This window comes from Microcoleus sp. MON1_C5 (assembly GCF_036701875.1).
Taxonomy (GTDB): domain Bacteria; phylum Cyanobacteriota; class Cyanobacteriia; order Cyanobacteriales; family Microcoleaceae; genus Microcoleus.
The window spans coordinates 1-57,671 of sequence record NZ_JAUBRN010000018.1 but is presented as its reverse complement, the minus strand read 5'-3'; the positions used below and the strand labels follow the sequence as shown (position 1 = coordinate 57,671).

At 45.9% G+C, this 57,671-nt stretch carries 46 protein-coding genes and 1 tRNA gene (1 of these 47 running past the window's edge); 26 read left to right on the top strand and 21 right to left on the bottom strand.

Going from position 1 to position 57,671, the window contains the following annotated elements:
* The 4 genes from QUA71_RS11535 to QUA71_RS11520 all read right to left on the bottom strand — a co-directional run.
* Positions 1–252, bottom strand: partial view of a hypothetical protein gene (locus tag QUA71_RS11535; RefSeq protein ID WP_333284996.1) — the 5' portion only. Its footprint begins 24 nt before the window's first position; only the first 252 of its 276 coding nucleotides appear in the window; it begins with the start codon at positions 250–252; its stop codon lies beyond the left edge, outside the window.
* 138 nt (positions 253–390) lie between these two features.
* On the bottom strand, positions 391–1,341 hold the full coding sequence (locus QUA71_RS11530) for a PIN domain-containing protein (protein WP_190661473.1): 951 nt from the start codon (positions 1,339–1,341) through the stop codon (positions 391–393).
* 244 nt (positions 1,342–1,585) lie between these two features.
* Positions 1,586–3,214, bottom strand: coding sequence for a site-2 protease family protein (locus QUA71_RS11525; protein ID WP_333284994.1), 1,629 nt, complete (start codon positions 3,212–3,214; stop codon positions 1,586–1,588).
* A gap of 344 nt (positions 3,215–3,558) precedes the next feature.
* Positions 3,559–3,632, bottom strand: a tRNA-Arg gene (locus tag QUA71_RS11520).
* 940 nt (positions 3,633–4,572) lie between these two features.
* On the opposite strand from QUA71_RS11520, the gene QUA71_RS11515 reads away from it, so the two are divergent.
* The 3 genes from QUA71_RS11515 (at position 4,573) to QUA71_RS11505 (ending at position 8,013) form a co-directional block, all read left to right on the top strand.
* On the top strand, positions 4,573–5,247 hold the full coding sequence (locus tag QUA71_RS11515) for an Npun_F0813 family protein (RefSeq protein WP_333284992.1): 675 nt from the start codon (positions 4,573–4,575) through the stop codon (positions 5,245–5,247).
* A 560-nt stretch (positions 5,248–5,807) separates the two neighbouring features.
* Positions 5,808–6,863, top strand: coding sequence for a hypothetical protein (locus QUA71_RS11510; protein WP_333219239.1), 1,056 nt, complete (start codon positions 5,808–5,810; stop codon positions 6,861–6,863).
* 154 nt (positions 6,864–7,017) lie between these two features.
* Positions 7,018–8,013, top strand: coding sequence for a hypothetical protein (locus tag QUA71_RS11505; RefSeq protein WP_333284990.1), 996 nt, complete (start codon positions 7,018–7,020; stop codon positions 8,011–8,013).
* Between the two features lie 14 nt (positions 8,014–8,027).
* On the opposite strand, the gene QUA71_RS11500 is transcribed toward QUA71_RS11505, so the two are convergent.
* Both QUA71_RS11500 and QUA71_RS11495 read right to left on the bottom strand, forming a co-directional pair.
* Entirely contained in the window at positions 8,028–8,303 is a 276-nt protein-coding gene (locus QUA71_RS11500; RefSeq protein WP_333284988.1) for a LapA family protein, read from the bottom strand.
* Positions 8,304–8,670: 367 nt separating this feature from the next.
* On the bottom strand, positions 8,671–10,104 hold the full coding sequence (locus QUA71_RS11495; protein ID WP_006631460.1) for a phosphoglucomutase/phosphomannomutase family protein: 1,434 nt from the start codon (positions 10,102–10,104) through the stop codon (positions 8,671–8,673).
* Between the two features lie 884 nt (positions 10,105–10,988).
* Here QUA71_RS11495 and QUA71_RS11490 point away from each other — a divergent pair.
* The gene (locus QUA71_RS11490) at positions 10,989–12,083 is read left to right on the top strand and encodes a hypothetical protein (protein ID WP_333284985.1); all 1,095 of its coding nucleotides are present in this window, start codon (positions 10,989–10,991) and stop codon (positions 12,081–12,083) included.
* 54 nt (positions 12,084–12,137) lie between these two features.
* Here QUA71_RS11490 and QUA71_RS11485 read toward each other — a convergent pair whose 3' ends face one another.
* The 3 genes from QUA71_RS11485 to nagA all read right to left on the bottom strand — a co-directional run bounded on the left by QUA71_RS11485 (position 12,138) and on the right by nagA (position 14,870).
* Positions 12,138–12,530: a DUF423 domain-containing protein gene (locus QUA71_RS11485; protein ID WP_039886547.1), complete on the bottom strand. Its 393-nt coding sequence runs from the start codon at positions 12,528–12,530 to the stop codon at positions 12,138–12,140.
* Between the two features lie 215 nt (positions 12,531–12,745).
* Positions 12,746–13,432 carry a magnesium protoporphyrin IX methyltransferase gene (gene bchM, locus QUA71_RS11480; RefSeq protein WP_333284983.1) on the bottom strand — a complete coding sequence of 229 codons (687 nt, stop codon included), beginning with the start codon at positions 13,430–13,432 and terminating at the stop codon, positions 12,746–12,748.
* 208 nt (positions 13,433–13,640) lie between these two features.
* A complete protein-coding gene (gene nagA, locus QUA71_RS11475; RefSeq protein ID WP_333284981.1) occupies positions 13,641–14,870 on the bottom strand; it encodes an N-acetylglucosamine-6-phosphate deacetylase in 1,230 nt (409 codons plus the stop codon).
* A gap of 234 nt (positions 14,871–15,104) precedes the next feature.
* Here nagA and purE point away from each other — a divergent pair, with 234 nt between their 5' ends.
* Together purE and QUA71_RS11465 are read left to right on the top strand one after the other, a co-directional pair.
* The gene (gene purE / locus QUA71_RS11470; protein WP_333060767.1) at positions 15,105–15,626 is read left to right on the top strand and encodes a 5-(carboxyamino)imidazole ribonucleotide mutase; all 522 of its coding nucleotides are present in this window, start codon (positions 15,105–15,107) and stop codon (positions 15,624–15,626) included.
* Between the two features lie 83 nt (positions 15,627–15,709).
* On the top strand, positions 15,710–17,311 hold the full coding sequence (locus tag QUA71_RS11465) for an ammonium transporter (protein ID WP_333284979.1): 1,602 nt from the start codon (positions 15,710–15,712) through the stop codon (positions 17,309–17,311).
* Between the two features lie 422 nt (positions 17,312–17,733).
* Here the strand turns inward: QUA71_RS11465 and QUA71_RS11460 are convergent, their stop codons facing one another.
* A complete protein-coding gene (locus tag QUA71_RS11460) occupies positions 17,734–18,336 on the bottom strand; it encodes an IS607 family transposase (protein WP_333219255.1) in 603 nt (200 codons plus the stop codon).
* Between the two features lie 282 nt (positions 18,337–18,618).
* Here QUA71_RS11460 and QUA71_RS11455 point away from each other — a divergent pair, with 282 nt between their 5' ends.
* From QUA71_RS11455 to QUA71_RS11420, 8 genes are all read left to right on the top strand, one after another.
* On the top strand, positions 18,619–19,530 hold the full coding sequence (locus tag QUA71_RS11455) for an SGNH/GDSL hydrolase family protein (protein WP_333284977.1): 912 nt from the start codon (positions 18,619–18,621) through the stop codon (positions 19,528–19,530).
* Between the two features lie 472 nt (positions 19,531–20,002).
* Positions 20,003–21,442 carry an ammonium transporter gene (locus QUA71_RS11450; RefSeq protein ID WP_333284975.1) on the top strand — a complete coding sequence of 480 codons (1,440 nt, stop codon included), beginning with the start codon at positions 20,003–20,005 and terminating at the stop codon, positions 21,440–21,442.
* A gap of 329 nt (positions 21,443–21,771) precedes the next feature.
* Positions 21,772–22,977 carry a 4-hydroxy-3-methylbut-2-enyl diphosphate reductase gene (locus tag QUA71_RS11445; protein ID WP_333284973.1) on the top strand — a complete coding sequence of 402 codons (1,206 nt, stop codon included), beginning with the start codon at positions 21,772–21,774 and terminating at the stop codon, positions 22,975–22,977.
* A 736-nt stretch (positions 22,978–23,713) separates the two neighbouring features.
* Positions 23,714–25,672, top strand: coding sequence for a CHASE3 domain-containing protein (locus QUA71_RS11440; RefSeq protein WP_333284971.1), 1,959 nt, complete (start codon positions 23,714–23,716; stop codon positions 25,670–25,672).
* Positions 25,644–26,096 (top strand): response regulator, encoded by a 453-nt coding sequence (locus QUA71_RS11435; RefSeq protein WP_333284969.1) that lies wholly within the window; start codon positions 25,644–25,646, stop codon positions 26,094–26,096. The genes QUA71_RS11440 and QUA71_RS11435 overlap by 29 nt, the downstream gene beginning before the upstream one ends.
* 180 nt (positions 26,097–26,276) lie before the next feature.
* On the top strand, positions 26,277–27,752 hold the full coding sequence (locus QUA71_RS11430) for an ATP-binding protein (RefSeq protein ID WP_333284968.1): 1,476 nt from the start codon (positions 26,277–26,279) through the stop codon (positions 27,750–27,752).
* Positions 27,753–28,180: 428 nt separating this feature from the next.
* Complete coding sequence (locus tag QUA71_RS11425) at positions 28,181–31,099, top strand: response regulator (RefSeq protein WP_333284966.1); 2,919 nt, start codon at positions 28,181–28,183, stop codon at positions 31,097–31,099.
* Between the two features lie 336 nt (positions 31,100–31,435).
* Positions 31,436–31,933: a hypothetical protein gene (locus tag QUA71_RS11420; RefSeq protein ID WP_190661498.1), complete on the top strand. Its 498-nt coding sequence runs from the start codon at positions 31,436–31,438 to the stop codon at positions 31,931–31,933.
* A 65-nt stretch (positions 31,934–31,998) separates the two neighbouring features.
* Here QUA71_RS11420 and QUA71_RS11415 read toward each other — a convergent pair whose 3' ends face one another.
* The 3 genes from QUA71_RS11415 to QUA71_RS11405 form a co-directional block, all read right to left on the bottom strand.
* Positions 31,999–32,364 carry a response regulator transcription factor gene (locus QUA71_RS11415; protein WP_039886668.1) on the bottom strand — a complete coding sequence of 122 codons (366 nt, stop codon included), beginning with the start codon at positions 32,362–32,364 and terminating at the stop codon, positions 31,999–32,001.
* A gap of 322 nt (positions 32,365–32,686) precedes the next feature.
* Entirely contained in the window at positions 32,687–35,023 is a 2,337-nt protein-coding gene (locus tag QUA71_RS11410; protein ID WP_333284964.1) for a polysaccharide biosynthesis tyrosine autokinase, read from the bottom strand.
* 135 nt (positions 35,024–35,158) lie between these two features.
* The gene (locus tag QUA71_RS11405; protein WP_333284961.1) at positions 35,159–36,631 is read right to left on the bottom strand and encodes a polysaccharide biosynthesis/export family protein; all 1,473 of its coding nucleotides are present in this window, start codon (positions 36,629–36,631) and stop codon (positions 35,159–35,161) included.
* A gap of 205 nt (positions 36,632–36,836) precedes the next feature.
* Between QUA71_RS11405 and QUA71_RS11400 the strand changes: the two genes are divergently transcribed.
* The 10 genes from QUA71_RS11400 (at position 36,837) to QUA71_RS11355 (ending at position 48,712) form a co-directional block, all read left to right on the top strand.
* Positions 36,837–38,258 carry an O-antigen ligase family protein gene (locus QUA71_RS11400; protein WP_333284959.1) on the top strand — a complete coding sequence of 474 codons (1,422 nt, stop codon included), beginning with the start codon at positions 36,837–36,839 and terminating at the stop codon, positions 38,256–38,258.
* A 131-nt stretch (positions 38,259–38,389) separates the two neighbouring features.
* Complete coding sequence (locus QUA71_RS11395; protein ID WP_333284958.1) at positions 38,390–39,727, top strand: flippase; 1,338 nt, start codon at positions 38,390–38,392, stop codon at positions 39,725–39,727.
* 449 nt (positions 39,728–40,176) lie between these two features.
* A complete protein-coding gene (locus QUA71_RS11390; RefSeq protein ID WP_333284956.1) occupies positions 40,177–40,941 on the top strand; it encodes a hypothetical protein in 765 nt (254 codons plus the stop codon).
* Positions 40,942–40,960: 19 nt separating this feature from the next.
* Positions 40,961–41,884: a glycosyltransferase family 2 protein gene (locus tag QUA71_RS11385; RefSeq protein ID WP_333284954.1), complete on the top strand. Its 924-nt coding sequence runs from the start codon at positions 40,961–40,963 to the stop codon at positions 41,882–41,884.
* Between the two features lie 28 nt (positions 41,885–41,912).
* Positions 41,913–43,169, top strand: coding sequence for a glycosyltransferase family 4 protein (locus tag QUA71_RS11380; protein WP_333284952.1), 1,257 nt, complete (start codon positions 41,913–41,915; stop codon positions 43,167–43,169).
* Positions 43,170–43,232: 63 nt separating this feature from the next.
* Positions 43,233–44,141: a glycosyltransferase family 2 protein gene (locus QUA71_RS11375; protein ID WP_333284951.1), complete on the top strand. Its 909-nt coding sequence runs from the start codon at positions 43,233–43,235 to the stop codon at positions 44,139–44,141.
* 1 nt (position 44,142) lies between these two features.
* Entirely contained in the window at positions 44,143–45,303 is a 1,161-nt protein-coding gene (locus QUA71_RS11370) for a glycosyltransferase family 4 protein (protein WP_333284949.1), read from the top strand.
* Between the two features lie 116 nt (positions 45,304–45,419).
* Positions 45,420–46,649, top strand: a complete 1,230-nt coding sequence (locus QUA71_RS11365) for a glycosyltransferase (protein ID WP_333284947.1) — start codon at positions 45,420–45,422, stop codon at positions 46,647–46,649.
* Positions 46,650–46,708: 59 nt separating this feature from the next.
* A complete protein-coding gene (locus tag QUA71_RS11360) occupies positions 46,709–47,791 on the top strand; it encodes an NAD-dependent epimerase/dehydratase family protein (RefSeq protein ID WP_333284945.1) in 1,083 nt (360 codons plus the stop codon).
* 75 nt (positions 47,792–47,866) lie between these two features.
* Positions 47,867–48,712, top strand: a complete 846-nt coding sequence (locus QUA71_RS11355) for a WecB/TagA/CpsF family glycosyltransferase (protein WP_333284943.1) — start codon at positions 47,867–47,869, stop codon at positions 48,710–48,712.
* Between the two features lie 305 nt (positions 48,713–49,017).
* Here QUA71_RS11355 and QUA71_RS11350 read toward each other — a convergent pair whose 3' ends face one another.
* The 7 genes from QUA71_RS11350 to QUA71_RS11320 all read right to left on the bottom strand — a co-directional run bounded on the left by QUA71_RS11350 (position 49,018) and on the right by QUA71_RS11320 (position 55,654).
* Complete coding sequence (locus QUA71_RS11350) at positions 49,018–49,149, bottom strand: hypothetical protein (protein WP_333284941.1); 132 nt, start codon at positions 49,147–49,149, stop codon at positions 49,018–49,020.
* A 96-nt stretch (positions 49,150–49,245) separates the two neighbouring features.
* Positions 49,246–49,458 (bottom strand): transposase, encoded by a 213-nt coding sequence (locus QUA71_RS11345; RefSeq protein WP_190661525.1) that lies wholly within the window; start codon positions 49,456–49,458, stop codon positions 49,246–49,248.
* Between the two features lie 360 nt (positions 49,459–49,818).
* Positions 49,819–50,316, bottom strand: coding sequence for a helix-turn-helix domain-containing protein (locus QUA71_RS11340; protein WP_333284939.1), 498 nt, complete (start codon positions 50,314–50,316; stop codon positions 49,819–49,821).
* A 352-nt stretch (positions 50,317–50,668) separates the two neighbouring features.
* Positions 50,669–51,928 (bottom strand): glycosyltransferase, encoded by a 1,260-nt coding sequence (locus QUA71_RS11335; RefSeq protein ID WP_333284937.1) that lies wholly within the window; start codon positions 51,926–51,928, stop codon positions 50,669–50,671.
* Between the two features lie 713 nt (positions 51,929–52,641).
* Positions 52,642–53,601 (bottom strand): DUF362 domain-containing protein, encoded by a 960-nt coding sequence (locus QUA71_RS11330; protein ID WP_333284936.1) that lies wholly within the window; start codon positions 53,599–53,601, stop codon positions 52,642–52,644.
* Between the two features lie 128 nt (positions 53,602–53,729).
* A complete protein-coding gene (locus QUA71_RS11325) occupies positions 53,730–54,056 on the bottom strand; it encodes a hypothetical protein (RefSeq protein ID WP_333284934.1) in 327 nt (108 codons plus the stop codon).
* A gap of 173 nt (positions 54,057–54,229) precedes the next feature.
* Positions 54,230–55,654 carry an aspartate ammonia-lyase gene (locus QUA71_RS11320; protein WP_333284932.1) on the bottom strand — a complete coding sequence of 475 codons (1,425 nt, stop codon included), beginning with the start codon at positions 55,652–55,654 and terminating at the stop codon, positions 54,230–54,232.
* Positions 55,655–56,058: 404 nt separating this feature from the next.
* On the opposite strand from QUA71_RS11320, the gene QUA71_RS11315 reads away from it, so the two are divergent.
* Positions 56,059–56,508: a hypothetical protein gene (locus tag QUA71_RS11315; protein WP_333284930.1), complete on the top strand. Its 450-nt coding sequence runs from the start codon at positions 56,059–56,061 to the stop codon at positions 56,506–56,508.
* Between the two features lie 35 nt (positions 56,509–56,543).
* On the top strand, positions 56,544–56,834 hold the full coding sequence (locus tag QUA71_RS11310) for a hypothetical protein (protein ID WP_333284928.1): 291 nt from the start codon (positions 56,544–56,546) through the stop codon (positions 56,832–56,834).
* On the opposite strand, the gene QUA71_RS11305 is transcribed toward QUA71_RS11310, so the two are convergent.
* Positions 56,835–57,479 (bottom strand): peptidase M15, encoded by a 645-nt coding sequence (locus QUA71_RS11305; protein ID WP_333284926.1) that lies wholly within the window; start codon positions 57,477–57,479, stop codon positions 56,835–56,837.
* Positions 57,480–57,671 lie beyond the last annotated feature (192 nt).

The window sequence follows — 57,671 nt, the reverse complement described above, 5'->3', positions numbered from 1 at the left end:
GATCGCCATTGCTATTGCCCCAACTGCTGCTGCATAATCGTACTGTCTGAAGGGAAGAAGAACAAAAAAGACTAAAGCATAAGCAAAACCCGCAACAGCCTGTGCTAATCCACTAATGATGGCGTTCCAGTTCAGCATGGCGATGGATTTTTGGAGCGGTAAAGTGAAGCGTTCATCTTCTGTTCTGATAGTAGCCGTTGAAAACCCCCAGGGGACTAAGGCCAGGAACTCTAACCGTAGGGTGCGCCACAAGCAGCTTACCGCTATATTTAGGGGAGGGAACCGATTTGTTAACCAAGCGTGCTATCACAGTTTCCGAAGGTGCAAGATTAAGGATGATCGAAGACACCAGTCAGCCGGATCTGAAGGGAGAATTTTCAGATAACCAGATTATTTAGGGTCGATCGACTTAACAAATTGTTGCACAGGCTGTGGTAGAGCCGGCACAAAAGTCTTTCTAAAACCCCTAACATCGAACACTCGCCACAAAATACCTACCGCTACCGTTAAGAAAAATAACGCTCCCAAAAAATTGAACACAGTAGACAGAAAACCGCTGTTCCTTTTTTTCGGAGGTGTAATATGTTTCATGCGATATACAGCCGGCTCGTAATCTCTCGACTCCTCGCGACTGCGCCGCGGCGTTTTGGGGCGCGAACTCGCACTGCGCTTCTCAGTCAAACCCGTTTTATTAGTTTTAGTAAAACTGCTAGCCGACTTCAATTCAGAAGCGCCGCGGGTTCCCGTTAACTGGCTAGCAGAAGCCCCCGTTTTGCCTACAGCAGCATCCTGAATTCTGCTGTTAGGGCGCTGAGTCGATTTGCGTTCTGCGAGGGTACGCATCAAACTTTGCAATTGCTGAGTCGCCGCCGGCGGGCGTTCTCCTTTCCTCGCCCAATTTAACAGCATCGCCCCGGTAATCCCGCAGAGATTCGTAGCGCCTACAGAAGCCAGCCGCTTCAGCAGAGGCTGGCTGTTGGAAACAAAAATCACCAATGCCTCCGGGTGTTCCTGAGCCAAACCGTAAACGCACTGAGCCGTGGCCACCACGAGCATTGCTGGCTTGCTTTGATTTTTGATCGAAGGTTCGAGAGCTCGGTGTGTTTCCTGAGCGTCAGTTGCAATCCAGCCACTGTCGGCAAAAAATCGCATAAACTCTCTAGCTACTTGCTCTTGAGCTTTTTCTACCGCTTGCCCTGTCAGACGATCTATTTCGTCGTACACTACTTCCGGGATATAGCAAGTTCCCACCTTGGCATATTCTTGCCACACTTGGGTTCTGCCAGTCATTAAAACATCTGCATCAAAAGTTACCAATACAGGAGGAAGTTGATTAGCCATGACTTTATCCTAGAGGCTCAGATAAGTTATTTAAACTTAATCGCTCAAGTTTAAACAAATTTTGGGTTATAAAAAAATCAACTTTTGGTAGTAGATAAATTGCCCTGGGCGCGGGTCTTAATTGGAAATTAGTAGTTAGGAACCAGCTCGCCCTTCAGTTCCCCTGTTCGATCGCTCAATTCCTCGTCGATTCCACTAATTTACCGCAACCCAAGAGCCTATTACCAGAGATGCCCGACTACTGTTAGTTCCCGATTCCCAGACGGCCAGCCATTGCCGGAGTCAACGGCAACAGCGCAGCAATCATCAAGAACAAAGCTAGCAAACCCAAAGCCGCGCGAGCGTCGTCAGGCTCAGTCAGCTCGTTGAGGCTCGGCCGCTCCAGATTTCGCTGTAAAATCAGAATCACGATCGCCCAATACAGAGCCAAAGGATTAACTAAAGAAACGATGGCCAGCACCACAAAAGTCGCCAAAGTAGTGCGACTGGCTATTTTCCGACCGTAGATTGCTTGCACGATTCTACCCCCGTCCAACTGTCCCGCCGGCATCAAATTAATCGCCGTTATTACCAAGCCCAACCAACCGATAACTACCAGCGGGTGAACGTCAACAATCTGCTGCTGCAACGCCGAACCCAAAACCACTTTTGCCAAAGTTCCCACCAAAACCGATCCCTTGAAAAATTCTGCGGGAATTTGAAACAAACTGCCGGGGTGAGACAGCAGCAAACCCGTTACCAGCATTAGCAGAGAAACTATTCCCCCAGCCGCTGACCCGGCAAAAGCTATGTCAAACAAAACTTTACGGTTGGGCAGCAGCGACTCAAAACGGTCGAGCGCTCCAAAACAACCTATCTGCAAAGTTGGTATAAAAAACGGCCAACTCAAGCGAACCTTGTACCGATTTGCCAGCACTCGGCGGGCAATTTCCCCAGAGCCTAAAACCGCCCAAATTCCGGCTGCAATTGGCAGAACTTCTAGATATCTAGCCGGCGAGTTAAAGAAATCGAAACCTAGCAGCAAACCGCCTGTCTCTAAGCTAGTAGCAATTGTTGCCAGCAGCAGCACGACTGCTAGGATTTTTTGAGACACGGTTGTTGGCTGCGGGTCGTTGGTGCTGGGCAAGATAATAACTACGGGCTTGTCGTCCTGATTTTCTACTAAAAATAGGCGGTAGCGATCGTTTAATTTTTCTTCCAAACTGGCCGTCAAACGTGAGTGTACTTGTTCTGGGTCTCCCCGGAGATTGCCTTTGAGAATTACCCCATCTTGATAGGGAATCGTTTCTGTGGCAAAGAAAGTATCAATTCCAAAGATGCCTTTAATTGCCTTCAGGTCTTCAACTGGAACGGGAATTATTTCTGATTCCTTATTCGCAGGCGAGGATGTCACGATTTTAATGGTTTCTGGGCATGGTGTTCCCTGCGAGTCAGGAGCGGAGAAAGCATCGCTTTGAGACTTTACCTCAGCAGCATCCGGGCGCGGGAGCACTGTATCCGATGCAGCCTTACGCAATTGCCGGCCCAGATAAATGTACAATCCCGTGGATGCCACGAGCAGCAACAATACCGCCACTAGATTGAGGTAAATTCCGGCGGCGAACAAACCAAAGAACAGCAGCCAGGGACTCATCAGCGCAACAGACTGCAACCAAGCCAAAATTCCCAGTTTGCCAAAAGGTCTGGCGCGATAAAATCCCCAACCCAGAATTCCCATAGCAACCAATACGAGCGCAATTGTTGCCGTATTTTCCGATGCAACTATAGGCATTCCGGTTGCTTGCGCCAATAGGGGCTTTAATCGGTCGATCGCGCTGCGGTCGAGTAATAGCATTAAATTTTGGGGAATATGAAATAGAGTTGTTGGGAACATATCCAAACCTATCGGAAACTAGCCTGATTACTAAGGATAACCCCTGAGGGCTACTCGGCCCACAACCTGCTGCTGGTGCTGTTTGAACATCGCAGGAGCTAGGCTATTGACACAATAGACTTTTTATGATACCACATCGGCTGGGGCAAACCTCTACTCAGAAGGGTAGTAGTGTCGATCGCCCAGAAGCAGGCAGATTCGCCCAGCTTGGCAGGCGGGGCTTTTTTAAGGATTTGTTTCGGATTCGGGCATCGGAAACAAATCCGAAGCAAATAATATCTCAGCCCCTCTTTCCTTGGCGGTAAAAAAGTGCTGAAACCCTTGATATCATTGAATTTGTGTAACGGGTACGGCAGGACTTGAACCTGCGGCTCGCTGCTTAGAAGGCAGCTACTCTATCCAACTGAGTTACGCACCCAACTCAAAAATCGCTAACAAAATTATTGTATCGGTGTAGTGTGCGATCGAGCAAGTAAATTATGTGATGACTTACGCACAAAGCGCTTTGATGTACAAAAATATGGCGTGCAGCGCGATGGTTCGGGAAAAAAAACCAAGGTTATGAGAGTGTCTGTGCCTCCAAGAGTGTATCTGACAAAAGCTGGAGCGACTCACCTGCAAACAGCACAATTGTAAATTTACAATCAAAACTAGGTAGGACGTGAACTCGGGTAAAGTATTTAGAGGTCGAGGTGAAACCCAACTATTTGGTCGATCGGATCTCTCTCCCAATTAAGACGGAACCCAGACAGCACAAGAGTCACAGGTGCTTTTTCCCAGATTTCTATTGGTTATGTTAACATCCCCTAGTGGCAAAGCCTAAAACGCTGACCGCATTATCTAAAAACCAGAGCTCGTTCCCTGATTTTAGGTAGGAGTTGAGACAGAATGACTAATTGGCTGATGTTTAGTTATGTTTGCTAACATTCTGCTCGACTTGATATTTAATAAAAATGTGGTAGAACTAGATTGAAAGACTCAGGTGAAAATCCCTGATGGTACGGAGCCTCTATATAAGCTTCCTCTACGGCATCAAAGCAAAACAGTCAATCGCCCGCTCGGCACGAGCGCGAAAATCAAGCGTTGCCAGTACAGCAGTCGTAAATTGTGCGCGGGGGATTTTCCTTCGTGCATTGATTTATACGCCAAGGCTGAGAGACAATCTCAGCTTAGATATTTGTTAGCATTTGTTAGCAAAAAAGTATCGGAACGCTTGAGGAGAGAACCATCTCTGGGTGATCGGGAGCAATCCTGCTAATTTAAGTGGACTCGCTGAATCAAGAATCCCTTCGCCTTTAGGCATCGGGAGTGTCAAAAGCACAGCACCTCGGCCATGACAGGAGTCAAATCGCAGTGTCATGTTTATTCTGAAACGGCAGGATGTTGAAATAACCAATTATCAACACCCAAAACGGGATCAACAAATTCCCATTCTCAATTATCAGGGGCAGACTTTTCGCCTGATCAGCGCCTTCAACGGCAAGCAAGCAGAAGACGCCAGAGCCTTGTGGCGGGACTTAACCGACAACCGAGGCAAAGCCTGTGTTCTGCTAGAAGAGCCGGATAGATATAGCGTCTGGGGAAAAGTCCGTTTAGATCAGCTTGCCGGTGAAGAACCGGCAGGTAATGAAGCAGCCAAAGCACCGCTGTTCGCGCAGGGTTGTCTGCTGCTGCTCCAAGCTGTTTACTTCGATGTAGAAGACCTCTTAGGCGCAAGGCAAGCCACATCGTTTCAGAAAGATATCGCCAAGGTATTTCAGCAGGGAAACTTCCCCCAGGCAGACTCCCCTGATGCGATCAAAAATTGGCTAACCGTTAGTCCCTTGCAAAATCACAAGGTTCCTGCTTGGCAAGAGCAGCATCTCAAGACCTTATTGCAAGAACTCCACCGTTTGGGGAAATCATATTTTGGCAATACGGACTTCGCTGAGGGAGTCAGCGATGTGCTGCAAGATATGCCAGCCCAGGATCGGACTCAGTTTCTAGATTGGCTGAAACAATCAGCCCTCAACAAATTGTGGATCGCAGGATAGAAAATCTTTGACAATTGCTCAGACAATTGGACTGAGATAATTTAGCTTAGATAATTGCACTGTAGGGGGTAGGGGATATACAGGTTGGATTGCCAACTTGTATTGATCGACCAAATTGTTGATTCCGTTTGGATGCCACCTATGGTCTGGCAATTTAACTAAGTGTCGATCGCAGTCCCCACCCAGAATTATTGATATGAGTGGGGGAGTGTGAAAGCAAAAAAAACAGATACCTCAACCTTTGATGGTAGAATTTCAGAGATAGATTGGGTACTGTAAAAACCTTAAGGGTGGAGACATATACCGTATTTCTATCATTATATTTCCGGGTACAAGATCGACTAACGACTAATTTATTGAATTAGTAAATAGATATTATTCTTGCTTAGTCTTTCTAGAGTGTACGAGGGCAAAAGCCCCGACGACACACTGAGGACGCCAGTTATTCCGGAAGCGTCAGATCGAGGTTTTTTAAGGTTTTTTGGCGAAAGAATCCTCATCTCCAATCAAAGATTGAGATGGGGTGCGTTCAACCGCTAGTTAGGTCTCGTGGAATCCCTATGAGTAGCACTTCAGAAAAGTCATCTACATCTTCATCTTTACTGTCAGCTCAGACCCTAGTGATTGCGGGTATTGTCTGGGCTGTCATGGCGCTGCTGTTCTTTTTGCTGTTCAGCGTCCCCCTCTCTGCTGAAGAGGGTTTACCTCTTTGGTACTCGATCGGCACTTATATTTTTGAATGCGGAGCATACTTCGGAGCGGCTTTAGTCTGTTTTAGAAACTGGCAAAGCCCCCACATGGTCAGTGGGCGCAACGTCTGGCTGGGCATAGGTCTGGGGATGCTGTTCTATTTCATAGCCGGCGTGCTGTTCGGGATTTGGGAACTCTATTTCGGGTTAGACCCGGACGTGTCTCCAGCAGATGCCTTTTATCTGGGCAGCTATGTGGTACTGATCGGGGGCATGGTTGTAGCTGTGACTTCCAAGCGGCTGAATCTAGAAATTTGGCAGTGGGCTTTGTTAGCGGGAATTGCAGCCTTCGGGATTGCTGTAGCTATTTGGGTTGCAGCACCTGACTCTTGGAGGACCCAGCTAGGAATGGCTCCGGCAGCCACTCAAGAAGTAGTGACAGAATCTGAACCAGCAACCACTGCCACAGGAAGAGCGCCTGCTTTGGAAAATTCGTCTAAGTTACAGGCAAAAGCAGCCGCGACCGATGCTGCATCAGCACCCGAAGAAGAAGAAGCAGAAATCAAAGCTCCCGGATGGGTGATGGCACTGGACAAGCAACTGTCGCCTTACGCCTATGCAATTAATTTGTTTTACATCGTTGGGGACGTTTTTCTGCTGATTATTGCTACGGCATTGCTGCTGGCGTTTTGGGGAGGACGTTTTTCCCAATCTTGGAGAATGATTGCGGCTGCAACTTTTTCGCTTTACATCGCAGATATGTACTTTAAATGGCGCGATACTCAGACTGAGGGTACTTATCAAAGCGGCAGTTTGCTGGAAGTCTTTTTTGTTTTCAGTGCCATCCTGTTTGGGATTGGAGCTATCTTGGAACATGACATCTCAACCCGTTCTCGCCAGAGCAGGCGCAGTCGTCGCGCAGCCTAGCGATTTGATATTGGGGTTGCTGTGGCAAGCGATGGGGAAGCGAAAGCTTTTTTGCCCTTGTCGGCATCTCTGAGCTTGAAATTGAAAATGAAAAATCAAAGTTCGCTGACTGCTAGCCTGCGTCTTTTCACGTCTTTTTGCTGGGAAACTTGGCATGACGCCTACAAAACTCTCCGATTCAGACAAACGCGAACTCATCAGGCTGTACCGACAGTCAAACGAGAATACTATCACTCTGGCAAAGCGCTACGGAGTGAGCAGTTCCACTGTGAGGCGCATCCTTCAGGGTGCTTTGTCGGAGCCGGAATACGAATTTCTAGTGCAGCAAAAACAAAAGCGTTTGTCCGATCGCAGCAGTGTTTCTGAAGCGACAGAGGCGGCTACTGAGTCGTCGGCAGATGGCGAAATCGATCCTGTAGCTGTCCCCCTGTCGGAGTCAGTCCCTGTCCAGCCGTCAGCCTCACATTCGAGACCGACGATCCGAAAGCGTTCTGAATCAGTCCCTAAACCAGTTGCAGAACTCGAAATTCGAGGGAATGTAGAGTCGGATTTGGATGTCTCTGATGTGCCAGATGCCGCAGCAGCCCATGTTGCCGATCCAAGCCACCGCGCTGTTGTGACTGGTGAACTAAAGGCAATGCTGCCAGCAGAAGGGCTGCTGGCCGGTGAAGACTTTAGGGATTTCGAAGACGACGACGAGGATGAGGAGGATGATGATGAGGATGAAGACGATTTAGATGACGACTTCGACGAATATGTAGAGGATGAAGACTCTCTGTTTGAAGGCAGTCTCCTGGGTTCACTATCGTCGGGCGAGTTGATCGAGCTTCGGGGTACAGGACAAATTCAAGTTTTGCCTTTAAGCCAAGCATCTCTGCCCAAAATTTGTTATTTGGTGGTCGATCGGGCAGCGGAGTTAATCACCAGACCTCTAAAAGCTTTTGGCGAACTGGGTCAAATTCCGGCGGCGGAAATTCGCGAGAAAACCCTGGCAGTGTTTGACAATCACCGAGTGGCCCGCCGATTTGCTACTCGCAATCAAAGGGTTTTCAAGATTCCTGACAGCAGTATGCTGCAAAAAGCAGCGCCTTATTTGCGAGCTAAGGGAATTACTCGGCTGCTGATTGACGGTCAGGTATATTCCCTCTAAGGGATCAAATCTCTTTAATATTGTACGGTGTCGGATTCTTCTGGATTTGCCTGAAATTTAGGACGTGAGTTTTGGGAATCTGAAATGTTCCACAGCGGTTGCAGTAGCGCACCTCCGATCAGTCCTGCACTCATGCTCAGTGCCAATACTACTCCTACGGGCAGTTGTATCGATTGAAAAAAGATAAAGTTTAAGGATACTGGGGCGGCATTTTGCACTGAGATAATGCCGATCGCGCTTACTAAAATTGCTACTAAAAAACTAATGGCGAGCAGAGGAATTGTTTTCATAAACGGGTTGACAGGCTAATAATTTAACTTGTATACTTGTTTTATAATTGAAATATGTGTAAAGTTTTTATTTTTGCAAACACCCCATTATATAATAATATACAATAAGATTAGGGGAAAAGTCAAGTAGAGACGGAAAAAATAGAGAATTTTTTTAATTAATTAAAAATTAAACAAACATAAATAAATTTACACTTCCCAAACTTAAACAAATCCAAGTGTATTGCAAATATATAACTGGCCCAGCAGTATCGATGATTAATGTTCAGAGGCTTTGCCAGAGTTATCAAAAATACGTAAGGTGCGCCAAGCGCACCTCACAATCCCAAGCGCTAGGGGAAAAACCCCCGTTGGAATAGGTAGAAAATTAAACAGGTTCTAACTGGGAAATTACCTTTTCCATGTGTTGGGCAACTTGGCTTTCTTTTTCCACAGAATTGGTTTCCATGTAAACGCGCATCAAGGGTTCGGTTCCTGAAGGCCGCAGCAGTACCCAACCACCGTCTTCAAGATAAAGTTTAATTCCGTCTTTGCGGCCGATTTCCTTAACGCCGATACCTGCTATTTCTGTGGGCGGATTCTTGGTAAAAGATTCCAAAACGGCTGCTTTGTGGGCTTCTTCTAGGTGCAAGTCCAAACGTTTGTTGTACAGGGGGCCGTCGGCTTCTTTAATGGCTTCTTCGACTAGCTGAGAAAGCGGTTTGCCTTCATAGGCGATCGCCTCAGCAACTAGCATATCAGCCAAAATCCCGTCTTTTTCGGGAATGTGACCCAAAACGCTCAAACCGCCAGACTCTTCGCCACCGATGAGCACCGCAGTTTCCCGCATTTTTTCGCCGATGTATTTAAAACCGACTGCGGTTTCGTAGATTGTTAAACCGTACTTGGCGGCCAAATTGTCCAGCAAGTGGGTAGTTGCGACGGTACGGACGATCGCCCCAGTCAATCCTTTATTCTTAACCAAGTGACGCGCCAGCAGCAACAGTACAGTATTTGGAGTCAAGACATTTCCCAACTCGTCAACAATACCAAAGCGATCGCTGTCGCCATCGGTAGCTAAACCCAAATCCGCCGAATCCTTCTTAACAGCTTCCACCAACTCAACTAACTGTTCGCCCTTGGGTTCCGGCATTCCGCCACCAAACAGCACGTCGCGGTAGGTGTGAAAACTTTCGACATCGCAGCCGCAGTGTTCCAAAACGCCGTCGAGATAGCCGCGAGAAGTCGAGTAGAGAGCGTCGTACTTCACCTTCAACTTAGCAGAGCGAATCCGCTCCACATCGATCAAAGTATAAAGAAACTTCAGATATTCGGGTTTCGGGTCAAAACTGGAGATTTTATCGTTGTGGCTGCCTTTGGCTGGGGCATCAGAAGCACCAGCAATATTGGCCACAATTGTATCAGTAATTTCCGGGGTTGCCGGGCCCGCGTAGTCGGGGATGTATTTGATGCCACAGTAAGGTGCGGGATTGTGCGAAGCCGTGAACATCAGGGCTCCTGCAGAGTTGAGATGCTTGGCGCTGTAGGCGATGACTGGTGTGGGGCAATCTCGATCGACCACTTTCACCGTCCATCCCAAATCTGCCAATACTTCAGCCGCCGTGCGGGCGAACTCGTCTGCCAGAAAGCGGGTATCGTAGGAGACTAGGACTGGGCGGTCTTTTGGGTAAGCGGTTTCTAGGTAACTGGCGATCGCCCGGGTGACTTTTCGCACGTTGGCAAAAGTAAAGTCATGGGCAATCAGTCCTCGCCACCCATCGGTTCCGAACTTAATTTCAGTTGAATTGCTGCTAGCGCTCATTTTATCCACTTCCTCTCGTCCTACTAATCCTACCCGAAGCCATAGCCTTAAAGACGTACTGGCCGTGCTGTTTGTGAGGATCGATCGCCCGTGGGGCCCGCATCAACCTCATCCTATCGTTGTAGAGACAGGCTTCGGGCTCCGCGAGAGGACTCGAAAAACTCAGAGTTGGCAAAATGTGGGAGTGATCGGGCTACTCAGTCGCTAATTCCGATTTTGAAGGTTAGTTGGCCGATCGAATGGACGACGATCGATTGCGGGCGATTCCCTACGGGATAGCTTCGCTTCACGGGGAAGCTAAAAAACCGATCGCAAAAAAGGGTCCTGGCAATGGTATTAACTAAATGCACATAAATCTGATTCTCATCTCAAATTTAATTTTTTATTTAGAAAAGCCGATAGTTAAATTTGTTATGGTTTCCTAACAATCCTCAGACTAAAAATACATTTCTAATTCAGCTATAGAAATAAATTAACCAAAGTCACCCCTAGATCGTGCTGTAGCCTAGCTTCTTAAAGAGATTAGGGCGCTCAACCAAAGCGCTTCAAAACAAAGATAAGGTATTTCAAGCAGCAGTTTTTTTTAAGCAGACTTAACTTTAATTCTCAGCTTTTAAGACAAATTAAATTTATTTCCAGCCTTCATTATACGTCAAAAAACTAGATTAGGGTCGCGATCACAGGGTGATGGTGATCGATCGCACAATAAATAACGTTATTAACGTGCAGCTTATAAAAGATGCAGGCAGTCGAGCCAAATGGCTTATAGCTTTAAGCGTAATGGCTGATGACTGTCAGCGTAAAAATGCAGAAAATTGTAGTTAACAACGTTAAAAATTAGGGGAATCGAGCGGGTGCGACTTAATAAAAAAACGAGGTTTATCATGACGGGTATTTCACAAATATCTTCAAAATCTTTACCAGCAGCAGACAAACTTCAACAGGGCGCAAGTCAGGCGTCCCAAGGTATTACCCGACCGGACACTGACCAACTCCCAAAAGCTAAAGGTGCCAGCGTTTCTTCCTTCGCAGTTAGCTGGGCAAAAAAATATTACAGTACCGTTGCGACACGAGAGAAGAAAGCGCCACGCCAAATTCTCCCAAGCCTTGATTTAATTAATTTTGAGGGAAATAGAGCCCCAATAGTTGACAAATTGACAGATACCCTGAAATTAGCCAGCGAGATAGCTTGGAGTAGAGTAGAAGCTCTTTTAGGGAAACAAATAGAGCGGCACGCGATCGATAAGAGCTTAATTAATCCTTTAGAAATTTCCGCCGACACTCGTACCTTATATCAGAAAGCAATAGACGCTTATGCGGATAGAGAACCTGTTTTCCGCTTGTCAGTGCTTGTGGGAAAAGATATTATCCAAGTGAGGCGAAAATACTCAGAGACAGATCCGTTAGTGCTGGGATTTGTGACAATGGAGTTTCAATACACTAGCAAAATCTTGTTAGGATGTCTTTCGGAGTCAGAGCGAGCGGAATTTGCGCCCTACTTAAAAGTTGTAGACGACTACCTGCACATTCCCTACGGAGAGATTAACGAGGCTGCGGCGAATCAGCCCCCGAATTCAAGAGCTCTATTAGCCGTTCAGCATTTGTTGCAGCACACGACTCAGATTGCTAGTGCAGTGTACGATCGAGCTAGTTCCCAGCATCAAGGATACCGCAGCAGCAGCGGGTATTTGAGCGATCGCGAGGTAAAAATTTCTGGTATCCGGGATGTCGAGATTTTTCAAAGCTATTTGTGCTGGTGCGTTTTGGAAGGTAGCATTCACCCGGTACAGCAAGAATTGTTTCCAATTTGCGTGATGTTGTACCCGAAACTTCATGTAAGTTGGGAGTTAGTGCAGGATATGCTGCTGATTTTATTTTGGGAAATATGCGAGCGGCTTCCTGCTGAAGATTTAACGGTATTTGTACCTTACTTGCGTACTGTTACTGAGATGTTTTCCAGCGATGTTTTTGAAAATTAGATAATTGGAAATTGAGAATTGGGAATTGGGAATTGCCTCAAATTTACCAATTGCCTATTTAAAACTAAAAGCTGCGACTGCCAAACATCCCCAACCTGCAATAAAAGCAACCCCCCCCAGTGGCGTAATTGCACCCAGCCATTTGATGTCGCTCAAACTCAGGGCGTACAAACTGCCTGAAAAGATGATTGTGCCGGCAATAAAAGCCCATCCAGCCACTGCAAAAAAGGTTTGAGACTCTTGGGCGCGACTCAAGAGTAAAGCGACGAGTAATAAAGCCAGGGCATGGTACATTTGATATCGGGCGCCGGTTTCAAAAATGGTTAAAGCTCGATCGCTCAATTGATTTTTCAAAGCGTGGGAGGCGAAAGCACCGCCTGCAACCGATAAACCTCCAAATACGGCTGCCGCTGCTATAAAAATGCGAATTAAAATTAGCGTTGACATAATATTTATTGAATTGGGAAGAAGGAAGAAGGAGCAGGGAAAAACATTTAATTGTTGATATCGAATGTGCGCGGTGCGTGGCTTACTTGTCATTGCCAGCCTCCGCGAAGCAATCGCATAGTAGAGATGTTCACTGGCCTAACTCTGGGAAGGGAAGGTGCGCGGGGCGCACCCTAGGCTGATGAGAAATTAGCTTTTTTGCAGATATTTTTAACCTATTTCCGCACAGCTTCCAGCAAGCGAGAATAGTAAAAGTTAGTGCTAGTCATCGCTGTTCTGTTAATAACAAAACCATTGCTTTCTAAGATTTTGATAATATCAGCTTCGCGGTGCTGGTAAGCTCGGGTAGTTTTGCTCGGGCCGGGGAAAAGTTCACCAATTTTTTTGAGGGCGGTGAGTGCTAAAGTTTTGGGTGCAAAACTAAGAATTAGTCGCGATTCGGCGATCGAACTTAGGTGAGCGATCATTTCTGCAGCCTTATTTTGAGGATAGTGGATTAGCACATCCAAACAAATCACTGTGTGGAATTTGCCGGTTAAAGCTTCCAAATCTTGGGCGGCGAAGGAGATGTTGTAGAGCTTGCCGGGGACTGCTGTCGATCGATCGTAAGCTTCTGCTACCATCTTTTCAGAGATATCGCTAGCGCAAACAATTGCCCCAGCGTCAGCCAGAGGAATGCTCAGAGAGCCTACACCACAGCCAGCATCGCAGACACAAAGCCCGGGCAAATTGCCGTCAGCTTGCAGCCATTTGATGACTGTATCCACCGTTTGCTGGTGGCCGGTGCGGATGTCTAGCTGAACTTTATTGACTTTGCCCTCGCCGTAAATTCGCTGCCAGCGATCGAATCCCGTCGAGTTAAAATACTGTCTAACTATAGTCTTGTCGTCTACCAAATTCATCGATCTGCCTGCTGCTGAGTTATTGCCAACGGTTAGACATTATATAGCAATCCGGTTCGGAAAATGTGCAACTTGCAACAACAGATTTTAGATTGGCGATTTTAGATTTTCGATGAAAACGGCACATCTAAAATCTAAAATCTATCGGGTAATACCAGTTGGCCGATTCCCACTTTTTGAATTCTTTAATATAAAAGGGTATAACAGGCTAAAAGAGTCGATGCCAAGTCAATTCCTTTGTCGCCGCCTTTAAATTCCAGCGCAACAATTGAGTTGCCGATTTGCCAATAATTCCCGAAATTCCGATCGCCCTTCTCGGAGATTCAGTTGCCAGGGCGATCGCACTTTCGGCATCGCAAATCCCCCACTCCACCAAATTCTGCACTCCCGCCAACAGCGGCAGAGTTGTACCCGCCAAAGTAGCAGATTCCAGCGGGGAATGGTAATCTAATCTTACCCAAGCCGTACCTTTTCTGACTTCAATTTGTCGGGAATCCCAAGGATAAACACCGTCAGGCAAACCCAAAGGAGCCAAAGCATCGCTCACTAAAAAAACGCCTTTTTCATACCTACCAGCGCGCAGAAAAAAATCAATCATTGTCGGAGAAACGTGCTTGCCGTCAGCAATTAAACCGCATTTTACGCCCGGATGAACAATCGCCGCTCCCAACAAACCCGGTTCTCGGTGGTGCAAACTCGGCATCGCATTAAAAGCGTGAGTTACCATTGAAGCTCCCCGCTCAAATGCTTGCTGCGCTTGCTCTGCCGTCGCTTGGGAGTGTCCGAGACTGACGGAAATTCCCAAACTTTGCAAATAGGAAATGACTTCGCCAGTGGTGTCTAACTCCGGCGCTAAAGTAATTATTTTGACAATATCGGCACAATCTCCTAAAACTTGCTTGACATTTTCTATAGTGAGCGGTAATAAAAACTCAACTGGGTGAGCTCCTCGCTTCTGGGGGTTGAGAAAAGGGCCTTCGAGGTGAACACCGAGAATTTCCGCTGTTTTGGGCTTAATTGTTGTCGGAGCAGCGGTTTGTACAGTGCGGATATAATCAGCTATAGTCGAGAGCGATCGCCTAAACTTATCCAGCGAAGTTGTCACCAAAGTCGGCAAAAAAGCATCGACTCCCTGATTCCACAAAAATTGACAAATTTTCGGCAACATTTCCATATGCTTGCTTTCTAAATCGGGAAAAGCAAAACCTAGGGCGCCGTTAATCTGCAAGTCAACACCGCCTAGAGAAAGCCAATCGCCTGCTACATCAAGCACTTGCAAATCGGGAGGACAAATCCGTTTAAATACGGCGTCCATCGGGCAAACTTCTTGAATGATGCCCATTTCGTCAACAGCAAGCATCTGCAAATCCTTGCAACCGGGGAGGCGAACATTGAGAATATCTGTGCGGGCGGCAGTTGGGGTTGTGGCTTCAGTCATCCGATTTTAGATTTTAGATTTTAGATTTTAGGTTTAATATTCGCTACGGATAAATCCGGTGGCTGGCGATGAGGAGGGGGAGATTTTTGCTTTTGGCTGGCTCCAGGGCTGCTCAGACGGGGGCTTGTGGCAAAATTGCTTTTAACGGTCAGTTTTGGTACAAAATATCTAAATTTGAGTTAACGCAATCATTTAAAATTAGCATTTATCTGAAATCTCAAATCTGAAAATTTTATGAATCAAGCGACAGTTGGAATTATCATGGGTAGCGATTCGGATTTGCCAACCATGAAAGATGCGATCGCAGTTTGCGAAGAATTCAGTGTTGCTTGCTCCGTGGCGATCGTCTCGGCGCACCGTACCCCCGATCGCATGGTGGAATACGCCCAAACCGCGCATCAACGAGGCTTGAAAGTCATTATCGCAGGAGCCGGGGGAGCGGCGCACCTCCCCGGTATGGTAGCATCTTTAACGCCCTTGCCCGTAATTGGGGTGCCTGTACCAAGCCGCCACCTGCAAGGGGTAGATTCGCTGTACTCGATCGTGCAAATGCCAGCGGGGATACCCGTAGCCACAGTGGGGATCGGCAACGCTAAAAATGCTGGCTTGCTGGCAGTTCAGATACTGGCAGCTCATCAGCCGGAATTGCTAGAGCGAGTCTTGCATTACCGCAAAAATTTGTCCGAATCTGTACTGAAAAAACAAAATCAATTAGAAGAGCTAGGCTATCATAACTATCTCAATCTCAACAAATAATCCATAAACTTTTGTAGTAAGATTGGAAAGTTTTCCGAATATTGCTGAGCTTACTAGCCGTAAAGAGGGTAAAAGTGATTAAAATGACTGTCGGAAAGAAAAAGTCGAAACAAGTCAGGCGGGAGTCTTTAAATTTGCCAGCAGCTAACTTTTTGACCAAAGTTAACAGGTTCAAAAAATTACAAACGACGATCGCCCGCCTCACTCCAAGTTGGCAAGCCTGCATACCTTTAGCTGCAATCATCGTCTTGGTATGGGGATATGCGGCGGTAGCCCAAACAGCTCCCGCGCCAACCACCGAGGAACAATTAGCCAGCCTTAAGGTGGGCATGGATACCATGTGGGTCATGGTAGCGGCGATGCTAGTGTTCTTTATGAACGCCGGTTTCTGTATGTTGGAAACCGGTTTTTGCCGTCAGAAAAATGCGGTTAACGTGTTGTCCAAAAACTTGATTGTTTTTGCGCTTTCTACGATCGCATATTGGGCGATCGGCTTTGCCTTAATGTTCAGCGACGGCAACGGTTTTATCGGCACCAGCGGCGGATTTTTTCTGTGGAATGTAGCCGACAACAGCCCCGCCACAGGAGATGCTTATCAAGGCATTTTCGACTCGCTTAACTGGACGGGAGTCCCCCTCAACGCTAAATTCTTTTTCCAGTTAGTTTTTGCGGGAACTGCTGCCACGATCGTTTCTGGAGCCGTTGCAGAGCGAGTTAAATTCATTGACTTCTTAATTTTCAGCTTGCTGCTAGTAGGAATTGCTTACCCAATTACCGGACACTGGATTTGGGGCGGCGGCTGGCTGGCAAAAGCAGGCTTCTGGGATTTTGCCGGTTCGACAGTGATTCACTCGGTAGGCGGTTGGGCTGCTTTGATGGGAGCGGCATTTTTAGGGCCACGGATCGGCAAGTACCGCGACGGGGATACTGTGGCGATGCCGGGACACAATATGAGCATTGCCACCCTCGGCTGTTTGATTTTGTGGTTGGGTTGGTTCGGGTTCAATCCCGGTTCGACAATGGCAGTCGATCCAAATGCGATCGCTCATATTGCGCTCACCACCAACACCGCCGGTGCCTTTGGGGGAGTTGCTGCAACGATTACAGCTTGGCTGTACCTGGGCAAACCCGACCTTTCGATGATTATCAACGGCATCCTCGCAGGCTTAGTCGGGGTAACAGCGAGCTGCGCTTGGATCAACATCCCCAACTCTGCCATAATCGGCACGATCGCCGGTATCCTGGTAGTTTTCGCAGTAACTTTCTTCGACAACTTGAAAATTGACGACCCTGTAGGCGCAACTTCAGTTCACTTAGTCTGCGGCATCTGGGGAACTCTGGCAGTTGGCTTGTTTGCTGACGGGCCTACAACTGGACTTTATACCACAGGCCCGGCAGCCGGATTGCTTGTGGGCGGAGGTTTCGGTCAACTCTGGAACCAGTTGGTCGGCATTATTTCTGTAGGGGGGATGACCGTGCTGCTGAGTACGATTTTTTGGGCCGCACTCAAAGCTTTGCTGGGTATCCGCGTTTCTGCTTTAGAGGAGGCTGAAGGTTTGGATATCGGCGAACACGGAATGGAAGCTTACACCGGGTTTGTGAAGGAAACGAGCTTTGATAACAGAAGTGAGAGCGGCTACGGCGGTTATGGTGGGGGTTCTGGGGGGAAAGCTAACAAACTGTAGAGCGTGCGAAGAGATCGACCAATTTAGCTTTCGTATCCTACATTAGCTATTTATCAGCTAATTCACGCTTTTATTCAGAAAAACCACCATCTGAAATAGCCCCCAACATATGGCTGTCTATCGTTGTGCTCGCGTTTCAATCTTCGATGCCAACGCGGGCATAATTTTATTTTTAGTTGACCTTTAAGGGCTGACATATGGCGTTGCACAATGTGAGGATGATTATGGTGGGGTGTCCCGCCTGCTGTGAAAATACACGCCTTCGGGGTGAGGATATCATCCCACAAAAAAAATCAAAATCATGCCGCTATTATGCAACGCCTTACATATAGTAGTTTCCGATTGCATGAGATGTGCGCCGGTAATTGGTAATGGGGAATTGAGAATCTGTAACTGACGAGCTTTGTAAACTGGTGTATTGATTAGAGTTTACCGCCAATTGCTTTAAGTTCTTCAACGATGCGCTTGTTCTTGGGATTCCTGCTGCCATCTAGGCGGGCGGAGACAACAGTGATTATTTCTAGTATATCTTTAGCTAAATCCTCGTCACAGCTAGCATTTTCGGTTTGATTGACAATCACTACCTCTGTCCCAAAGTGTTCGCACAAATTAAAAATTAGTTCAGAACCAAATCTCAGCAGTCTGTCTTTGTGAGTTAATACCAGCCTTTCTACTTGATTGTCTGCGATCGCCCTAATTAGATGTTGTAAACCCCGCTTACTGTAATTAACCCCAGAACCCACATCATCAATGATTTGGAATTGCCAGCCGTGAGATGCACAAAACAATTCCAAAACTTGTTTTTGTCTGTCTAAATCATCTTTTTGGTCGTGGCTGCTAACCCGAGCGTAAGCTATAGTTAAAGCGCCGTTGGGTTTTAAGCCGAGAAGATGAGCTAGGTCATACCGTCTGTGACCGTTAGCGGTGCGTTCCGGTATTAGCTTGCCTTCGGCTTCCCACCTGCGTAACGTGGAAGCGCTCACACCTTTAATTTTGGCGGCTTCAGTTATAGTTAATTTTTTCATTTTTGGATTTTAGCATCAGAACTGAGTAAGTTCGATCACTTTTAGATATATTTTTGTGCAGTCCTGCAGCTTGGACAAATCCGATTGCGGTGCAAGAAAGTTTGGTAGGCAGATTTTTTATGGTAAAGTAGTGCGAAAAAGCAAAGTTCTGCATCGCCGCCCTTGCCCAACACAGCACAGTGCTTGATTCTTACAAGAATTGAGGCTTTAATTGAGCGGTAAAATTTGATGCAGCAATCAGTGCAAATTATTCGGTGTGAGGCCTGCAAATAGCTTGAGTTTATGGAGAAGTTTGGAGGAGGTAGCAGAAGTAGAACTCATAAATCCCTCTTAGGGATGGAAGTTAGCCGATCGAAAGCTGTTCCGGTTTGGGCTTTGCTATCTTTGGTGACGAACGGGGTACTGATATTCACACTTGCTCAACTACTCCTGGGGGGACAGAACTTGACAGAAAGCTTCCAGGCGAATGATGCGGTGACGGCAGAAGGCGCCCAGGAACAAATTGACCAACCGGTGAGCTCTGCAAACCCAGTGCTAGACGTGCCGGTTCCAGGACCGCGACATAAATGGACTTACCAGCAGTGGGTGACGCAGTTGGGTCGCGAAGCTGAGGCGGCGGCGGCGAATCGACCCTCAAGGCTGAGTGTTTTGGCTGGGGATTCTCTGAGTATGTGGTTTCCGACGAAGCTGTTACCAGTCGATCGATTTTGGCTGAATCAAGGGATTTCCGGGGAGACTTCCGTGGGTTTGCTGAAGCGGTTGCAGTTGTTCGATAGAACTGTGCCGGATACGGTGTTTGTGATGATCGGAATTAACGATTTGCTGCGGGGGGCCAGCGACGAAGGGATTTTGGACAACCAGCGGCAGATTATTCGCGATTTGCGGTGGGCTCACCCCAATGCACAAGTGGTTGTGCAGTCGATTTTGCCGCACAGCGGGGAACAAGCTACTTGGGAAAATCGCGATCGGCTGTTGGCGATTCCTAACAGTCGGATTCGGGCGATAAATCGGCGGCTGAAAGAAATTGCTAGTTCTGAAAATGTTTTGTATCTGGATTTGTACCCGCTGTTTGCGGATTCTGACGGCAATTTGCCAACTGAACTCAGCACAGACGGCTTGCACCTTAACGATCAAGGTTATCTAGTTTGGCGATCGGCCCTGCAACTGTTCAGTCAGATGCAGTTGAAAGATTAGTCATCAGTGATTAGTTATTAGTTATTAGTCCTTCATCCGTTAGAAAGATGGAGGATGAAGTCATATTGTCCCCAACTCTCCCCCCTCCTCCTCCCAGTCTCCCCAACTCAAAACTCTCCCCCTATCCTCAACTCGCCCTCCCCAATTACTCTGCTGTCACGGGCTATGTCAAGTAACGGCGGATAGATTAAGAAATATGATAGTTAGCTCTTTAGTATAGGCTGATACAGAATAACTGTTGGTACAAATGGTGCAATCCAAAAGGCACAGACCATTGGAGAAAGAGTTGACGAATTTAGATGAGTCCGGCTATACGAAGTCGGGGGGTTGAGGATTGGGGAATTATCTATTGAAGATTTGTTCCGCTAAAACAGGGACTTAAAACCAAATAACTATTGCATCTAAAATCCTCCCATCTAAAATCGGCTCGGTCTTCCCTGAAAATTGCTGAGTATGAGAAGGTACAACTAACGTGATCAAAAAAAGTTTAACGATCGGCATCATGGCGCTGTGGCTGTTAAGCGTACCGCTAACGGACAATGCCTTCGCTCAAGATGCTGCTGGTGCTGCTGCTGCGGTGGCGCCGAATCCGATCGACAGTGGCGATACCGCCTGGATGTTGATATCCTCAGCACTGGTGCTGTTAATGACACCGGGACTGGCCTTTTTCTACGGGGGACTGGTGCGATCGCGCAACGTCCTCAACACCATGATGATGAGCTTAGTCATGATGGGAGTCATCGGCGTCACATGGACGCTGTGGGGCTACAGTTTGGCTTTTGATGTCACCCGCAGCAACCTCAATGATAAAGGGTTTGCCCAAGGACTCGAAACCTTCATCGGCGGCTTGGACTGGATGTTCTTGAACAACGTCACGGCGGACACACCAGATCCGATCGGCTACGCACCGACAATACCCCACCAAGTCTTCATGGTTTACCAGATGATGTTCGCCATCATCACTCCAGCCTTGATTTCCGGGGCGATCGTCGAACGGGTAACATTTAAAACCTATTTCTGGTTCGTGCTGCTGTGGTCTACCTTCATCTACTCTCCTTTAGCCCACTGGGTTTGGGGTAGAGGCTGGCTGCAGGCGATCGGATCTCTGGACTTTGCCGGCGGCACAGTGGTGCACATCAGTTCCGGTGTTTCTGCGGTTGTCGCAGCTTGGATGATCGGGCCCCGCAAAGACCACTTGAACAAGCCCCACACCCCCCACAACGTACCCTACGTCTTGCTGGGAATTGGGATGCTGTGGTTTGGCTGGTTTGGCTTCAACGGCGGTAGTGCTTTGAGTTCTGGTTCTTTAGCAACAGTGGCTTTTGTCACCACGATGATTTCAGCAGCAGCCGGCGGTTTAACTTGGACAATTGTGGAATGGGTGCTCAGAGGCAAACCGACAGCAGTGGGAATTGCTAGCGGTTTCCTCGCGGGATTGGTGGGAATCACACCTGCGGCTGGATTCGTGTTTCCAGTGGGAGCGCTTTTGATCGGATCGATCACTTCGGTTTGCTGCTTCTTTGCCGTTAGTTTCCGGGCTAAGCTGGGATTTGACGACTCTTTGGATACCTTTCCGATTCACGGCGTCGGCGGAACTATAGGAGCGATTCTGACTGGCGTGTTTGCGACTAAAGCCGTTAACGCTGCCGGAAATGACGGGCTGTTTGCGGGGAATCCGGGGCTAATCGTGACCCAGTTTATAGGCGTTGTAGTTACTTACGTGTTTGCGGCTGTGGGCACTTTTGTGATCCTGAAAATTTTGGGGCAGTTTATGGAACTGCGAGTGCCGTCATCTGCTGAAGACCAAGGTTTGGATATCGGCGAGCACGGGGAAGAAGCTTACGGTGAGGATTTTGCCGGTGGTTTCAGTTCGTTTGAATCGAGTTCTCCTTTTGCGCCTAAGAAGGTTTGAAGCTGATTTTCTGAATAAGTTCGATCGTGCAGAGACTCAGCTATCTGGGTCTCTCGGCTTTTTTTAAGTTTTTTTTTACGAACCGCGAAGGCGCGAAGAGCGCGAAGGAAGAGGTATAAAGGTTCTGTTCCACCTGTTTGTCGAAGTGTCTCTTTCTTCTTTCTTAGTGTCCTTCGCGTCTTCGCGGTTCATTCCTTCTTCCCTCTCAATTCAATGTGTCGATCGTATAAATAGCATATCCCCTCTTCCCTACTGAGCCAATAATCCCGATCGCACCCCAGGCATTCTAAAATCAAAGGTAATTAACCTAGATTTCAACTCGATACCGCATGGATACTAAAGCTTTTAAACGATCGCTCCAACAGTCTGAAAACTACCACCGCAAAGGTTTCGGACACGAAGCTGAGGTAGCTGGCGTGATGCAGACGGCTTATCAAAGCAGTCTGATCCAGCAAATTCGCGACAATAATTACAGGCTAGAACGCGGCGCAGTCACGATCCGGCTGGCTCAGGCTTTTGGGTTTTGCTGGGGGGTGGAACGCGCTGTAGCTATTGCTTACGAGACTCGCCAGCATTTCCCGTCAGAACGGATTTGGATTACTAATGAGATTATTCACAATCCGTCTGTAAATCAGCATTTGCGGGATATGGAAGTTGGTTTTATTTCTGTTGAGAAGGGACAGAAAGATTTTTCGGTTGTCGATAGCGGCGATGTGGTAATTTTACCAGCTTTTGGAGCAAGCGTCCAAGAAATGCAGTTGCTTAATGATAAGGGCTGCAAGATTGTTGATACTACTTGTCCTTGGGTTTCTAAGGTTTGGAATACTGTTGAAAAGCACAAAAAGAGGAATTATACTTCGATTATTCACGGTCAATACAAGCATGAGGAAACTGTTGCTACGAGTTCTTTTGCTGATAAGTATTTGATTGTATTGAATTTCCAGGAAGCTGAATATGTCAGCAATTATATCTTGCATGGGGGCGACCGCGATGAGTTTCTTGCTAAATTTAGCAAGGCTTATTCTGCTGGTTTTGACCCAGATGTGGATTTGGAAAGTGTTGGTATTGCTAACCAAACTACTATGCTCAAAACTGAGACAGAGAACATTGGCAAGTTATTTGAAAAAACGATGATGCGGAAGTTTGGACCTGAAAATTTGAACGACCATTTTCAGAGTTTTAATACTATCTGCGATGCGACTCAGGAACGCCAAGATGCTATGTTGAGTTTGGTTGAGGAAAAGTTGGATTTGATGCTGGTAATTGGGGGTTTTAATTCTTCTAATACTACGCATTTGCAGGAAATTGCGATCGACAAAACTGTTCCTTCTTATCACATTGATTGTGCGGAGCGCATTTTACCGGGAAATCGCATAGAACACAAGCCTTTGGGGGCAGATTTGATTGTAACTGAAGGTTGGCTACCGGAGGGTAAAATTGTAGTCGGCGTGACTTCGGGTGCTTCTACGCCTGATAAGGTTGTTGAAGATGCGATCGATCGAATTTTGGCGATGAAAGCCGCTGCGGTTGTCTAATTATATTGTTTCTGCACTGCACTGGGAATCATAATTTTCTCAGTGCAGCACTTGCGTGATTCCTCGCTGGTGACATCGCTCGATCGCTCTCACGTAAGCCAAGAGAGTATAATTGCGATATAACCGGATTTGAGATTCAACTAATTTCAACCCATTAATTCTCCGCACTTACCCGATTGCTCGAATGGCTGATACTATTCACCCGCGCCATCGTTCCTGTGAATTTTTCCCCTGCGTCCAACCAATTATTTATTAAAAAAATATTAAAAATTTGCCTTTTTTTTTGCGGTAAAAACCTTGACGCTGCTGGCTTGACAAGGTATTATTTAATAATGGGAATATTGGCGAAATTAAAATTTGTTTCACCACTCCAATTATCTAAAATATAGCCCAAAAATCAACTTAAATCAATAGGTAAAAACTCCTTTTTTTGCGCCGCGATTTGAAACTGTGAAAGCAGCAGGATCGATGCAAGAAAACATGGCGAATAAAGCTTTGTTGGCCACCCTAGATTGTATGGCGTTGGCCTGAATCACGAGACGCAAGAGAGCAATTTCTGGCATTTCTGGCTTAAGGGGGATGCGAAAAGAATCGAAACTAAGTTACAAAAAAGATCGAGCGCACATTTGAGCCTTAAATTTATAGTCTTTAGCAACCCTATAGGCCCGCGCCAAAAATTCGAGTAGTCCGCATCCAGTTAAAATAAAAAAAGCAGGACTCGCACAGCGACTATTTCATGAAACAATCACTGACTCCCCAAATCACGGCAGGTATCGGAATGGTCGTGGCCCTGCTAATTTTCAATGCGGCAACTTCCTACCGCAACACTCTCAAGTTAATCCAAAACGAACACTGGGTGAGCCACACTCACCAAGTTTTAACCGAACTCGAAGCTACGCTTTCCACCTTAAAAGATGCTGAAACCGGACAGCGCGGTTATTTGCTGACGGGAGAAGAACGGTATTTAGAACCGTATAACAGCGCGCTCGCCCGCATCAACAAGCAAGTAGTTGGATTGCAGCAGCTAACGGCTGACAATAAGCGCCAGCAACAGCGCCTTCGCGATTTGAAAATTGCGATCGACTCTAAATTAGCGGACCTTGAAACAACCCTCAATCTGCGACGCAAACAAAACTTAGCAGCAGCCGTGCGACAAATAAAAACCGGTAGGGGAAAGCAAATCATGGGGGACATTCGGCAGCAGATAGCCGCCATGACTGCCGAAGAAACTCAGCTATTGCAGCAGCGCGCCCGAGAATCTAAAAAAAGCGCTCATTTGACAATCCTGAGTTTTACCGTTGCGAGTTTAGTAAATTTCCTGTTGATGCTGTTGGTTTACTATTTGGTGAAGCGCGATCGAACTTTGCGCGACAATGCCGAAATCAAGCAAAATCAACTTTTAGACCAGCTAGATCGCGATCGCCACTCCCTACAATTAAGCGAAGAACGTTTCCGTCGCGCCATTCTCAACGCACCGCTGCCAATTATGCTGCACGCTGAAAACGGAGAAGTTTTGCAAATTAACTGCGCTTGGACAGAACTCTCAGGCTACGAATACTCAGAAATTCCCACCATTGAAGATTGGACAGAAAAAGCTTACCACAGCCGCCAATCGCTAGTGCAAGCACATATCGATCGGCTGCACCAATTAAACGCCCGCATTTCTGAAGGCGAATATATGATTTCCACAGCCAGCGGCGAAACTCGAATTTGGGAGTTTTATTCCGCACCTTTAGGCAAGCTTTCCGACGGCAGAAGTCTAGTAATTAGTACGGCCCTTGACGTAACTGCGCGCAAACAAGCAGAAGCAGAAATTCGGATGCTCAACGCTACGTTAGAACGGCGAGTGGAACTCCGCACCAATCAACTTCAAGCAGCTAACGAAGAATTAGAAGCTTTCGCCTATACCGTAGCCCACGATTTGCGTGCCCCCCTGCGGGGAATGCAAGGATTGGCTGAAGCTTTATTAGAAGATTACCGTGACATCCTCGACGAACTCGGTCAAGAATACGCCCAGCAAATTGTTAATTCTGGGCAACAACTAGAAGAATTAATCCAAGATTTGCTAGCTTACAGCCGCCTGAGCCGCACTGATTTATCGCTGCAAGTTTTGGACTTAGAATCTGCTGTGGCCGAGGCAATTGCTATGGTACAAGCCGACGCTAAATCCAGGCAGGCTCAAATCAGTGTTCGAGCGCCCTTGCCTGCGGTAATTGCCCACCGCGTTACTTTAGTTCAAGTAATCGCCAATCTGCTCACCAATGCTATAAAATTTGTGGAAGGCACACCACCCCAAGTGCAGATCTGGGCCGAGGAACTGGAGCTGCCTCAAGAGGGAGAGACAGACAGTGATATAGCGGGAGAATTGGAAAGGGCAACTGTGGGACAGTGGGAACATTCCCAGTTACTTATGGTCAGCCCTGTATTGCCAGTCCCCATAATCCGTCTGTGGGTAGAAGACAATGGTATCGGTATTGCTCAAGAACATCAAAAACGCATTTTTCGGGTTTTTGAACGGCTGCACGGTATCGAATCTTACCCGGGAACAGGTATAGGATTAGCTATTGTAAAAAAAGGAGTCGATCGCATGGGCGGTCAAGTGGGAGTGGAATCTCAAGTAGGACAAGGCAGTCGATTTTGGATACAACTGAGGAAGCAGGACCCAAATGCAGACGATTTTGCTGGTGGAAGATAACCCCGTTGATATTCTATTGATGCAGCGGGCATTTCGCAATGAGACTTTTGCTAATACTTCGCTGCAAATTGTCCGAGATGGAGATGCAGCAGTTTTTTATTTAAATGGGGACGGAGAATACAGCGATCGCGATCGCTATCCTTTACCTGCGATAATTTTACTGGATTTGAAATTGCCCAGGCGCTCCGGTCACGAGGTTCTAATTTGGCTGAGGCAGCAGCCGGAACTAAAACGCTTGCCGGTGGTTATGCTTACTTCTTCTAGGCAAACACCTGATGTCAAGCGAGCTTACGATTTAGGGGTGAATTCTTATTTAGTTAAACCAGTCGGGTTTGCTTCTTTATTAGAAATGATGCAGAGTTTTAACGAGTATTGGCTCAACTATACCGAACTGCCGGAACCGAGAGAATTTGGTGGTTTGTAGTGGCTGTTTACCGATTTTTATTGCTTGTTTCCTCGTTACCCGGCTGTTTATCGTAACGAGTGAATTAAGTTTTTACTGAGGAAGCCCGTCATTTTTTATTTTAAAAGGGCAACATCCAACATTTTTATTAGGAGCGATCGATCGGCACTCTAGCTAACAGCCCAATTAGAGATTGTTAAAGTGGTACACATTCTGGTAATTGACGATAACCCAACGGATCGGATGCTTGTCAAACGCGAGTTAGAGCGGCAATTCTCGCAATTGCAAATAACGGAAATTCCCGACGATAGATTATTTGCGGAAGCACTGAATCGAGGCGGATTCCATCTGGTAATTACCGACTACCAACTACGCTGGACGAACGGTATAGATGTGCTTAAAACTATCAAAGCCAGTTATCCAGGATGCCCGATTGTAATGTTTACGAATACAGGCAACGAAGAAATTGCTGTAGAGGCGATGAAATCCGGAGTGGATGACTACATTATCAAGTCGCCGAAGCACTACGTCCGCCTTTGCGTGGCGGTTCGCGGCGTACTCGATAGAGTTGCCGCCTGGGAACGAGTCGCCCGACTAGAAAATCAACTTAATTCTCTGCTAGAACGCTTAAATGTCGGAGTTTTTCGAGCGACTTCCGACGGGAAGCTTTTGGAAAGCAATCAAGCTTTCTTGCGCTTGTTTGATGCCAGCAATTTAGCAGATGTCCAAGGGATTTATCTGCAGCAATTGTTTTTGCAACCGGTAGATTCAGGGGAGTCTCGGTGTCAAACTCTGGAAATTACATTTCCTTTGGCAGACGGTCGAGTAAAATGGATTCGCTTTACTCAATATCTCTACCGCGCCGAAGGTGAAAGTACGATTGAGGGATTGGTAGAAGATATTACGGAACTCAAGCAAGCTGAACTTGCTTTGCGCGAATTTAATGAAACTTTGGAAGAGCGGGTGAGAGAGCGTACTGCTGAGTTACAAGAAGTTAACGCACAGCTCGAATCGTTTACCTATTCAGTTTCTCACGACTTGCGCGCTCCTCTGCGGGGAATTTCGTTTTTTGCTGAAACGTTGCTCCAAGATAGAAGCAGCGAGTTGGATGCTACCGCCCAGGATTACTTGTATCGGATTAATGACGCTGCAAGTCTGATGAATACTTTAATCGAAAATTTGCTAGAGTACAGCCGCCTCAGCAAAGCTAACTTGCCGCTAAAAGCAGTCTCTCTGAATTTAATTGTGGCTGGCTCGATCGCGCAACTAGAGGCTGAAATTGCCCAAAAACAAGCTCGGATAACGGTTGTTGAACCGCTACCTACGGTGTTGGCCCATCCTGGTACGCTGCTGCAAGTCTTGGCTAACTTGCTCTCCAATGCTATTAAGTTCGTGCCGCCTGGGATAGAGCCGCAGGTGCGAGTTTATGCAGAAGCTGAGGAGGAATATATCTATCTTTGGGTAGAAGACAACGGCATTGGTATTGAAGAAAAATTTCAAGAGAGAATTTTTGGGTTGTTCGATCGCCTGCACGGTCAAGAAGTGTATCCGGGGACGGGAATTGGGCTGGCGATCGCTCGCAAAGGAGTCGATCGGATGGGGGGTGCGATCGGGGTGAAATCGACTTTGGGAATCGGTACCCGCTTCTGGGTAAAATTACGAAAGTGCGAGAGTTGAGGAAGCAAGTTTGGCAACGCGCAGTGAATCGGGATTTAAAAAAAGATGAGGTTCTACGCAAGAGGGTTTGAACAGCAATATTCGGCTGTAGCTCAAAGAATCAATCAACCTGCTGGTTCACACCCGAAGACAGAATAAACAATTAGTATAATGATAGTTAAGTAATATCTTGCACCGTTATACCGGCTGAGCAGGCTTTCCGATCAGTTTTACAACAACTTACTTAATTAATTTGCTTGTGGGCACGCCCCTAAAAAGCTGGTTGAGGATATTACAAGCTTTAAAATATAATAAAATACAAGCAAATACAATAAAATTATTGGCAAGTCTAATTAACCCACCAAGTACATATTCAAATTGTCGAGATTGCTTAAGAACATATTATTAGATTTAAGAGTGTTTGCGCCCATATAAAAACTAAAAGGCTAATGCTATCTATTCTGTTAATCGACGACAACCCGAACGATCGCCTGATGATCGAGCGGGAACTGAGGAAAACTTTTCCCGATTTAGAAATTAAATCCGTTATTGATATCCCAACTCTAGAACACATCCTGGCAGCCGGGGGTTTTGATATAGTAATTACCGACTACCAACTCCACTGGAGCGACGGATTAACTATTCTCCAAAAAGTTCACAGCCGCTACCCGAATTGTCCGGTAATTATGTGTACTGACAGCGGCAGCGAACAAGTGGCAGTCGAAGCTATGAAAGCCGGCTTAAGCGATTACGTGTTCAAAGGGCGGTACTTAAAGCGGCTGGCGGGGGCCGTGGGCGAAAGCTTGAAAAAACAGCAGTTGCGCGAGAACTACGCGAAAACGTCGGCGCAGTTGGCAATTTCGGAGGAAAGGCTGAGATTGGCGATCGAAGCCTCGAAAATGGGAATTTGGGATTGGAATGTATTAACTGGCGAGGTCGTTTGGTCGGAGGAACAGGAACTGTTATTCGGGTTGGAAAAAGGCAGTTTTCCGGGAACTTATGAAGCGTTTTTTGCCTGCATTCACCCGGATGACCAAGCCTCGACCGCCCGCGCTCTTGCCTTTGCTTTAGAAAATAAAATAGAATACAAGTACGAATTTAGAGTCCTTTGGCCCGATGGCAGCTTGCACTGGATCGCGGCTAGGGGCAAGTTTTTTGATGATGATACGGGTAAATCGGTGCGGTCGAGCGGCCTGGTTTGGGATATTACGGAGCGCAAATTATCGGAAGCGAGGGTGCAAGAAAGCGAGGAAAATTTGCGCTTTGCCCTAGAAGCAGCTAACACGATCGCTTTTACCTGGGATGTGGCATCGGGGGAAGTCCGCCGTTCGTCCCATGCCGAAACACAGATGGGTTTGGGCCCAAACAGCACCTTTGGTACTTTTGACCAAAAAAAGAATGCGGTGCATCCAGAAGACCGTGAAAGGTTTTTGGCTGATGTGGATGCCGCACTCACCGGGACGGGAGTTTACGAGTCGGAATACCGCAAAGTGCGACCCGACGGCTCAGTGATTTGGCTTCACGAGAAAGGGCGGGTGGTTTTTGACGCATCCGGCACACCCCTTCGGCTGTTCGGCGTGGCGATCGACATTACGGGTCGCAAACAGTTAGAATACGACCGTTCGCGCGCGTTGGCCCGCGAGCAGTCGTATTTGCGCCGCCTGCAAAAGTTAACCTCCGCGTCAGTTGCTATCAACTCCACGCTGTCGGTGGCAGAAATACTTCAGTTAGCAGCAGATAGCGCCCGCCAAATTCTCGAAGTCCACCAGGTAGCGGTTAACCTCGACCCTGCCGCCACCTGGGATGCGGGAATTAGCAAGTTTTCCATGTCAGAAAAATACGCCGCGTGGCAAGATTACTGCGAAGAGCCAGACGGTACGGGCATTTACCAGGAAGTTTGCCAGCACCAACAGGCGATGCGGATGACTCAAACCGAGTTAGAGGCTCACCCGGCATGGCGGAAGTTCGGCAAGGCTGCGGGGAAGCACCCGCCGATGCGGGGCTGGCTGGCTGTACCGCTGAGGACTCGGGACGGCAGAAATCTGGGATTGATTCAGTTGTCGGACAAGTATGAGGGGGAGTTTGCCGAAGATGATGAAACTATTTTAATGCAGTTGGCTCAGGCGGTGTCGGGGGCGATCGACAATGCCCGACTTTACGAGGAATCTCAGCAGGCAAATCGCATGAAAGATGAGTTTTTGGCAACTCTTTCTCATGAGCTGCGATCGCCCTTAAACGCGATTTTGGGCTGGGCGCAACTGCTGCAGCAACGCAGTTTGAGTCCGGCTGCTACGGGGCGGGCTTTAGAAACGATCGAGCGAAATGCTAAATTGCAAACTCAATTGATTGATGATTTGCTGGATATTTCGCGAATTATTCGCGGCAAGTTGACTTTGAATCCTTGTGCGGTAAATTTGATTTCCCTGGTTGAAGGAGCGCTGAATACGGTGCGGTTGGCTGCCGATGCTAAGTCGCTCGATTTGCGGTTTGCAATTGGAGATTTGGGCTTAGAGACTGCTGAATTTTCCAAACTTGGGAAGGTTTCTGGCAATCCTGAATCTGAGTTAAATCCGAGATTTTGGGTATCAGGAGACCCTGGCCGCTTGCAGCAAGTAATTTGGAATTTGCTGACGAATGCGATTAAGTTTACGCCGCGCGGGGGGCGAGTTGAAATCCGGCTTTCGAGAGTTGATTCGGAGGTTGAGCTGGCTGTTACCGACACGGGAATTGGGGTTGCACCGAATTTTTTGCCTTACGTGTTTGACTCTTTCCGCCAAGCGGATGCTACGATTACTCGCATTTATAGCGGTTTGGGGCTGGGTCTGGCGATCGTGCGGCAGTTGGTGGAACTCCACGGCGGCACGGTTTGGGCCCAGAGTCCGGGACTGAATATGGGCTCGACTTTTACTTTCCGTCTCCCTGCGATGCAGGTAAATTCGATCCCAGACGAGGAAGCGCAGGTTTGGGCTGACGCTGGTAATTTACTGGGAGTTAAGATTTTGCTGGTTGATGACGAGGTTGATTCGCGGGAATTTATGAGGTTTGTCTTGGCAGATTCCGGGGCCACTGTCAAGGTTGCATCGTCTGCTGCTGAGGCGTTTGAGGTGGCTTCGCAGTTTAGCCCGGATGTTGTGGTCAGCGATATCGGAATGCCGGAGGAAGACGGCTATTCGCTGGTACGAAGGCTGCGTTCTGTGAACACACAGACAGGGAAATTTTGGGCGATCGCTCTGACGGCTTATGCTAGGGATGAAGACCGCGATCGTGCTTTTGCTGCGGGTTTTGACCGACATCTGTCTAAACCTGTGCAACCCGATGTCTTGGTAGAGACTATAGTCCAGTTGAGGCAGCAAGGGCTAACAACTTAAAAAATTCTCTTAATAATTGGGAATTGGTAATTGGAAATTGGGAATTAGGAATTGTGTTTTTAGTGACCACTTTAATCCTCGTAAAACTAGCTCTTACTTGCATTCCTGACTACAAATGTATAATGCTAATTTTACCGGATACAACCTGATTAACGCGACTGGATATCGACGGAATCGCTCAAGTGAAAAATATAAAAAATTTGTATTTTTCAAACTATTCAACTTCTTCTTGTGGGACCTTGCTTCTAGCCCGCCTAAAATATGCAATTTCTATGCCGATTAGGTGAGGGGTTTGTGTTAATATGCTAAAATATCCAACAACCACGCGGTAATTAGGTGGACAAACTTCAGACAGATATAGAGGCAATTTACTCTCAAATAGAGGAATTGCGCCTGGAACGCCAGCAGCTTACTATTGCCGATGCTGTCCCAGCCGGTGATTCGCCCCAAGCGATCGCCGATGCTTATCGGCGTCACGCGAGGGAAACAGCACAAGTGTCGGCAGAAGTCAAGGGTATAGATGACGCGATCGCGGCTCTGTCTGCTCAACTGGCTCAGAAACAGCAGCAGTCGGTAAAGTTGCAAAGAATCACTCCCATGGAGCAGCAAGTTGAAGAAGGAAGATTGCTGGCTCAGGGACACGCGGAACGGATTAATGAACTGGCGGCGGAACTGGCGGCGGAAGTGAAGGGACTCAAAGCTATCGCCGACCAAATTAGCCCCAGCTACTGGCAGGTTTATTACAAGCCTTTTATTACTGGTTTTAAGAGTATATCTGTTCCCTACGTGCGATCGGACGGGGATGTTTGGACTATTGTCAATCGAGTAGTTTAGAGAGGCTGCGGGAGCAGAAATAATAAGCGCTCAAGACAATTTTTTCCTGTCCCTATTCCTCAACCTCAACCTCGCAGCAATTGCTTAATAGTGCCGACCAATTCCTGAGGGTGAAATGGCTTGGCGATGTAAGCGTCGGCTCCTTGTTTCATCCCCCAATAGCGATCGAACTCTTCGCTTTTGCTCGAACACATTACCACCGGCAAATTTTGGGTTTTAGGGTCGCTTTTGAGCCGGCGACAGACTTCGTAGCCGTTCATCCGGGGCATCACGATATCCAGAACGACTAAATCTGGGCGGTTAGCCTTGATTTGCTCTAGAGCTTCTACGCCATCACTCGCTACCGTGACGTTGAGTCCTCTACCTTTGAGCAAGTCGGCGATCATCTCCCGCAGAGTGACGCTATCATCAACAACCATAACTGTACTCATAGAATAATCCCTACCAAGTTTCTGGGTTGAAACGTTCACATTAACGTTTACACTAACGTTCACCTTCAAAAGTGTCTTTTCCTGATTGAGATTGCGCTCTGCTAGATGTAGTTTACCCACTTTTGCTGATTTCTCAATCATTTTCTGAGTAATTACCGCAAAATTTAAAGATCCGCGCAATCTCGGTTGACACACAAGGCTATGTCCGTTAGTCTATCATTTTCTTTCTCAAATGGTACTATTATCACAAAATAAGGGTATAGCTTGGTTGTGCGTTTCCGGTTGAGGACGGCGGCGCTCGGCCGCCTGCATCAACATTTGTCTACTTAGGATTTTTCGTACCTAAAGCCGATAGTTTTTGGTCGTAGAGCGTCTCTAGAACGACCGGGCGCTGGCGGTAGCTCTGACCGGTGTTTTTGCAGCCGTTAGCAACGATTCCCAAGACGGAAGCTCCAGAAATTTTTAATTCTTCTAAAACTTTGCGAACTTGCGCTCGGTCTGTTTGCCCAATTTGGACGACCATAATCGTAGCGTCTGTATGAGCTGCGATCAAGTGGGTGTCTGCCAAGCCAGTTACTGGCGGGGTGTCATAAATTACTAAATCAAAAAATGCTTGAAATTGCTCCATCAGATACTGCATTTTTTTGGAAGAAAGAAGCTTGATCGGATCGGGGGCAATTTGGCCGGCGGTGAGTACGAACAAATTTTCTTGGTTCGGGGCTCGTTGAATCGCGTCGTTGAGGCTGAGATCCGTGGAGATGGCATCGCCCAGGCCACGCACGTTTGGCAGTCCTAACTTAGCGTGCAGTTGCGGGCAGCGCAAATCTGCATCTACTAACAATACTCTCTGTCCGACTGCTGCTGCTGTGGCTGCCAGGTGCAAAGCTACTGTAGATTTGCCGTCTCCGGCTACGGCTGAGCCGACTAAGAGCGATCGAATCGCCGTGCCTGCACTGAGCAAGTGAATGTTCGTGTAGAGCGATCGAAATGCTTCTAAAAATTGATAGTCCAAGTCGCTCAAAATACTTGGTTCTCCAATCTCCTGACCAGTATGTCTAGCTTGGCCCGGTTCGACTACTTCCACTTTCGAGTTCGAGCGAGCCGATGTTAGTTTTCTCTGTCTGGCTGGCCGTCTGCGCTTGACTTTCTTGGTAAACGGAATTACCCCGAGAATTGGCAATCTTGTGGCCATTCTCAGCGATTCTGGAGTGTGGAACACAGTATTTAGTACCTCTACCAGCAAGCCGACTGCTATGCCCAGCAGACTGCTTAAAATTACTGCCAGCGCTAACTGTTTTTTGGTTTGTTTGACGGTAGCTGTTATAGGGTTGCCGAATTTGTCTAGCGGAATTTCCGGAGGATTTATCAGCACCCAGGGTATTTGCTGCTGAGCCGCCTCAATCCCCAAGGTTTCTCGTTTTGCCAAGAAGTCCGACAAGCTCTTAGTAACTACTTGGAGTTCCCGCTGTAAATTGTCGTATTGTCGGGTTGTAACTGAAAAGTTTCTAATTTTTTGGTTGAGAGCATTTTGCAAAGCGGTCATTTCGCGATCGCGCGCTTCAATTTCTTTGATTTGGGTCTCTAAATTCCCCATTACCACTTCTCTTGCTTGTTGAGTGGCGGTTAAAATCAGTTCTTCCCGACTTTTTCGCAGCGCTAAAACTGGCAAACTGTCTTCTCTGTACTGAGCTGATTTCATTGACAGTTCCGAGTCTATTTTCTGAATTTGACCTAAGAGTCCCGCGTAAGCTTGTCCTTGGGTCATCAGCAGCCCCTGGGGATTATTTTCCTTGAGTAGTTCTTCATAGCTTTGGTAGAGGTTTCGCATCCCTTTGAGCTGAACTCTGATTTCTACTTGCTTGCCGCGAATGCTTTGAACTTGTTCAGACAGAGATTTTCCCTCTAGCTGCGGTTCAAACAAGTTGCTCTGCTGCCGCAGTCTTTGGACTTGCAGTTGCAGAACTTCTACTCTTTCTCGGAGCTTGGGCATCTCCGTATCTATAAATTTAATACCTTGATTAATGCCCATCAGCCGTTGCTGCAAGCTGTATTCTAGATAAGCTTTAGAAATTTTGTCCAATACGCCGTAAATTTTTTTTCTATCTGAATCTTTGTAGCGAACTTGTAAAATTTTTGTGCCTTGCTGTTTGCCATCTTTCGTGTAGCTGATGCGCTGGATCGACATTTTTGAACTCAGTTCGCTATAGTTCATTTTGGGATACCAAGCCCGCAATTCCTCAATCACTGGCTGCATCATTTTGGGACTTCGCAAGATCCTAATTTGGGTTTCGTAGTCTAGTAGGCTAATTCCTTCTATATTAATTTTTGCGAAGTCGGCAGCTTGGGTGTTGTTTAATAGTTTGGATTGCAAACCTTCAGCCGTGGCTGGTTCTACTAACAGGGAAAAGGAGCCTTCATACTCGACCGTTATGCTTTTAGAAGTGGCGACGATCGCTGTTCCTGCGAGGGCGCTCAAAGCTAGGGTGGCTGCTGCCATGACCAGGAAGCGACGGCGCACGACGCCGAACAGCCAGGACAAGTCTAGCTTTTCTTCTTCTCTCTCCTCTACGAAGTGATCTTTGTAGTTCTGAGCAGATAACTCCGGCAGTTTGCCATTCGATTTGGGTGTGAAGGGTTGGTAATCTTGTCTGCTATCCATATTCAGCCTGGGTATTTTTGAGGTTGATATTTTTGAGGTTGATATTTTTGAAGCGGCCAGGTCGCGGCTGGGTAATCTTATTGTTTCGTTTATTCTAGCCTTTGCCAGGAATTATCCACCTCACCCGCCGCCTTCTTACCTGAATAAAAATCGGAGAATGTTTATAAAATTTAACACTCCCGTAGCTGGCCCGACAGGTCCGATTACAGCGTTCATGCGATCGACAAAATTGACGAGACCTCTGCGAGATACGATAATCATGTCGTTGTTGCGAAGTTGAGGATTGGTTTCTTCGTTAATTCCTTGACTTAAATCGACTTTGATCGTGCGTTTAGTAGCTGTACCGTCGTTATTCAGGCGGACTAGCTCAACTTTATCTCTTCTAGCTCTGGTATTCTCGTACCCAAAAAATCCTCTGGAAACTAAAGCTTGATTCAGCGTGGCATTAGCTGGGAGTCTCAAGGGATCGAGGGATGTTCTGAGTTCTCCTACTACAAAAACGTTAATGCCAGTCGGAGCAAAGTTAGTGGTAGCGAGCACACCAGCTTCTGCAGGGTTGACGATCGTAGCTTTGGGCACGATGATCGTGTCTCCCTCCTGGAGGATGGTATCTTGGGCGCCGTCGCCGGACTCTAGGAACTGCCACAGGTTGACTGGGATAATTTGTTCGCCTCTTCTGGTGACGCGCCGCACTTGGATTTGCCGGATGTCGGCATCCGAGGTGATGCCGCCGGCTAGCTGAATAGCCCGGATGACGGTAGGGAAACCTTCGCGGCTGAGGTCGTTTGTGGTGTTGCCGCCGATGACGACGTAAGCCCCAGGGCGGGTGACTTGACCGACGATGGAGATCGATCGAGGTTTTTCTGGGGGTGGCGAAAAGTTGGCCGTCGCAAATTGACGAGCTTCTGCTTGGTTGAAGTTGGCGACTGTGGGAATCACGATTGTGTCTCTGTCTTGCAAAATGATGTCTTGAGAGATGTCTCCTTCTTGCAAGAATTTCCACAGGTTGACGTTGAGCACTTGATCGGGGCCGTCTCGTTGGGGACGGCGGACGCGGATGTTGCGGATGTCGGCGACACCCGTGACGCCTTCTGCTAGTCTGATCGCTTGGGTGACGGTGGGGTACTGGACACTCGGCGCGGCTCCCGGGCCAGGAGTTAGGGTGATGGTGAAGTTTCCGGGCCTGGTAACTTCTCCGATGACGCCGACGTTGAGGGGGCGGGCGGCGACGAGGCTGACTGTGACTATGGGGTCTTTGAGGACGCGGCGGTAGGCGTTGCGGATGATGTTGGTGGCTTCTACTAAGGTGCGGCCACGGACGGACACCAAGCCGATTAGGGGCAGGTTGACTGAACCGTCGGAAAGGACTTCGTAGCCGCGGCTGAGTTCGGCTACTTCGAGTATTTCTACTTGGATGCGATCGCCGCCACCGAGTTTATAGCTTTCCGGCGATCTCGTAACGGGCGCAACATTCTGGGCTTGCTCTGCGCCTAGCGGGATGGGAAGTTGTGCCGAGGTGCTTCTGGCGTCAGCGATGACAGTGGAAGCAAACAAGACAACACCCACAACCGACCGGGCTATCTGTCCTGGAAAATGGGTGTTAACCATACACCACCTAATTTTATTGACTATGATTTATATAAGTGTAGCCTTTTTAGTGCTGGGCAAAAAGCTCATTATTTTAAGCTATCGCCGAAAAAACGATGCTATATTTTTGCTTTATGCCTAATTTCTGTGTTAGCGTGGTTGCGGGTTGACCGCTATATTTTATATCTAGATAATTTGATCTTGTTTTAGATAAAGGAAAGCAATTATGACTGAACCAGTGTCTCCAGCAAATATGCTAAAAGAGCTGATATTAGGTAGTTCTTCATTAACATGGATGCTAATTGCTCTACTCGCGATGGCAACTCTACTATTCTTTCAATTTGCCAGCTATAAAAAAAATGGTTTGGCTTTAGAAAAAAGCTTTGCTATTTTATATATTTTCATCTCTCCAGTTCTGATACAACCTCCTTTTAATTACTTGCATTTTGTTAACTTGAAAGATCCAGCCGGTGGCATTTTAAAACAGCTACCTTATTTTTTTTACCCCTGGGTATTACTTATTTTACTTTCAAGAATTAAAATATTTAGTAGCAATTTTATAGATTTTTTTGCTAATTTATTAATAATGAATCCTTTCTTTTTACTTTATACATTACTTCCATTACTGTCTACATTATGGTCCATAGTTCCTGAAGACACGCTAAGAGCAGGTCTAGCTTTTTCAGGATTTACTGTTTTCGGGTGTTACATTGCAGCGCAATATAAATGGGAAGATTTATCTCGTTTTTGGCGATGGGGATACACGGCTATCGGTTTGGCCAGTTTTGTAATGAAACCCCCTGGCTCAGGCGATTTTGTAGGCTTAACCCTATCTAAAAATTCTTTGGGGGGAGTCTTAGCTTTATGTACGGCATTTTGGTATTTGCATTATTCTCAAGGAGCAAAAACTCAGAAAGAACGCTGGATTGCTTTGGGAATGATGTTATTTTCATTTTACCTGGTGAGGGCTAATAAGTCTGGCTCTGCTCTAGTGATTACTATCATATTAATAATTGCCGTCTCCTCGCTAAATTTTCTCAAAAAGTTAAGTTTTCAGTGGGCATTTACGGCGATTATATGTTTCCTGGTTTTCAGCATAATTATGACTGTTTTTGTAGTAGACAACCTAGAGGATATTATTGTAGGTGGGTTAGGCAAAGACTTGACTCTAACTGGACGCACCGAATTCTGGCCACAGTTAATGGATGCGGTCAACCAGCGCCCCTGGTTTGGCTACGGATACGATGGATTTTTTCAACAAGATAAGTTAGGCTCGGCTACTCCTGCTTATTTTATTTATACTCCTAATGGATTTCAACCTAAAAATCCTCACAATGGCGGTATCGGTATCTTGTTAGCCTTCGGTTGGCCGGGATTAATTTTAATGATGACTTCCTTGCTGCTCAATTTAGCTTACGCAGTTCGGTATTTGAGTCGTAGCACGCTGGAAGAAGCGGGAATACCTATTTGTTTTCTAGTGTCTATTATTATAAGCAATATCACTGAAGGTTATATTATAGATATAGGAAATCCTTGGCTGAGTTACGCAATGTTGACGGTTCGACTTGCGATAGATAATGCTAACAATAGTTCTAACAGTAGCACCAGTAACCCTCAAAGGCGTTCTTTAGCTCGCACTGTCTATTGAAGTAACCTTTATTGGGCGGATCGTGGGTCAAGTTGTGGTATGTTGTTATTAGGATCAACCAGTCTAATTTTGCGAGATTGCCGACCCTGCCAGAACCGCGTTTGTGTTTTGTAAAGATTTAAAATATTCTGATGCTAGATAAGTTAACTGCGGTCAGTCAAAGGCTCGCCCCTAGTCTGCGCCAGGTACTCAACAACATAGCTTGGCTGTTCACTGACCAAATCTTGCAGATGGGTCTAGGTCTGTTTGTAGGCCTTTGGGTAGCTCGCTATCTTGGTCCGACACAATTTGGATTGCTCAACTACGCGCTTGCCTTTGTGTCGCTGTTTAGTTCGGTAGCAACGATGGGCTTGGGTACTCTGGTAGTGCGGAATATCGCTCGCGACCCAGAATGCAAAAATGAGACCCTGGGAACTGCCTTCGGACTGCAATTTACTGGTGGCTGCATCACTTTGTTGTTAAGTGTCACCGTGATTGCCCTACTCAAGCCCAACGACACTCTGACTCGGTGGCTGGTAGGTATCATCGCTGCAGGAACTATCTTTAATGCTTTTGAAACCATCAATTTTTGGTTTCAGTCCCAAATCCAGTCAAAATATACAGTGTTGGCTAAAAATTCGGTATGTTTTTTAGTTGCTGCTCTCAGAATTGGGTTAGTGACTATTAAAGCCCCCCTGCTTGCCTTCGCCTGGATTCGATTGGCAGAGGTGGCATTGGTGGGAATGGCTTATGTATATTTTTATAAGCTTACTGGGAATAAAATTAAGGATTGGCAATTCAGTTGGGAGCGGTGTAAGGAACTGCTATCGGAGAGTTGGCCGATAATTTTGTCGGGATTGGCAATTTATCTGTACTCAAAAACCGATCAGATCATGCTCGGTGCGATGAATAAAAATGCTGAACTGGGCTATTATGCTGCCGCTGTTAAAATTTCGGAAATCTGCGATTTCTTGCCAATGATTTTATCAAGCTCTATTTTTCCCAAACTAGCGAATTTGAGAAAGACAAATTATGAAGAATATCTAAATAAATTTCAAATTTACTCGGATATTATGATATTTTTATGGTTGGGAGTGGCCATACCGATATCATTACTTTCTCCATGGATAGTGCATCTGCTTTACGGGGAGAAATATGCGAAGTCAGCAGCGGTACTGGCTCTCTATGTTTGGGCGCAATTTGGTAGTAATTTTGGAGTAGCACGCAGCACATATTTGAACATAGAAGGTCAGTTACGCTACGGTCTTTACTTGACTGTAGTCGGATCTATTCTAAATGTAGGGTTGAACTTTTGGTTGATTCCTAAGTATGGAGCTTTTGGAGCAACGGCGGCTACTCTGATAACTTATTTTTACGTGATTATATTAGTCAATTTCTTAATTAAGGAATTGCGACCTTTTAGCACTTTCATCTGGCGATCCTTTAACTTATACAAGGCGGCTGGTAGAATCAGAGGATTAGTAAAGTGATTCAAATTAAACCTAAAATCGAACAGCGCTCGAATTGCCCCTATTGCGGCACGGAACTCAAGGCAAAAAAAATTTTGTGGCAAGGGATACATATTCTTCTGGACTGTAAGTGCGCGGGATGTAATAGCGAAATAATCGACGAGTTGAGAGTAGGTCATGGAGTCCGAAAGTCTGTCCAAGTTGATACAATCAAAGGTGAAGTTTTTGCAAAAGTTGCTAATATAAAAGAATGGCTAGGCAAACCATTACTCTATTCACTCCAAAATCCTCAACCCGAAAAACTTGAGATTGTCAAAGAAATTTTTAAACCCTGCAAGCGGGTAATTATCTTAAACTGTATCGATCATCTTTATGGTCATTCCCTGCTGAAGTTGCTAAATGCACAAAGGCACTTAGAATGCAACTCTGACTGCGGGTTAGTTGTGATAGTTCCTAAGTTTCTAAGGTGGATGGTTCCTGATGAAGTTGCCGAAGTCTGGACAGTACCTATTTCTTTAAAAAATGGTCAAACTTACTATCCCAGCTTCGCTGAGTTTGTTGAGGAAGAAACGAAACGCTTTGATGAAATTTATGTCAGCGAAGCCCATTCTCATCCTAGCCAGTTTGACATCACGCGGTTTACTAGAGTTCCCAAACACAAATTTGAAGATCCAGAAATAAGAATTACTTTTATTTGGCGCGAAGATCGTTTATTAGTTAACAGTGGGCTGTTCCGAGTTTTGAAAAAGCTCAATCAACGAGAAAGGGCATTGCCATTACAAAATTTGAAAATTCAGCAGTTATTTGAGAAAATCAGGTTGCAAGTACCAGAAGCAAAATTTGCCGTAGCTGGTTTGGGGAGAAAAACTAAGTTTCCCGAATGGATTGAAGATTACAGAGTGGATAGTTTTAATGAAAAAATTGAAAAGGAAATATGCAGTGTTTATTCACAAAGCCGCTTAGTAATTGGTCTTCACGGCTCTAATATGTTGCTACCTTCGGCTCATGCTGGTATGACAATTGATTTGATAGATGAACGTTGGGGGAACTTTGCCCAAGATATTTTATACCAAGAAGGTGACCCGAGAATGGCTAGTTTTCGCTATAGATTTTTGCCCTATCAGACTAGCAATGAGACACTGGCATACATAGCGGCTGTGATGCTCCAAAAGTGGTTTAATTTTAAATCGCAGATGACTGCTGATCTTGTTAATTCAGATGTTGAAGACTACTAGAAAAAGTAGAGTCGCAGAAATGTTCAATTACCAAATCCAAACACCCGTCGCTTTTATCATCTTCAAACGTCCAGATACAACGGCTAAAGTATTTGAGGCAATTCGTCAGGCCAAACCTCCCAAATTGCTAGTAATTGCTGACGGCCCACGTCCAGATAGGCCTGGAGAAGATCAAGAATGTGCTGCAGCTAGAGCTATTATTGACCAAGTAGATTGGGACTGCGAAGTTTTGAAGAATTACGCAGACGTAAATCTCGGTTGTCGCCTGCGGGTTTCTAGCGGTATGAATTGGGTGTTTGATACAGTTGAAGAGGCAATTATTCTTGAGGATGACTGTCTCCCTCATCCTACTTTTTTCCGCTTCGCTGAAGAATTGCTGGAGCGTTACCGAGACGATCAGCGGATTCTATCAATCTCTGGTCAAAATGTTCAGTTTGGGCGAAAAAGAACTGATTATAGTTACTACTTTTCTCGCTATAATCACTGCTGGAGCTGGGCTAGTTGGAGGCGAGCTTGGCAGCATTATGATTTAGATATGAAGTTGTGGCCGGAAATTCGAGATGGTAATTTTTTGATGGATGTACTGGGAGACTCCCATGCTGTAAAAGTTTGGACAAATACTTTTCAGCTTTGTTATGAAAAAAAATTACAGAGTTGGGCTTTTCAGTGGACATTTGCTAGTTTTATTCAAAATGGTATGAATATTCTTGCAAATGTCAATTTAGCTTCTAACATCGGACATGGTGTAGGGGGAACTAATACGGAGGATGTCAACAGTCCTTATAGTAATATGCCTGTAGAAGCTATAACATTTCCGATGAAACACCCAGCCTTTGCCATTCGGGATGTGCAAGCAGATAATTTTACTGAAAACACTTTATATGATTACGATCCGAAATTTATCAAGAAAGTACAACGAAAAATCCAACAGTTTTTGAAATAGTAAGTACCCATGAGTTAAGGATGTTTGGATGAAAGTTTTGCTAGTAAGTAATTATGATATTAAAGGTGGTGCTGCGAGAGCTAGTTATCGCCTGCACAAGGGTTTACAAAATATGGGGGTAAATTCCCAAATTTTGGTAGGGTATAAGTCTAGTAATGATGAAAATGTGCGCTTGATGCCGACTAAATTAGCGGATAAATTTAAGGGTATTAGAGCTAAATTAAATAGGTTGCCGTTAAAGGTTTATCCAAAACTGGATCAGGTAATTTTTTCGCCTCAATGGGTTCCTGATTCCCTGGCATCGGAAGTGGCGAAAATTAATCCTGATGTGATTAATTTGCACTGGGTTTGTGAAGGCTATATGCAAATTGAAACGCTGCCTAAGTTTAATAAACCGATTGTTTGGACGCTGCACGATATGTGGGCGTTTACCGGTGGATGTCACTACAGCGAAAATTGCGAGCGCTATCTTGATGCTTGCGGTGCTTGTCCCCAGCTTCACAGCACTAAAGATGCTGATATTTCTCGTTGGATTTGGCAGCGAAAAGCTCAATCTTGGCAAAACTTGGATCTGACATTGGTAACTCCGAGTAATTGGTTAGCTGAATGCGCGAAATCTAGTTCTTTGTTGAAAAAATATCCAGTTAAAGTAATTGCTAATGGCCTTGATGCTGAAGTCTACAAACCGCTCAACCGCCCGCAGGTGAGATATAGTTTGAATTTGCCTCAAAATAAACATTTGGTGTTGTTTGGGGCGATGCAGGGAACGGGCGATCGGTGGAAGGGTTTTCCGCTGCTAGTTCCGGCTTTGCAAAGGCTCAGTAAGTCGGGATGGCAAGACAAAATTGAACTTTTGGTTTTCGGTTCTTCTCAACCGGAAAATCCGATCGATGTCGGTTTTAAAACTCATTATCTCGGCCGGTTGGAAGATGAATGTTTAGCAAAAGTTTATGCAGCGGCTGATGTAATGGTTGTACCGTCGCGGTACGAAGCTTTTGGTCAGACGGCATCGGAAGCGCTCGCTTGCGGCACGCCTGTGGTGGCTTTTGATGTGACGGGATTAAAAGATATTGTCGATCGCCAGCACAATGGCTATTTAGCTCAACCCTATGACAGTGAGGATTTAGCGCGAGGTATTGCATGGGTGCTAGAAAACCCCGATCGACATCAAAAACTCTGCTTTCACGCCCGTCAGAAAGCGGAAAAAGAATTCACCTTGGAGATACAAGCAAATCGCTATTTGTCTGTTTTTAACGAGGTTCTGTCAACTCCAAAGTCAAGATAAAAATCAGATTTTATTGGGTAAATTTTACCTTGCCTCTCGCTATAACCCGCACAATTGGGAACAATGAACCGTACTAAAATCGCCGCCCTTTTAACTTGCTTCAACCGCAAAGAGAAAACATTAGCTTGCTTAGATGCTCTTTTTAAGCAGGCACTTCCAGCCGATGTTGATATTTTAGCCTATTTAGTCGATGATGCCAGTACCGATGGCACCAGCGAGGCAGTTCATCAAATCTATCCTCAAGTCAAGATTTTTTCCGGCGATGGAAACTTATTTTGGAACGGGGGAATGCGTGGGGCTTTCACCGAAGCCATGAAAGATGATCCCGACTACTACCTATGGTTAAATGATGACACTCTTATTTATCCCGAAACAGTACGCGTCTTGCTAGAAACCACTCAAAAATTATCAGAAAAAGGAGAAACCAAAGCAATCGTTGGCGGTTCTACCTGCGACCCAGAAACGGGTAAAACAACTTACGGCGGTGTCGTGCGAAATAACCCTTTGCACCCCTTCCGATATGGTATCCTAGAACCAACAAAAGAGCCTCAGATGTGCGATACTATGCACGGCAACTGCGTATTAATTCCCCGCAGTGTTGTGCAAATGGTCGGCAACCTCGATCCGGCTTTTGTCCATTATATTGGCGATTGGGATTATGGTTTACGAGCCAGACAGAAAGGATGTACAGTTTGGATTGCTCCTGGCTATTTAGGCACTTGTTCTCTCAACCCCCAGGTAACCAAAACGGCTGCTGATAATTTAAGTGAAGGATTGGATAAAATGAGCCAACCGAAAGGTTTATCGTTCAAAGATACTACCCTGCAACCGGCTCAAGAGTGGAAAGTATTTACTCAGCGGCATGGTGGCTGGTTGTGGCCAATTTATTGGCTGCTACCTTATCGCAGGTTAGTTTGGCTTTCAGTGTTGAGTAAACTGGGATTGACTAAAAACAAAACTCAAGGTGAATAGGATGGTTGATAAAAATGAACTCCGCATTGCTTGGCTTGTCCCGGAAGTGGGACTGGGAGCCTACTGGCAGCCGGTTTTGAGAGAATTTACGAAGGTTTTTAAGAATACTGTATTTTATACTGGTGGGGTTTGGCCGGGATTCGATCCAAAAATGCCGGGTTCGTCGGTAATTCAGTTAGTAGGAAAGACGAGTTTTGTAGAGACGACAAAGATAGATACAGGCTACGATCGCGGATTTATCGTAGTATCACCTAGTATTATCGGCTATCTGCTCGAATTTCGTCCTCAAGTCGTATTTCCCCAAGCTTTCTCTTTGTGGACTGTGATTGTAGCGCTTTTAAAACCGCTGATGCGGTGGAAAATTGCGATTATTTATGATGGTAGTTCCCCCAATACAGATTTTCGAGATTCGAGTTTTCGGACATTTGTTCGCCGGGTACTTGTGCGGTGTGCTGATGCTTTTGTTTCTAACAGTAATGCGGGTCAGCAATATCTGATAGAAGCGCTTAATGTACCGGAGGATAAAATTTTTACCCGAACCTATCTTGTCCCAGATGCGGGAGCTTTAATGAAACGGCTGGAGGGCACTGATTCGCCGAATTTGGAGTTGAAACGCCCAATTTTTCTGTATGTGGGGCGCATCACATCAAGAAAGGGAATTAAGACGCTTTTAGAAGCTTGCGCTATTCTTAAAAGTCAAGGTTATGTAGATTATTCGCTGTTGATTATTGGCAAGGGAGATCAGCGGGAGGAACTGGAAGATTTTATTAAAGAGCGCAATTTTGAAGAGCAGGTAACTTGGGCCGGATGGGTGGAATATGGAAGTTTGGGTTCTTACTTTCAGCAAGCTGATGTTTTTGTATTTCCTACTTTTGAGGATGTCTGGGGAATGGTGGTACCGGAGGCGATGGTTTTTGGCAAACCTGTACTCTGCTCAAATGGCGCAGCTTCCTGCGAATTGATTGCTGAAGGGGAGAATGGTTACATTTTTGATCCTAGAGACTCTCAAGGTTTGGCTGAGGCGATCCGGCGTTTTCTGGACAATCCAGATTTGATTAAGTCAATGGGAGAGCGATCGCGCGAACTAATTGCTCAAAAAACTCCCGAAACAGCCGCCCAAGCTTATGTCGAAGTAACATCATTTTTAATGGGTAGTGGTTAAGCTGTTGTGGGTAGTAGAAAAAAACAACGTTTTTAAGTAACCAACAAAAACTAACCACTAACAACAAATTAAAAACTCACGCCTAACAACTAACAAGTAACCACTAATAATTGCCGATGAAAATTCTTTTATCTGCCTTTGCCTGCGAACCCGGACAAGGATCTGAGGAAGGAGTGGGCTGGAATGCGGTGGTAGAAGCCGCCAAACATCAAGAAGTTTGGGTACTAACTCGCACCTTTTACCGTACCGCTATTGAAGCTTTCCTCGCCGCGAACCCTAACCCTAACCTGCACTTCGTCTACATTGAGCCTTTCGGCTGGAGCGAAAATTTTAAAGGTAGACAGGGAGGGCTGCAATTGCACTATTACCTGTGGCAAATTTTGGCTTATTTAGAGGCGCGCGATCTCCACCGCCAAATTAATTTCGACATCGCCCGCCACGTCACCTACGTTAAATTTTGGTCGCCGAGCTTCATCTCGCTGCTGCCTATTCCTTTTATTTGGGGGCCTGTGGGCGGTGGCGAAGCAGCCCCTAAACCTTTTTGGGAAGATTTTAGCTCCAAGGCAAAACTTTACGAAACAGCGCGAGACTGGGGGCAGCGCCTCGGTGAGAGAGATCCCTTTGCCAGGATGACGGCTCGGAGAAGCGTCTTAGCTTTGGCGACGACGGAGGACACGGCTAAGCGGGTGCGGGCGATGGGGGCTAGAAAGGTGCAGGTGCTTTCTGAAGCCGGTCTGTCAAAGGCAGAGATGGCGCGGCTGGGAGAGTGCAAAATGCCAGGGGATTCGCCGATCAGGTTCATCAGTATGGGGCGGTTGCTGCACTGGAAAGGCTATCACCTGGCGGTACGGGCTTTTGCCCAAGCTAACTTGCCGAATGCCGAATATTGGCTGCTGGGGGATGGCCCGGAAGGCGATCGCCTTCAGTCTCTAGCGGAAGAATTGGGCATTGCCTCTCAAGTTAAGTTGTGGGGGAGGCTGCCACGCGAGGAAACTTTGGGTAAGCTAGGGGAGTCTCATGTACTTATTCACCCTAGCTTGCACGATTCAGGTGGCTGGACTTGCTTGGAGGGGATGGCCGCGGGGCGTCCCATCATCTGCTTGGATCTGGGAGGGCCGGCTACTCAAGTGACGGCGCAAACGGGGGTAAAAGTACCTGGTTACAATCCAGAACAGGCAGTGCAGGGTCTAGCTGAGGCGATGGCTCATTTAGCCGGCGATGCCGAGTTGCGATCGCGCTTGGGTGAAGCAGGTCGAAATCACGTCAGGGAAATCTATGATTGGGATGTTAAAGGTAAATTCTTTGCCCAATTGTGCGAAGATGTATGCAAGGAAAAATCAGGATAACTTCCTATTTGTTCGATCGGGCAAAACAAAGAAAACTATATTTTTTCAGGCGGTGAAACGTGGGCGTTGCAATCATTACTGGATCTGCGGGTTTAATTGGCTCTGAGGCGTGTAAATTCTTTGCCAAACAAGGCTTAGATATAGTTGGCATCGACAATAATATGCGCCAGTTCTTTTTTGGTGCGGATGGTTCTACAAACTGGAACCGCCAACAGCTAGAAAAGTCCTTGGGAACCAAGTATTATCACTTAGATGTGGACATTCGCGACTATGAAGCGATTACCAATATCTTTCAGCGGTACGGCGAGTCGATCGAATTAGTAATTCACACAGCAGCCCAGCCCAGCCATGATTGGGCTTCCCGTGCTCCGAAAATAGACTTTACCGTCAATGCCAACGGCACTCTCAATCTTCTAGAAGTAACTCGCCTGTACTGTCCCAAAGCTGTTTTTATTTTCACTTCTACAAACAAAGTATACGGCGATACGCCTAACAGTTTGCCTTTAATTGAATTAGAACACAGGTGGGAAATTGAACCCGGGCATACTTACGAAGGCGGCATTCGGGAAGATATGTCAATCGACCAGTGCCTGCACAGTTTGTTTGGTGCTTCTAAGGTAGCTGCTGACGTTTTAGTTCAAGAATACGGTCGATATTTTAATATGAACACCGCTTGTTTTCGCGGTGGCTGTTTGACGGGGCCAAATCACTCGGGAGCTCAATTGCACGGCTTCCTCGCCTACTTGATGAAGTGTGCCGTGACGGGAACTCCTTACACGGTGTTGGGCTACAAAGGCAAGCAAGTCCGCGATAACATTCACAGCGCGGATTTAATTGCGGCATTTTATGAATTTTATAAAGCTCCCAGAAGCGCCCAAGTTTATAATACAGGAGGAGGCCGGTACAGCAATTGTTCGATGTTAGAAGCGATTCAGATGTGCGAGGCAATTGCGGAACGCAAATTTAATTGGACTTATGCTGAAGGAAATCGGATTGGCGATCACATTTGGTGGATTAGCGACAATTCAAAATTTTCCAGTCACTATCCTAACTGGAAAATGAAATATAACGTTAAACAAATCTTACAGGAGATTTATGAATGTAACCGCGAGCGTTGGCTGAAAGAAGGGTCGGATAATTAAGGAAAAAAAAATAAATGTGCAGGGAATTTGGGTAAACGATTGAATATAACGTTAAACAAATTTTAGGGGAGATTTATGAGTGTAAGCGCGAGCGTTGGCTTAAAGAGGTGTTCCATGATTGATAAAGGGAAAAAGAATGTACTCGGCATATTAGTAAATGCCGTTAATTATGAAGCGGCTGTGAGCAAAATTATTGCGGCAGCTAGCGCCGGAAAACCCATGTCAGTTTCTGCTCTAGCGGTTCACGGCGTAATGACTGGCGTTCTGGACAGCACTCATCGTTATCGGATTAATCACATTGACTTAGTATTGCCAGACGGACAGCCGGTCAGGTGGGCGCTAAATTGGCTATACCATACGGAATTGCCCGATCGAGTTTGCGGGCCGAATGCTATGTTACAAATCTGCGAACGTGCGGCAGAAGAAGGATTACCTATCTATTTGTACGGCTCTCAAGCTTCTGTACTCGAGGCTTTATCTCGCAATCTCTGCCAGCGTTTTCCCAAGTTAATTATTGCTGGAACTCAGCCTTCTAAATTTAGGCACGTATCGGCCCAAGAGAAACAAGAAATTGCGCAGCAAATCCGCAACAGCGGTGCAGCAATTACTTTTGTCGGTTTGGGGTGTCCGCGACAAGAAGTCTGGGCTTACGAATACCGGGACGACTTATCAATGCCGCTGATTGCTGTAGGTGCTGCTTACGATTTTCATGCGGGTAATTTGGCTAAATCTCCTGAGTTTTTATCTAAGATAGGTTTGGAATGGCTGTTTCGGATGATTAAGGAACCCAAGCGCCTCTGGCAGCGGTATGTTTTTTTGAATCCGCTTTATATCTGGCTGTTTTTGCTGCAAGCTTTTAAAATCAAACAGTTCGACCCCACAGACGCCACGCCGCCTGTAGAAGAAGTATTATATGGTTGAAATTTAAAAGTTTCTTGTGAATTATGGGTGCTCACAAGTAAAAAGTAAAAAAGCAAACACATCGTAACTAATCGTTTTGAGGTGCAACTGCGATCGCATATTCAAGAAAATTTATATCAAATCCGGTGGCATCCGAATTATAGTGGGAGCTTAAGAACTCGCGATTTGGGTAGCAAGATCTTAAGCTCCCACTGACACGATCCAAATATATTATTCCGATGCCACCGGAAACGATATTACGCGAGAAAACAATTTTTACATGATCTATGTGCTAAGCTGCTGACTGCACACCTTATACCAATTTCCTAAAGTTCTGCTACAGATAAGGCATCTAAAATGAATTGCCATCCCGTCAAAGAAGCAATGACTTCATTCGTCAACTTGTTTAACTCTTTTTGCACCGCTGCTCTCAACTCCTCTATGTGTTCAAATCTCAACCATTTTAATTGTTCTTTTACATACCCCCACAGTCTTTCTATTGGATTTACTTCCGGACTCTAGGCTGGCTGAAATAGCAAAATAATACCAATTTCCTAAAGTTCTGCTACAGATAAGGCATCTAAAATGAATTGCCATCCCGTCAAAGAAGCAATGACTTCATTCGTCAACTTGTTTAACTCTTTTTGCACCGCTGCTCTCAACTCCTCTATGTGTTCAAATCTCAACCATTTTAATTGTTCTTTTACATACCCCCACAGTCTTTCTATTGGATTTACTTCCGGACTGTAGGCTGGCTGAAATAGCAAAATTACATTCAGGCGGTATGCTCAGATTTAAGGAGTTATGAAACCCTCCATTATCTACTTGTATGATATGTAAATCCAGAGGATACTTACTGGCAAATAGCTCCAAGAATTTCTCGAAGCACGTTGTATCCAGATGCGTAAACTCGTAAAAAAAACCCTCTCCTGTTAGTGGCTCCACTGCCCCGTACAGCCATAAATAAGTAAAATCCCATAGCACTTGGACTTGCGGTTTTATTCCGCTCCCTGTTAATTTTCTTCTCCTAATTGTATACAAGCCCATCCGGCTTTCATCTTCACTCCAATATCGCACTTTTTTCCACTGTTTTAAAAAGCTCTCACTCTGACTCAAGCTGCCTTTGATTAAGGATGAAAGTTTTTTTTAAATTCCTCTGGTGCTCCTGGTTTTTGCTTTTCACTTACTGGGCGCGGCACTTTTAATTTGCTTTTGAGCCGATATCTTGCCCACTGATGTACTGTTCGATATGCTAGTTTTACTTCACAGCAGCTTGTCAACCATTGATGTACTTCTTTATAGCTACTGAATCCTTCGGGTTGTTGCAATTCCTGTGATAATTTCTCTACGGTTTCTGGATTCATTATTCTCGGTCTTCCCGAACGGGGTTTCTGGATTAATAATTCTTCTATTCCCCCCGAGCGATAGCTAGACAGCCATCTTTGTATTGTGGTACGATGTTTACCTAACCGCACAGCAGCCGACAATACACTTTCTACCGTTTGAGTTTTGAGCCAATACAGAACTTGCAGTTTTTCATAGCGTTGAGCATCTTTTTCTTGACGCAGAAGAGCTTTCAATTCTGCTGCTGTTTCCCGAATTTCAATCTTGGCAACTCCTGACATTTTTCTTTCTTATGTTTGGGTACTAACTTACAACACAGACACCTACTAACTGTAGCACTACTTTAGGAAAATAGTATTATTTGTGCCTGTTCCCGTGGAAAGGAAAATGAGTGGGTCGCTCGATGGTTTATAGTTGCTGTGGGATCTGGTAGTTGCCCAGAAAATGTAACCCGTTAAAGGAGACTTGAGAACCTATGGAAGAAATGCGATCGCCCAGTCGAGTTTGATGCTATTAAGTTTGAAAAAAACATCTAAATCTAATGGCGATCGATCACCTCAACCATTGCCTTTACAAGACCTCCGATTTCCGTGGCTACCTTAATGACACCTGGCTCAATCGGCAGAAGGACTCTTAAGGCAGTTGACTGTACGCCCAAACCATATCTGGAGCATCATATACTTGACTTTCGGTGACTTGATTAAGCCGCGTTGAGTAGGCAATAGCCTGCATATGTTTTACGCGAGCTTGAAAAGTCTTCTCAAATGTGTGCTGTTGAGCAAACTTCAGCGACTTGAACGACATCGATTTAATTTCTTCCCGGTTGTGGCTGAGTTCTGCAATTTTCTTCGCCATCTGTTTAGGCTGATTCATTGGCACCACCCATCCTGCCTCCGACATTTCTACAATTCCCTGGAATGCTTCGTTAGCATATCCAACAATCGGCACGCCACCAGCCATAGTTTCTATGTATGTACAAGAAGGATCGCCCTGTCGGTGACAGCAAACAAACAAATCAATATTGTTCTTCACAAAGGGGAAAAACTTTGTTTTAAAGTCAGGCACTCCGAGCATTTTCACGCAATCATTAAGTTGATTGGCAGCTATTTGCTGGTGCATCATCTCTTCTAATTCACCCATACCACTGATGAACATTTCAAATTTCACCTTGAGTTGTTTGAGTTCTCTAGCGACCTCAAGTAAATGATCGGCTCCTTTCATCTTAATTAGGCGACCTGAGAATACTAGCCGCAGAGGCCTATCTTGAGAGCGGTTTTCTGTGCGTCGTTCAATGTCAGCTTCTGTTGCTAACATCTCCTCGCTAATCCGCGTGTCAAAGAAAAACAGTGGATTGCGATTGATATGCTTGTATTCTTGGTAGGTAGGGGTGCCGTTGGACTGCAATCCATCTGCCATTGCGATCGCCTTGCGCTGCTTATATTCCTGACTGTAAGTCCAAAGAATTCTTCGCAAGCGGCTCAAGGGATTTATCGTACTCACATTCACGATCTGTTTGCGAGTTTTCAGACTGTATTCGGAAACGTAAATACACGGTACTCCCGCTATTTTACACACTTTACTGATATGGTTCTGTCTGTATTCCGGGACAGCCAATACCAGCCCACTCTGATGCTGATGTAGTAAAGCTGGGGTGATTTGGTCAAAAGAAATTATTTCCAGTTTGAAGGGCAATTCATCAAGTTTGAATTTTTTTGAATCTATCTGGTCGTTGTCTTCTTTCGTTTCTTCCATCATCACCGTAATGGAACCCGACCAATACTTGGCTAACTCACCAACTGCTTCAATCAATTTGCGGGTGAGTAAAACTTCACCGTTGGCCAAAAGCTTAGCTTTGAGTGGCTGTAAGATTGTCAGATTGTTGTTAGTAAGCATAGGTTAGGTACTCCCTGATTTTCAGCTTTTACTGTTGATGCGGTAGTGAATCTTTGCTGTATTTGGCAAGGGCTGTTGATCGATCTATATAACAGACATCTACCGAACTTAAATTTCGCCGCCTGATACGAGAAGCATTTCAGACTCTGTTGCGGAGATATCTCATACTTAAGATGGATCCCGCAACTGGATTAGACCTTTATTATTTAAGGTGAGGTCTGTTTGATATCTCGCAATCATCTGCGATCTACGTATAAGTGTCAATAACCTTTTCCCAGCTTTACTCAATATTTATAATTGAGCGGTCAATTATAAATAAGAGCGCAATTTTAGGGTGAGTTTGGTTAAAACAAGGGCTGTTATAAGTATTTATACTTAAGTAATATCCTTTAACTGCTTCTAGCTAGCAAGAATGAGCGCGAGTTGCGAATACGGCGAGACCAATGCTTTAAGTAAGTCGGCGCGAAAAAACGCTCCTATGTAAACGAGGGCCAAGTCTCCAAGTGATCTCTACTGGCTGACTTAAACCTGTTTACATAGTGTTACATTATGCGGTTTAATCCGGCGTCCCTACTTAAACCATAGAGTTATAACAAATTTATTAAAACTTTACATAAATACATATTGTGTAACATACACATTATATTTCTTTACAATTAACCAGGCAAAGGAGAAGGAATAAAAAAAAAGAAATTTTACTCCTTCTCTCTTCGCTAATGCGAAGCCTTGATGCTGAACTTTTCTTTAATAAACCGGATATAAAGGTGCTTGAAAGCCGACTTCACCACGCGGGGCATACCAAAGTCGATCGGCATCATACTTTCCGGCAACTTCCAATCCAAAACCTTGAGATGTTCAGGCTGCAAAAGCGGAAAATCAAGATCCTCTAAATTCGAGCAAAGCCCCAATCTCATCGCCGCAGCTACAGTGGGAACCGTCGCCGGATCAGCATTAATAATTTCAACTAAAGTTCTGTCCAAAGCAAACACATCATCAGACGCGGCCAAAATTCCCAAAAACTTAGGTTCGCCGCCGCTTGGCCCGTTACCTTCGTGGCCGATAATGCCATCCAAAATCGTCAAATTTGGGTTAATTGCCCGGGCAGTTTCTACCAGCATTTCACCGAATCTGGCGCTATCTTTGCCAGCTTCCATGTGCCACCAAGCCTTCATTTTGCCGGGGACGCAGCCAAACAAATTTTTCACGCCCATTGTCACGGTTAATTGAACGTGAGATTTGAGTTTGGGCAAATTAATCACTACATCCGCTTCCATTGCTTCTTTGCAAATTCGCAGATGATTGAAATCTTCGCTGACTGTTTTGTAGCGTTTTCCTTGAAACTCAACTACTGGCAAATTCAGTTCTTCCAACAGCGGCAAATAACCGTTGGCTTTGGCTACACCCATGGCGCTACCAAAAGCTGGACTATCGCCTAAAAACGGTTTTCCTCCCGCTTCAATCACCATTTTAGCGACGCAGTAAACCAATTCCGGGCGGGTGACGCATTCTTTTGTAGGGCGAGAACCTGTCAGGAGATTGGGTTTGAGTAAAACCCGATCGCCCGATTTGACAAAAGCCGAGATTCCGCCCCAGGGTGCGAGCAAACTTTCTAAAGATGCTTGCAAGATTTGGCGATCGTATGAATTGGCACGAATTAAACTAACAGCCGACATAATGGGTAATTGGTAATTGGTAATTGATAATTGGTAATTAGTAATTGGTAGTGGGTAATTTTACCTCGCTCTTAATTGTCAGCGATTATCCTTACCCATTACCCATTACCGCTAACTAGCAACTCGGTTTAAGTATCCATCGGCAATCTGCCCGCTGCCGCCCGCTGCATGGTACTAACTCGCAGCGAGTTAGAGAATACTCCTTGACCTTGAAGTGCCGGGATAGCAGGTTTTACTTCTACTTTTACTACCCGGGCCGTACAGATAAAAACCGTTTGATCTGCTAAATGGAAAGTCAACCAAGGTTGATTTAACAAATTCAGCACTTCCTCTTGGAATTCTTGTGCAGGCATCGGAAGAGTAAAGGTTTCTGCGTGACCTTCCACATAATGAAATGTCACGTGAGTCGTGTTCTCTTTATCTTGAGTTAATTTGGCAAAGGAACCTGCACGCATAAATTTTGCTCCAAAACTTTAAACTATAAAAAAATTCAGAATTAAATATCAAAAAATTGAATTCTGAATTGTTTAACTTTAACCTGTGACAGCCATCAAGCAGAACTCAGAAGGCAGAAGGCAGAATTAAATCGAGTTCAGCCTTCTAGTATCTAGCTGATACTTGCGATCGGCTAAGGGTTAGCAGAAGATGTCGGCATCGCACTCATTTTCTCTAAATCTAGAACTTTTGCCAAGTCTTCTGCACTCATTAAACCCCGTTCTAACACAATTTGCCGCAAAGATTTGCCCGTTTCTAGGGATTCTTTAGCGACAGCGGCGGCGTTGAGATAGCCGATGTGAGTGTTGAGGGCGGTAACGAGGGCGAGACTGCCTTCTGCGTAAGCGAGACACCGATCGCCCTTAGCTTCAATTTTTTCGAGGCATTGCGTAGTCAAAGCGCTGATGGTATTGCCCAAAATTTCGATGCTGTGAATGAGATTGTAGGCAATCAGGGGCATCATCACGTTCAATTCTAATTGTCCCGCTTGGGCGGCCAGGGCGATCGCGCTATCGTAACCCATAACTTGAAAACAAACCATCGATGTCATTTCTGCCATCACAGGATTGTATTTTCCCGGCATAATTGACGAACCAGGTTGCACAGGAGGCAGTTGAATTTCTTTCAAACCTGTTTTCGGCCCGGAGTCCATCAAACGCAAGTCGTGGGACATTTTCACGCAATCCTGAGCGAGATTTCGCAGTGCGCCGGACACATTTACAAACGGTGCCATACTCTGCATAGCTGCCATTAAATGCTTTGCTGGTTTTAGGGGGTGGTCGATTAATTCTGAGAGAATCTCAGCAACTTTTTGACAGTATTCAGGGTGAGTGTTTAACCCTGTTCCTGCTGCACTTCCCCCCAATCCCAGGGATGTCAAATCATCCGATGCCCTGTCAATTCTCAAGGTATGTTCTCTCAGAATTTGCGCCCAAGCGCCGAAGGTATCGCCGAGTCGAACAGGCACAGCATCTTGCATATGAGTGCGGCCGGATTTAACAATATCTTTGAATTCTTCTGCTTTGTTTTCTAAGGCGACTACGGCCTCCGACAAAGCTGGAAAAAGAGTTTTTTCTAACGCCAACAATCCGCCGATCCGAATCGCCGTCGGAATCACATCATTTGTCGATTGACCGTAGTTTACATGATCGTTAGGACTAACGCGCTTATAGTTGCCTTTTTGATCGCTCATAATTTCCAAAGCGCGGTTTGAAAGAACTTCATTAACGTTCATGTGGTGAGAAGTTCCGGCGCCGGCTTGGTAGACATCAACTACAAATTGATCGCGCAATTTGCCAGCTAGAATTTCATCTGCTGCTTGGACAATTGCTTGACTGATGTCTTGAGGAATGCAGCCGAGTTCGCCATTGGCGATCGCCGTTGCTTTTTTTATTAAAACACAAGCATCAACGTATGTTGATAAAGGCTTAATGCCGCTAATCGGGAAATTTTCAACTGCGCGCAGGGTTTGGATGCCGTAGTAGACATTAGATGGGATTTGTTTGTCCCCCATCGAGTCGCTTTCAGTGCGATAGGTTGCGGTTGGCTTTTGAGTCATATCGTCTGGTTTGTGATAATTAGGAATTGTGCAAACAGAACTTACGCACAGTTGGTCAAAAACCGGGTTTCTTGTCGGGGAATCTGTTTGAAAGCGTAGTTTTTTGTCAAGAAACCCGGTTTCTGAAGGTTTTTGTGTGTCGTGGACTGGCAATTTTTTTGGTAACACGGCTGACGGGCGATCTTACTTTTCTGCGCCCGCAGACAACTTTACAGTAATGCGTAAGTCCCGATCGTACAAAATTATCCCACATCTTAGGCTTCAATCTAAAATCTCAAAGCTGAAATCGATTGACAGTTTGCAAAAGCTAAAATTAGTCGATCGGTAAGGGCGATCGCACGCACACAAGGCGAGTCACCTATAATCATACAAGTAAATCCATTTCACAAGAGTGTTAAACTCCTATGAACAAACCCGCAAAAAATTTCAAACATCCGCTAAATATTTTGATAATCGGCTTAAGTGCCTCTGCAATTTTTCCGCCTTCAGTAAAGGCTATATCCAGCATTGTTCCCACCGCAGCCATCCCGGAAAAACCGGCGATTTTAATGAGTCAGCGCCAGCAGGAGATTCAGTTTAAGCGCGGTGCTAGTTCAGCGGAAGTAAAAGGAGGAGTAGCGCGCGGCGAAGTCATGATTTATCTGATTAACGCCAAACAAGGTCAAACCATGAATGTTGAGATCCAATCAGTTGAGGGAAATGCTGCTTTTAAGGTTGTCGATCCGAATACAAACGCCGTAGCTGAAGGAGAAAAAAGCTGGTCTGGAGAAGTGCCCCAGACGGGGCAATATCAGATAGTCGTCGGTACAGAACGAGGAGGAGCTAGTTACACTCTATCAGTTTCGATCAACTAATTGTATGGTGCGTCGCCACGAGATATTGAAGCTGCTTGGAGATTGTTAGTAGCGACGCACTCTACGTTCTGTCTCGCGTGGGCAACCTTGGCGTCGATTTACCCGATGCCGATGTGTTGATTCAGGTATCAGGAAAGTATGGTTCTCGCCCAGAAGAAGCGCAGCGCCTCGGACGAATTCTACGCCCGAAATCTGACGGACATACTGCGAGTTTTTATACATTAGTCTCGCTAGAAACTTGCGAGGAGGATTTTGCGCGACACCGCCAACTGTTTCTGACTGAACAGGGCTACAGTTATACTATTGAGGTTCAAAAAGATGTTTAGTCAGCGATCGATAAATTCTTGGTAAAACTGCTCATGCAAACCTAAGAAATTATCCATCCCCTCCTTTGTGAGATACCCGCTATTCTTACCAGTGTGCGGGTTTTTTACGTAGCTATAAATTACTTTTGAAACATTAGGATTCTCGCTCCACCTAATGTTGAACGCTGCATACTTTGGGAAAAAGGTCATTTCTGCATAAGCATCAATGTGGTCATGTATCCACCATGCCAATGCTGTCCAATCTTGAGTGCGTTCATAGTAAGGGATAAATGATGTAACAATAATACATACTGTTGCTCCCATATACCCATCTGAATCTTTTACGTCCCAGATATGTTCTGCATAGTTGGACTCATTACTGGCACAGTTGTACTGATTTTTATTCTCTGCTCCTTTGGCGTTCACGGCACAAGAACGATAGGCTGAGCGGATACTAATCCGACCAAGCGCATCTTGAATTGGTTCAAGCACCCTCTCACACAAATTGTTTCCTGCTGCGATCGCCAAATCAGGATCGCTAGGAATGTTAGGGATACCTTCAATTTGAGAGATTTCTGAATAAAGAAACTCACGCATGAAAAAACTCTTAGAGAGTTGAACCCGCCCTAGCTCTTCCAAAGCTTTAACAGTTTGTGGTTGTCTCATAGAATGAACTACAGCAATTAGAGGTGAATAGCTTAATGTTAAACACTGGCAGATAATTTAGAAGCATTGTTTCAGCCAAAAGCAACGTTCCGGTTGAGTGGCTAGAAATAACTTTTTGACGGGGTGACAACCCCGTCAAAACATTGATAAAATAAAGGACATAGCCCTTAGACCCCTCTGAAAAAACGGTAG

Bases quoted from the DNA above. Each gene is read 5' to 3' on its own strand.
- QUA71_RS11415 (WP_039886668.1), bottom strand. From the start codon at position 32,364: ATGAGTACAGTTATGGTTGTTGATGATAGCGTCACTCTGCGGGAGATG.
- QUA71_RS11305 (WP_333284926.1), bottom strand. From the start codon at position 57,479: ATGAGACAACCACAAACTGTTAAAGCTTTGGAAGAGCTAGGGCGGGTT.
- QUA71_RS11335 (WP_333284937.1), bottom strand. From the start codon at position 51,928: ATGCTTACTAACAACAATCTGACAATCTTACAGCCACTCAAAGCTAAG.
- QUA71_RS11510 (WP_333219239.1), top strand. From the start codon at position 5,808: ATGAGTAGCACTTCAGAAAAGTCATCTACATCTTCATCTTTACTGTCA.
- QUA71_RS11355 (WP_333284943.1), top strand. From the start codon at position 47,867: ATGAGTGTAAGCGCGAGCGTTGGCTTAAAGAGGTGTTCCATGATTGAT.
- QUA71_RS11380 (WP_333284952.1), top strand. From the start codon at position 41,913: ATGAAAGTTTTGCTAGTAAGTAATTATGATATTAAAGGTGGTGCTGCG.
- QUA71_RS11370 (WP_333284949.1), top strand. From the start codon at position 44,143: ATGGTTGATAAAAATGAACTCCGCATTGCTTGGCTTGTCCCGGAAGTG.
- QUA71_RS11500 (WP_333284988.1), bottom strand. From the start codon at position 8,303: ATGAAAACAATTCCTCTGCTCGCCATTAGTTTTTTAGTAGCAATTTTA.
- QUA71_RS11455 (WP_333284977.1), top strand. From the start codon at position 18,619: ATGGAGAAGTTTGGAGGAGGTAGCAGAAGTAGAACTCATAAATCCCTC.
- QUA71_RS11505 (WP_333284990.1), top strand. From the start codon at position 7,018: ATGACGCCTACAAAACTCTCCGATTCAGACAAACGCGAACTCATCAGG.
- QUA71_RS11395 (WP_333284958.1), top strand. From the start codon at position 38,390: ATGCTAGATAAGTTAACTGCGGTCAGTCAAAGGCTCGCCCCTAGTCTG.
- QUA71_RS11465 (WP_333284979.1), top strand. From the start codon at position 15,710: ATGACTGTCGGAAAGAAAAAGTCGAAACAAGTCAGGCGGGAGTCTTTA.
- QUA71_RS11440 (WP_333284971.1), top strand. From the start codon at position 23,714: ATGAAACAATCACTGACTCCCCAAATCACGGCAGGTATCGGAATGGTC.
- QUA71_RS11495 (WP_006631460.1), bottom strand. From the start codon at position 10,104: ATGAGCGCTAGCAGCAATTCAACTGAAATTAAGTTCGGAACCGATGGG.
- QUA71_RS11340 (WP_333284939.1), bottom strand. From the start codon at position 50,316: ATGTCAGGAGTTGCCAAGATTGAAATTCGGGAAACAGCAGCAGAATTG.
- QUA71_RS11530 (WP_190661473.1), bottom strand. From the start codon at position 1,341: ATGGCTAATCAACTTCCTCCTGTATTGGTAACTTTTGATGCAGATGTT.
- QUA71_RS11435 (WP_333284969.1), top strand. From the start codon at position 25,644: ATGCAGACGATTTTGCTGGTGGAAGATAACCCCGTTGATATTCTATTG.
- QUA71_RS11375 (WP_333284951.1), top strand. From the start codon at position 43,233: ATGAACCGTACTAAAATCGCCGCCCTTTTAACTTGCTTCAACCGCAAA.
- QUA71_RS11315 (WP_333284930.1), top strand. From the start codon at position 56,059: ATGAACAAACCCGCAAAAAATTTCAAACATCCGCTAAATATTTTGATA.
- QUA71_RS11525 (WP_333284994.1), bottom strand. From the start codon at position 3,214: ATGTTCCCAACAACTCTATTTCATATTCCCCAAAATTTAATGCTATTA.
- QUA71_RS11330 (WP_333284936.1), bottom strand. From the start codon at position 53,601: ATGTCGGCTGTTAGTTTAATTCGTGCCAATTCATACGATCGCCAAATC.
- nagA (WP_333284981.1), bottom strand. From the start codon at position 14,870: ATGACTGAAGCCACAACCCCAACTGCCGCCCGCACAGATATTCTCAAT.
- QUA71_RS11425 (WP_333284966.1), top strand. From the start codon at position 28,181: ATGCTATCTATTCTGTTAATCGACGACAACCCGAACGATCGCCTGATG.
- bchM (WP_333284983.1), bottom strand. From the start codon at position 13,432: ATGAATTTGGTAGACGACAAGACTATAGTTAGACAGTATTTTAACTCG.
- QUA71_RS11320 (WP_333284932.1), bottom strand. From the start codon at position 55,654: ATGACTCAAAAGCCAACCGCAACCTATCGCACTGAAAGCGACTCGATG.
- QUA71_RS11405 (WP_333284961.1), bottom strand. From the start codon at position 36,631: ATGGTTAACACCCATTTTCCAGGACAGATAGCCCGGTCGGTTGTGGGT.
- QUA71_RS11385 (WP_333284954.1), top strand. From the start codon at position 40,961: ATGTTCAATTACCAAATCCAAACACCCGTCGCTTTTATCATCTTCAAA.
- QUA71_RS11490 (WP_333284985.1), top strand. From the start codon at position 10,989: ATGACGGGTATTTCACAAATATCTTCAAAATCTTTACCAGCAGCAGAC.
- QUA71_RS11515 (WP_333284992.1), top strand. From the start codon at position 4,573: ATGTTTATTCTGAAACGGCAGGATGTTGAAATAACCAATTATCAACAC.
- purE (WP_333060767.1), top strand. From the start codon at position 15,105: ATGAATCAAGCGACAGTTGGAATTATCATGGGTAGCGATTCGGATTTG.
- QUA71_RS11485 (WP_039886547.1), bottom strand. From the start codon at position 12,530: ATGTCAACGCTAATTTTAATTCGCATTTTTATAGCAGCGGCAGCCGTA.
- QUA71_RS11325 (WP_333284934.1), bottom strand. From the start codon at position 54,056: ATGCGTGCAGGTTCCTTTGCCAAATTAACTCAAGATAAAGAGAACACG.
- QUA71_RS11390 (WP_333284956.1), top strand. From the start codon at position 40,177: ATGGTTCCTGATGAAGTTGCCGAAGTCTGGACAGTACCTATTTCTTTA.
- QUA71_RS11445 (WP_333284973.1), top strand. From the start codon at position 21,772: ATGGATACTAAAGCTTTTAAACGATCGCTCCAACAGTCTGAAAACTAC.
- QUA71_RS11365 (WP_333284947.1), top strand. From the start codon at position 45,420: ATGAAAATTCTTTTATCTGCCTTTGCCTGCGAACCCGGACAAGGATCT.
- QUA71_RS11460 (WP_333219255.1), bottom strand. From the start codon at position 18,336: ATGAAAAAATTAACTATAACTGAAGCCGCCAAAATTAAAGGTGTGAGC.
- QUA71_RS11400 (WP_333284959.1), top strand. From the start codon at position 36,837: ATGACTGAACCAGTGTCTCCAGCAAATATGCTAAAAGAGCTGATATTA.
- QUA71_RS11410 (WP_333284964.1), bottom strand. From the start codon at position 35,023: ATGGATAGCAGACAAGATTACCAACCCTTCACACCCAAATCGAATGGC.